General features: G+C 68.2%; 44 protein-coding genes, 1 tRNA gene and 1 pseudogene (2 of these 46 cut by a window edge). 34 read left to right on the forward strand and 12 right to left on the reverse strand.

Going from position 1 to position 57671, the window contains the following annotated elements; genetic code table 11:
• The 17 genes from CGZ91_RS06175 to CGZ91_RS06255 all read left to right on the forward strand — a co-directional run.
• A protein-coding gene (locus CGZ91_RS06175; RefSeq protein ID WP_094453460.1) for a metallophosphoesterase family protein crosses the window boundary here: on the forward strand, nt 1–3133 show its 3' portion. 500 nt of this gene lie to the left of the window's left edge; the window shows 3133 of its 3633 coding nt (coding positions 501–3633); its start codon lies off the left edge, out of view; its stop codon occupies nt 3131–3133.
• Nucleotides 3130–3879 (forward strand): hypothetical protein, encoded by a 750-nt coding sequence (locus tag CGZ91_RS06180; protein WP_094453462.1) that lies wholly within the window; start codon nt 3130–3132, stop codon nt 3877–3879. The genes CGZ91_RS06175 and CGZ91_RS06180 overlap by 4 nt, the downstream gene beginning before the upstream one ends.
• Nucleotides 3880–4054: 175 nt before the next feature.
• On the forward strand, nt 4055–5248 hold the full coding sequence (carA, locus tag CGZ91_RS06185) for a glutamine-hydrolyzing carbamoyl-phosphate synthase small subunit (protein ID WP_094453464.1): 1194 nt from the start codon (nt 4055–4057) through the stop codon (nt 5246–5248).
• Entirely contained in the window at nt 5248–8595 is a 3348-nt protein-coding gene (gene carB, locus CGZ91_RS06190) for a carbamoyl-phosphate synthase large subunit (RefSeq protein ID WP_094453466.1), read from the forward strand. Before carA ends, carB begins: the two co-directional genes overlap by 1 nt.
• A complete protein-coding gene (locus CGZ91_RS06195) occupies nt 8592–9701 on the forward strand; it encodes a quinone-dependent dihydroorotate dehydrogenase (RefSeq protein WP_094453468.1) in 1110 nt (369 codons plus the stop codon). Before carB ends, CGZ91_RS06195 begins: the two co-directional genes overlap by 4 nt.
• 15 nt (nt 9702–9716) lie before the next feature.
• On the forward strand, nt 9717–10559 hold the full coding sequence (gene pyrF, locus CGZ91_RS06200) for an orotidine-5'-phosphate decarboxylase (RefSeq protein WP_094453470.1): 843 nt from the start codon (nt 9717–9719) through the stop codon (nt 10557–10559).
• Complete coding sequence (gene gmk, locus CGZ91_RS06205) at nt 10556–11131, forward strand: guanylate kinase (RefSeq protein ID WP_094453472.1); 576 nt, start codon at nt 10556–10558, stop codon at nt 11129–11131. Before pyrF ends, gmk begins: the two co-directional genes overlap by 4 nt.
• A gap of 45 nt (nt 11132–11176) precedes the next feature.
• Nucleotides 11177–13336: a hypothetical protein gene (locus CGZ91_RS06210; RefSeq protein WP_094453474.1), complete on the forward strand. Its 2160-nt coding sequence runs from the start codon at nt 11177–11179 to the stop codon at nt 13334–13336.
• Entirely contained in the window at nt 13333–13671 is a 339-nt protein-coding gene (rpoZ, locus tag CGZ91_RS06215) for a DNA-directed RNA polymerase subunit omega (RefSeq protein ID WP_094451072.1), read from the forward strand. The genes CGZ91_RS06210 and rpoZ overlap by 4 nt, the downstream gene beginning before the upstream one ends.
• A gap of 107 nt (nt 13672–13778) precedes the next feature.
• A complete protein-coding gene (gene coaBC / locus CGZ91_RS06220) occupies nt 13779–15029 on the forward strand; it encodes a bifunctional phosphopantothenoylcysteine decarboxylase/phosphopantothenate--cysteine ligase CoaBC (RefSeq protein ID WP_229116462.1) in 1251 nt (416 codons plus the stop codon).
• A 10-nt stretch (nt 15030–15039) separates the two neighbouring features.
• Complete coding sequence (gene metK / locus CGZ91_RS06225; protein WP_094453476.1) at nt 15040–16227, forward strand: methionine adenosyltransferase; 1188 nt, start codon at nt 15040–15042, stop codon at nt 16225–16227.
• Between the two features lie 141 nt (nt 16228–16368).
• Complete coding sequence (locus CGZ91_RS06230) at nt 16369–18633, forward strand: primosomal protein N' family DNA-binding protein (RefSeq protein WP_179229243.1); 2265 nt, start codon at nt 16369–16371, stop codon at nt 18631–18633.
• A gap of 273 nt (nt 18634–18906) precedes the next feature.
• Nucleotides 18907–20769: an HNH endonuclease gene (locus tag CGZ91_RS06235; RefSeq protein ID WP_094453478.1), complete on the forward strand. Its 1863-nt coding sequence runs from the start codon at nt 18907–18909 to the stop codon at nt 20767–20769.
• A gap of 279 nt (nt 20770–21048) precedes the next feature.
• On the forward strand, nt 21049–21975 hold the full coding sequence (gene fmt, locus CGZ91_RS06240) for a methionyl-tRNA formyltransferase (RefSeq protein ID WP_094454115.1): 927 nt from the start codon (nt 21049–21051) through the stop codon (nt 21973–21975).
• Nucleotides 21972–23339 (forward strand): RsmB/NOP family class I SAM-dependent RNA methyltransferase, encoded by a 1368-nt coding sequence (locus CGZ91_RS06245; protein ID WP_094453480.1) that lies wholly within the window; start codon nt 21972–21974, stop codon nt 23337–23339. The genes fmt and CGZ91_RS06245 overlap by 4 nt, the downstream gene beginning before the upstream one ends.
• 42 nt (nt 23340–23381) lie before the next feature.
• Nucleotides 23382–24041, forward strand: a complete 660-nt coding sequence (rpe, locus tag CGZ91_RS06250) for a ribulose-phosphate 3-epimerase (protein ID WP_094453482.1) — start codon at nt 23382–23384, stop codon at nt 24039–24041.
• The gene (locus CGZ91_RS06255; RefSeq protein WP_179229244.1) at nt 24038–24778 is read left to right on the forward strand and encodes a DUF1345 domain-containing protein; all 741 of its coding nucleotides are present in this window, start codon (nt 24038–24040) and stop codon (nt 24776–24778) included. The genes rpe and CGZ91_RS06255 overlap by 4 nt, the downstream gene beginning before the upstream one ends.
• 6 nt (nt 24779–24784) lie before the next feature.
• On the opposite strand, the gene CGZ91_RS06260 is transcribed toward CGZ91_RS06255, so the two are convergent.
• Nucleotides 24785–25597 (reverse strand): PAC2 family protein, encoded by an 813-nt coding sequence (locus tag CGZ91_RS06260; RefSeq protein ID WP_229116085.1) that lies wholly within the window; start codon nt 25595–25597, stop codon nt 24785–24787.
• A gap of 134 nt (nt 25598–25731) precedes the next feature.
• Complete coding sequence (metH, locus tag CGZ91_RS06265) at nt 25732–29475, reverse strand: methionine synthase (protein ID WP_267490233.1); 3744 nt, start codon at nt 29473–29475, stop codon at nt 25732–25734.
• Between the two features lie 168 nt (nt 29476–29643).
• On the opposite strand from metH, the gene CGZ91_RS06270 reads away from it, so the two are divergent.
• The 3 genes and pseudogenes from CGZ91_RS06270 to CGZ91_RS06280 all read left to right on the forward strand — a co-directional run.
• Nucleotides 29644–30330 (forward strand): HAD family hydrolase, encoded by a 687-nt coding sequence (locus CGZ91_RS06270; protein ID WP_094453484.1) that lies wholly within the window; start codon nt 29644–29646, stop codon nt 30328–30330.
• On the forward strand, nt 30330–31859 hold the full coding sequence (locus tag CGZ91_RS06275; protein ID WP_094453486.1) for an ABC transporter substrate-binding protein: 1530 nt from the start codon (nt 30330–30332) through the stop codon (nt 31857–31859). The genes CGZ91_RS06270 and CGZ91_RS06275 overlap by 1 nt, the downstream gene beginning before the upstream one ends.
• A 113-nt stretch (nt 31860–31972) precedes the next feature.
• Nucleotides 31973–32863: pseudogene (locus CGZ91_RS06280) on the forward strand (tRNA (adenine-N1)-methyltransferase); the annotation flags it as partial.
• Nucleotides 32864–32898: 35 nt separating this feature from the next.
• On the opposite strand, the gene CGZ91_RS06285 reads toward CGZ91_RS06280, so the two are convergent.
• Complete coding sequence (locus CGZ91_RS06285; RefSeq protein WP_229116464.1) at nt 32899–34335, reverse strand: hypothetical protein; 1437 nt, start codon at nt 34333–34335, stop codon at nt 32899–32901.
• A gap of 186 nt (nt 34336–34521) precedes the next feature.
• Between CGZ91_RS06285 and arc the strand changes: the two genes are divergently transcribed.
• The gene (gene arc / locus CGZ91_RS06290) at nt 34522–36102 is read left to right on the forward strand and encodes a proteasome ATPase (RefSeq protein ID WP_229116465.1); all 1581 of its coding nucleotides are present in this window, start codon (nt 34522–34524) and stop codon (nt 36100–36102) included.
• A gap of 28 nt (nt 36103–36130) precedes the next feature.
• Here arc and mraY read toward each other — a convergent pair whose 3' ends face one another.
• Nucleotides 36131–37216: a phospho-N-acetylmuramoyl-pentapeptide-transferase gene (gene mraY / locus CGZ91_RS06295; RefSeq protein ID WP_094454125.1), complete on the reverse strand. Its 1086-nt coding sequence runs from the start codon at nt 37214–37216 to the stop codon at nt 36131–36133.
• A gap of 156 nt (nt 37217–37372) precedes the next feature.
• Here mraY and CGZ91_RS06300 point away from each other — a divergent pair, with 156 nt between their 5' ends.
• Nucleotides 37373–38269 (forward strand): PAC2 family protein, encoded by an 897-nt coding sequence (locus CGZ91_RS06300; protein WP_179229245.1) that lies wholly within the window; start codon nt 37373–37375, stop codon nt 38267–38269.
• Nucleotides 38270–38288: 19 nt separating this feature from the next.
• On the opposite strand, the gene CGZ91_RS06305 is transcribed toward CGZ91_RS06300, so the two are convergent.
• The gene (locus tag CGZ91_RS06305) at nt 38289–38720 is read right to left on the reverse strand and encodes a DUF3054 family protein (protein ID WP_094451060.1); all 432 of its coding nucleotides are present in this window, start codon (nt 38718–38720) and stop codon (nt 38289–38291) included.
• Nucleotides 38721–38819: 99 nt separating this feature from the next.
• On the opposite strand from CGZ91_RS06305, the gene dop reads away from it, so the two are divergent.
• The 11 genes from dop to CGZ91_RS06360 all read left to right on the forward strand — a co-directional run bounded on the left by dop (nt 38820) and on the right by CGZ91_RS06360 (nt 48272).
• The gene (gene dop / locus CGZ91_RS06310; protein ID WP_179229246.1) at nt 38820–40313 is read left to right on the forward strand and encodes a depupylase/deamidase Dop; all 1494 of its coding nucleotides are present in this window, start codon (nt 38820–38822) and stop codon (nt 40311–40313) included.
• A 22-nt stretch (nt 40314–40335) separates the two neighbouring features.
• Entirely contained in the window at nt 40336–40752 is a 417-nt protein-coding gene (locus CGZ91_RS06315; protein ID WP_094453494.1) for a DUF7832 domain-containing protein, read from the forward strand.
• An 18-nt stretch (nt 40753–40770) separates the two neighbouring features.
• A complete protein-coding gene (locus CGZ91_RS06320; protein WP_094451057.1) occupies nt 40771–40956 on the forward strand; it encodes a ubiquitin-like protein Pup in 186 nt (61 codons plus the stop codon).
• Nucleotides 40953–41753, forward strand: coding sequence for a proteasome subunit beta (gene prcB, locus CGZ91_RS06325; RefSeq protein WP_094453497.1), 801 nt, complete (start codon nt 40953–40955; stop codon nt 41751–41753). Before CGZ91_RS06320 ends, prcB begins: the two co-directional genes overlap by 4 nt.
• A 5-nt stretch (nt 41754–41758) precedes the next feature.
• A complete protein-coding gene (prcA, locus tag CGZ91_RS06330) occupies nt 41759–42430 on the forward strand; it encodes a proteasome subunit alpha (RefSeq protein WP_094453499.1) in 672 nt (223 codons plus the stop codon).
• A gap of 16 nt (nt 42431–42446) precedes the next feature.
• A complete protein-coding gene (locus CGZ91_RS06335; RefSeq protein WP_094453501.1) occupies nt 42447–43535 on the forward strand; it encodes a prephenate dehydrogenase in 1089 nt (362 codons plus the stop codon).
• A 50-nt stretch (nt 43536–43585) separates the two neighbouring features.
• On the forward strand, nt 43586–44260 hold the full coding sequence (gene cmk / locus CGZ91_RS06340; protein ID WP_229116466.1) for a (d)CMP kinase: 675 nt from the start codon (nt 43586–43588) through the stop codon (nt 44258–44260).
• A 93-nt stretch (nt 44261–44353) separates the two neighbouring features.
• On the forward strand, nt 44354–45679 hold the full coding sequence (der, locus tag CGZ91_RS06345) for a ribosome biogenesis GTPase Der (protein ID WP_094453503.1): 1326 nt from the start codon (nt 44354–44356) through the stop codon (nt 45677–45679).
• 141 nt (nt 45680–45820) lie between these two features.
• Entirely contained in the window at nt 45821–47101 is a 1281-nt protein-coding gene (locus CGZ91_RS06350; protein WP_144276812.1) for an exo-beta-N-acetylmuramidase NamZ family protein, read from the forward strand.
• Between the two features lie 99 nt (nt 47102–47200).
• A tRNA-Pro gene (locus CGZ91_RS06355) sits at nt 47201–47274 on the forward strand.
• A 125-nt stretch (nt 47275–47399) separates the two neighbouring features.
• Entirely contained in the window at nt 47400–48272 is an 873-nt protein-coding gene (locus CGZ91_RS06360) for a DUF1206 domain-containing protein (protein WP_229116467.1), read from the forward strand.
• Here CGZ91_RS06360 and CGZ91_RS06365 read toward each other — a convergent pair.
• The 6 genes from CGZ91_RS06365 to CGZ91_RS06390 all read right to left on the reverse strand — a co-directional run bounded on the left by CGZ91_RS06365 (nt 48218) and on the right by CGZ91_RS06390 (nt 56254).
• Complete coding sequence (locus CGZ91_RS06365; protein ID WP_094454131.1) at nt 48218–49096, reverse strand: FAD-dependent oxidoreductase; 879 nt, start codon at nt 49094–49096, stop codon at nt 48218–48220. The two genes, CGZ91_RS06360 and CGZ91_RS06365, sit on opposite strands and share 55 nt — an antisense overlap.
• A gap of 13 nt (nt 49097–49109) precedes the next feature.
• Nucleotides 49110–49394 (reverse strand): hypothetical protein, encoded by a 285-nt coding sequence (locus CGZ91_RS06370; protein ID WP_144276813.1) that lies wholly within the window; start codon nt 49392–49394, stop codon nt 49110–49112.
• Between the two features lie 122 nt (nt 49395–49516).
• Nucleotides 49517–51145: a hypothetical protein gene (locus tag CGZ91_RS06375; RefSeq protein ID WP_144276814.1), complete on the reverse strand. Its 1629-nt coding sequence runs from the start codon at nt 51143–51145 to the stop codon at nt 49517–49519.
• A gap of 83 nt (nt 51146–51228) precedes the next feature.
• Entirely contained in the window at nt 51229–53319 is a 2091-nt protein-coding gene (locus CGZ91_RS06380; protein WP_094453511.1) for an MMPL family transporter, read from the reverse strand.
• Between the two features lie 169 nt (nt 53320–53488).
• Nucleotides 53489–54454: a hypothetical protein gene (locus CGZ91_RS06385; protein WP_094453513.1), complete on the reverse strand. Its 966-nt coding sequence runs from the start codon at nt 54452–54454 to the stop codon at nt 53489–53491.
• A gap of 93 nt (nt 54455–54547) precedes the next feature.
• On the reverse strand, nt 54548–56254 hold the full coding sequence (locus CGZ91_RS06390; protein WP_094453515.1) for a DUF4241 domain-containing protein: 1707 nt from the start codon (nt 56252–56254) through the stop codon (nt 54548–54550).
• A gap of 91 nt (nt 56255–56345) precedes the next feature.
• Between CGZ91_RS06390 and CGZ91_RS06395 the strand changes: the two genes are divergently transcribed.
• Complete coding sequence (locus tag CGZ91_RS06395; RefSeq protein WP_094453517.1) at nt 56346–57371, forward strand: hypothetical protein; 1026 nt, start codon at nt 56346–56348, stop codon at nt 57369–57371.
• Between the two features lie 6 nt (nt 57372–57377).
• On the opposite strand, the gene CGZ91_RS06400 is transcribed toward CGZ91_RS06395, so the two are convergent.
• On the reverse strand, nt 57378–57671 hold the 3' portion of the coding sequence (locus CGZ91_RS06400) for a ferritin (RefSeq protein ID WP_094451046.1). Its footprint extends 207 nt past the window's final position; the window shows 294 of its 501 coding nt (coding positions 208–501); its start codon lies off the right edge, out of view; its stop codon occupies nt 57378–57380.

The raw sequence follows: 57671 nt of genomic DNA on the forward strand, positions 1-57671 counted from the left end.
GGATGACGTGGTCGATGACCGCGACATCCAGATGGGCTCGGTCCTGGAGGTCACCGAGCAGGGCCTGCAACTGAGCACCTACACCATCGACGGTGACGTGGTGGACGAGTTCACCATCGCTCCGGTCGAGGGGGACTGGCGGGTCAGCTCGCTGGACATGACCGCCACCGAGATCAAGGGCTTTGGCGTGCTGTCCCACCCGGGCGCCCGCGACAGCATCACCGTGACGGTGGCGACCTATGATCACGACCAGACCACGCTGCTGGGCTCGCGGACCGTTGAGGTCGACCTGGATCACCGGGGCACCGAGCAGTACGTCGCCCTCGACCAGGCACTGCCGGCCTCACCGCAGAATGCGGTGAAGGTGTTCGTCTGGGATTCCCCGGCCACCGCTGTGCCGCTCACCCCGGCCTGGCTGGTGCGGGCCGGTTTCACGGGCGGCGGCACCGCCGAGGACCCGTTCCAGATCCGGACCTGGCAGGACATCGAGGCGATCTCCGACGCGCCCGGCGCCCACTACCAGCTGATGAACGATCTGGAGCTGGATGACACCCCGCGTACGCCGATCGGCGCACAGGTGCCCTTCACCGGTGTGTTCGACGGTGCCGGCCACATCATCAAGGGATTCGTCCCCAACCCCGACCAGGGCGTGGGCCTGTTCTCCTCCAACGGCGGCACCATCCGCAACCTGGCGGTTGTCGATGCCGACATCGAGTCCTCCCGCGGCACAGCCGGCATCCTGGTGGACCACAACACCGGCACCGTGGAGCGCAGCTGGACCTCGGGTCGGATCGTGGGCCAGAGCCGGGTCGGTGGTCTGGTCGGCGACAACGAGGGCGTCGTGCGCGACTCCTACTCCACGGCCGATGTTCGCTCGCTCAACACCGAGGCCGGCGGCGTGGTCGCGGTCGCGCTGGGCGGCTCGCTCACCGAACGCGTGTATGCCACCGGCAATGTCACCAGCGACGTCCGCAACGTCGGCGGTGTGGTCGGCTATGGCTACAACGAGACCGAGATCAACGACTCGCTGTCCCTCAACAAGTCCGTGACGGCCCCGCAGTGGGCGCATCCGGTGCTGGGCCGGGTGCTGTCGGGCAATGTCGCGACCCTGACCGGTCTGTACGCCTGGCAGGACGGCTTCGTGGCGACCAGCGCCCTCAACGAGGAGCCTTCCACCAGCAACCTCTACGGCGCGCCGGTTGCGGCAGCCGATCTCGAGGGCGCCGGGTTCTATGCCGACACCCTCGGCTGGGACATGGAGCAGGTCTGGCAGTACGACGAGGAGCTGGGTCGCCCGGTCCTGCGCGTGGTGTCGGAGAACGCGGCCACCGGCGGTCCGGAACTGCCGGTGAACGAGGACGGCAAGATCGAGATCGCCACCCCGGCCGACCTGGCCCTGGTGACCCGTCATCCTGAGGCCGACTTCGTGCTGACTGCCGACCTGGACCTCTCCGGGGTGGACGACTTCCAGTCGCTGGGCGGCAGCGTGCCGTTCCGGGGCGAGTTCGACGGTGCGGGTCACACCATCAGCAACCTGACCTCGACCACCGGTGGCCTGATCAACCTCAATCTGGGCTACGTGCACGACCTCGGCATCGTCGATGCCACGGTGTCGCGGGACGGCTCGAACGCCGGTCTCGTGGTCAATCACAACCACGGCGTCATCGAGCGGGTCTATGGCACCGGTACGGTCACCGCGGCATCCCGGGTCGGCGGCCTGGTCGGTGAGTCCACCGGCGAGTTGCGCGATGCGTACGCCGTCGTGGACGTGTCCACTCCGGGCACCGAGGCCGGCGGCGTGCTCGGACTGGGCATGCCCGGCTCGACCACCGAACGGATCTACGGAGCGGGCACGGTGCGCTCCGAGACCCGCAACGTGGGTGGCGTGGTGGGTTACGGCTACACCGGCACCACCATCAGCGACTCGATGGCGCTGACCTCTTCGGTCACCGCCCCGGACTGGGCACACCGGTTCCTGGGTCGGGTGCTGTCGGGCAACACCGCCACCCTGGCCAACAACTGGGGCATCGAGACCGCCGTGGTCGAGGTTCCGACCCAGACCACGGACCCGAGCCCGACCAACCTGATGGGTGGCACGGCGACCGTACGCCAGGCCCGCGATCCGCAGTTCTGGACCGAGACCCTGGGGTGGGATCTGGAGCAGGTCTGGCAGTGGCACGACGATGCCGGCCGTCCGATCCTGCGCAGCGTGCCCGAGGAGTACACGGGTGAGCCGGTGCCGCCGGTCGAGCGGCCCGACCTGCCGCGCGACACCGACGGTGCGTACCTGATCGGATCGCCCGCGGACCTGGCTGTGATCAACGAGTTCCCCGACGAGGACTACCGGCTGAGCGCCGACCTCGACCTCAGCGGGGAGTCGGTCCGGATCGCTCCGGCGGCTGGTTTCAGCGGTGACTTCGACGGTGCCGGACACCAGATCACCGGGTACAGCTCGACTGCCGGTGGCCTGTTCTCCCTCAACACCGGCACCGTCCACGACGTGGCGCTGGTCGATGCGAGCGTGACCAACACCAAGGCGAATGTCGGCCTGTTGGTCGATACCAACCGCGGCACCGTCGAGCGCAGTTGGAGCTCCGGATCGATCTCCGGCGGTTCCACCGTTGGTGGTCTGGTGGGCTACTCCTACGGCATCGTCCGGGATTCCTACTCGACCGCGTCGGTGAAGGCGACCGCTGGTCGTCAGGCCGGTGGCCTGATCGGCATCACTGGGCGGGGCAGCGCCACCGAGCGGGTGTACGCGGCCGGTGAGGTCGAGGTGGTCGGCAACATGAATGCCGGCGGCGTGAGCGGCTATTCGTACGCCACCACCACAATCGATGCCGCGGTTGCCCTCAACCCGAGCGTCAAGGCCAGCAGCTACGGCAACCGGGTGGTCGCCCGGGTGCTCGCCGGGGAAGAGGCGACTCTTAGCAACCTGTACGCCCTCGACTCCGTGGCGGCGGACGCCACCACGGTCGAGCCGGACGCTTCCGACATCGGCGGCGCCACCGTCACCCGCGAGGAGCTCGGTGAGCTCCTGCCCGGCCTCGGCTGGGACTTCTCCGAGGTCTGGCAGTGGGATGCCGACCTGCAGCGTCCGACTCTGAGCGACACCCCTGAGGAGCAAGCATGAGCAGCATCCACTCCAGTCACGTCAGCGCAGCCAGGGGAGCCCGACGGCTGCTGTTGGGGCTGACCGTGGCGATCGCCACGGTGCTGGCCGGGCTGGCCGGCGGCACCGCTTGGGCCCAGACCACCTTCAGCCACGAGGTCGAGGTGATCGACGGTGCCCGGATCGAGCTGCGGCTCAGCTCGGGGGCCGACCGCGCCGGAGACCAGGCCAGCGTGGTGATCCTCACCGCCGACGCCGATCCGGCCGCGCCCACCGACGGCCAGATCGCCTTCCTGGACCAGGTTGAGCTGGACGATCAGGGCGGCGCCACGGTGACCCTGGTGCTCCCGCAAGCCGACCTCACCCGGTACCAGCTGGCGGTGGCGTCCAGCGCCGGCGGCGAGCGCTACATCGCGCCACTGGTCGACGGTGGCCCGAGCTCGCCCGCGCCGAGCACACCCGCGCCCGGCTCTCCGGATCCCAGCGAACCCGGCACGCCCAGTTCTCCGGACCCGAGCCAGCCGGGCACGCCTGACCCGAGCTCCCCGGATGACTCGGCCGCGCCGACGCAGGATCCGAGCGTGGCGCCCACCGGCACCCCGTCCGATCCGGGCGATGACACCGATGGCACCGATGGCGCCGGCTACGACGGCGATCAGGGTCACCAGCCCGGTCTGCCCGACACCGGTGGCGGCGCGGTGGCGCTGCTCGGCCTGCTGGCGGTGGCCGGCGGTGTGGCGGTGGCGGTCCGCCGTCGATCCAACTGACTCCGGGCCCACCGCTGATTCCGGATCACGCCGGCACTCGGGCGTACGTCGCATCGTCGACGTACGCCCGTTGTGGTGCTGTGGTCGAGCGTCCGGCACCCCCGCCCACCGCTGGTACTGTGGCGCCGACACACCTACCTTTAAGCCCTGTCCTGTGAGGCAGGAAAGGACGGTCATGACCACACCCGCCACTGATCCGACCCCCGCGGTCCTGGTCCTCGAGGACGGCCGGACGTTCACCGGCCGCGCCTACGGGGCCCTCGGCGTCACCTTCGGGGAGTGCGTCTTCGCCACTGCGATGACGGGCTACCAGGAGACGCTGACCGACCCCAGCTATCACCGCCAGGTGCTGGTGGCGACGGCTCCGCACATCGGCAACACCGGCTGGAATGACGACGACGACGAGTCGCTGCGCATCTGGGTCGCCGGATATGTCGTCCGCGACCCCTCGCCCCGGCCTTCCAACTGGCGTGCCCGCCGCAGCCTTGATGACGAGTTGCGACGACAGCACATTGTCGGGATCAGTCACGTGGACACTCGGGCACTGACCCGCCACATCCGCGACCAGGGTGCGATGCGGGTTGGGATCGCCAGCGACGGCACCAGCGCCGAGGCGCTGCTGGAGCAGGTACGCGCACAGCCCGAAATGGCCGGCGCCAACTTGGTCGCCGACGTCACCACCCCCGAGCCCTATGTGGTGCCGGCAGTGGGGGAGAAGAAGTTCACTGTCGCCGCCGTCGACCTCGGCATCAAGGCGATGACCCCGCAGCGGATGGGGGAGCGTGGCATCGAGGTGCACGTGCTGCCCGCGAGCGCCAGCCTGGCCGACATCACTGCGATCGACCCCGATGGTGTGTTCTTCTCCAACGGCCCCGGTGACCCCGCTGCCAGCGAGGAAGCCGTGGCCCTGCTGACCCAGGTGTTGGATGCCGAACTGCCGTACTTCGGGATCTGCTTCGGCAACCAGATCTTCGGCCGCGCGCTCGGCCTGGAGACCTACAAGCTGCCGTTCGGTCACCGGGGTGTGAACCAGCCGGTTCAGGACCTGCGTACCGGCAAGGTCGAGATCACCTCCCAGAATCACGGCTTTGCGGTGCGCGCCCCCGAGGGCAACCGCGCCACCACCCCGTGGGGTGAGGTGTCTGTCTCGCACATCAGCCTCAACGACAACGTGGTGGAGGGCCTGGAACTGACCGACGAGAACGGCGACGTGATCGCGTACTCGGTGCAGTACCACCCCGAGGCCGCCGCCGGCCCACACGATGCGGCCTATCTGTTCGACCGATTCCTGGACCTGCTTGCCAGACGAGAACGCAGCACCGACAACCTGCAGAACAACAGCCAGCCGACCGCGGGGGAGGAGGCCTGATGCCACGCCGCACCGACATTGAGTCCATCCTGGTCATCGGCTCCGGGCCGATCGTCATCGGACAGGCCTGCGAGTTCGACTACTCCGGCACCCAGGCCTGCCGGGTGCTGAAGGAGCAGGGCTTCCGGGTCATCCTGGTCAACTCCAACCCGGCCACGATCATGACCGACCCGGAGTTCGCCGACGCCACCTACGTCGAGCCGATCACGCCTGAGTTCGTCGAGCACGTCATCGCCAAGGAACGCCCCGATGCGCTGCTGGCCACCCTCGGTGGCCAGACCGCCCTGAATGCGGCGGTCGCACTGCACGACAACGGGGTGCTGGCCAAGTACGGCGTCGAGTTGATCGGCGCTTCGGTACCCGCCATTCAGCGCGGTGAGAACCGCGAGGAGTTCAAGGAGATCGTCCAGCAGCTCACGGTCCCCGGTGCCTACGGGGTCGCCGAGAGCCGGATCTGCAACACCATCGACGAGGTGGTTGCTGCGGCCGAGGAACTGTCCTACCCGGTCGTGGTACGCCCGTCCTTCACCATGGGTGGCGTCGGTTCCGGCTTCGCCCACAACGAGGCCGAGCTGCGTCGCATCGCCGGCGTCGGTCTGTCCGCCAGCCCGGTCACCGAGGTCCTCATCGAGGAGTCGATCCTGGGCTGGAAGGAGTATGAGCTGGAGGTGATGCGCGACAAGGCCGACAACGTCGTCATCATCTGCTCCATCGAGAACTTCGACCCGATGGGTGTCCACACCGGCGACTCGATCACCGTCGCTCCGGCCATGACCCTCACCGACCGCGAGTTCCAGCTGATGCGGGACGTCGCCATCGGCGTCATCCGGGAGGTCGGAGTCGAGACCGGCGGCTGCAACATCCAGTTCGCGATCAACCCCGACGACGGTCGGATGGTCGTCATCGAGATGAACCCGCGGGTGTCGCGATCCTCGGCGCTGGCGTCCAAGGCCACCGGCTTCCCGATCGCCAAGATCGCCGCCATGGTGGCCATCGGCTACACCCTGGACGAGATCCCCAACGACATCACAGAGAAGACCCCGGCGGCATTCGAGCCGACGCTGGACTACGTCGTGGTGAAGGTGCCCCGGTTCGCGTTCGAGAAGTTTCCCTCCGCCGACACCACCCTCACCACCCACATGAAGTCGGTGGGCGAGGCGATGGCGATCGGCCGGAACTTTCCTGAGGCACTCGGCAAGGCGCTGCGGTCGATGGAGAACACCCACGCGGCATTCGACTTCGCCCCCGGCGATGAGGACCTCGCCGCGCTGCTCAGCGAGATCGAACGTCCCACCGATGGTCGACTGCAGAAGGTGATGCGGGCGATCGTGGCCGGCGCCACCGCCGAGCAGATCCACGAGGCGACCTCGATCGACCCGTGGTTCATCGACCAGCTGGTACTGATCCACGCCACCGCCCGCGCGGTCGCCGACGCGCCGCAGTTGACCGCTGACCTGCTGGTGGAGGCCAAGCGGATCGGCCTGTCCGACGAGCAGATCGGTACGCTGCGCCAGCTCGGTCCCAACGTGGTCCGCGAGGTGCGCGCCGCGCTGGGTGTACGCCCGGTTTACAAGACGGTTGACACCTGCGCCGCCGAGTTCGAGGCGCGTACGCCCTATCACTATTCGACCTACGACCAGGAGACGGAGGTGACGCCGCGTGAGAAGCCGGCGGTGCTGATCCTGGGCAGCGGTCCGAACCGGATCGGGCAGGGCATCGAGTTTGACTACTCCTGTGTGCACGCGGCGATGACGTTGTCCGAGGCGGGCTACGAAACCGTCATGGTCAACTGCAACCCTGAGACGGTCTCCACCGACTACGACACCTCCGACCGGCTCTACTTCGAGCCGCTCACCCTGGAGGACGTGCTGGAGGTCTACCACGCCGAGCTCGCGGCCGGTCCGGTTGCCGGTGTGATCGTTCAGCTCGGGGGGCAGACGCCACTGAAGCTGGCGCAGGCCCTCAAGGATGCCGGTGTCCCAATCGTGGGCACCAGCCCTGAGGCGATCGATCTGGCCGAGGAGCGAGGGGCCTTCGGGCGGGTGCTGCAGGAAGCCGGCCTGCCGGCCCCCAAGCACGGCACCGCGGTGTCCTATCCCGAGGCGAGCGCGATCGCGAACGAGATCGGCTTCCCGGTGCTGGTGCGGCCCTCCTACGTGTTGGGCGGCCGCGGCATGGAGATCGTCTACGACGACGCGTCGCTGGCCGACTACATCGCCAACGCCACCGAGATCAGTGCCGACCATCCAGTGCTGGTGGACCGCTTCCTCGACGACGCCGTGGAGATCGACGTCGATGCCCTCTATGACGGCAACGAGCTCTATCTCGGCGCGGTCATGGAGCACATCGAGGAGGCCGGCATCCACTCGGGTGACTCGGCCTGCACGCTGCCGCCGATCACGCTGGGTGATGCCGACATCGAGCGGATCCGTACCTCGACCGAGGCGATCGCTGCCGGCGTCGGCGTCCAGGGGCTGATCAACATCCAGTACGCCCTGGCAAGCGATGTGCTGTACGTGCTGGAGGCCAATCCGCGCGCCTCACGTACGGTGCCGTTCGTCTCGAAGGCCACCGCTACGCCGCTGGCCAAGGCGGCTGCCCGGATCATGCTGGGCGCCAGCATCGCCGAGCTGCGTGGCGAGGGTGTCCTCAAGGCCACCGGTGACGGGGCTGACGTGGGATCGCAGGCGCCGATCGCGGTCAAGGAGGCCGTGATGCCGTTCAACCGGTTCCGCACCCCCGAGGGTGACTCGGTGGACACCGTGCTGGGCCCGGAGATGCGCTCCACCGGCGAGGTGATGGGCATCAGCCCGAGCTTCGGGATGGCGTTCGCGAAGAGTCAGGCCGCCGCCGGCACGAAGTTGCCGACCGAGGGCAAGGTCTTCGTCTCGGCCGCCAACCGGGACAAGCGTCACGTTGTCTTCCCGGTCAAGCGGCTGGCCGATCTCGGCTACCAGATCCTCGCGACGGAAGGCACCGCGTCGGTATTGGGCCGCTACGGCGTGGACGTCGAGGTGGTGCGCAAGCACAGCCAGGGCGAAGGCCCCGACGGTGAGCCGACCATCGTGCAGATGATCCACGACGACCAGGTCGCGTTGATCTTCAACACGCCGCACGGCACGTCTCGCCACGGCCGGCCCCGCTTCGATGGCTGGGAGATCCGAACCGCCGCGACCCTGCGCGAGGTGCCACTGTGCACCACGGTGCCCGGTCTGGTGGCTGCGGTGCAGGCGATCGAGGCGCGGGCACTCCAGGGGCGGGCCGAACAGACCCTGGGAGAGCCCGAGGAACATCCGGTGCGCTCACTGCAGGACTGGGCGCCGCTGTTGCGGGGCGAGCAGGCATGAGCGCGTGGCAGCGGGCGGGGGTTGGCCTGGAGAGGCTCGGCTATCACCATGCGGTGCGGCCGTGGTTGTTCGAGGGACATGACGATCCCGAGGACGCTCACCTGGCCACCCTCGACCTGCTGCGCCACACCGCGCTGACCTCCTGGGGTCGGCTCGCATTGCGAACCGGTGCCGGCCGACGTACGCCGATCACCGTGGGTGGGGTGGAATTCCCCGGCCGGATCGGGCTGGCGGCCGGAGCCGACAAGAACGGTGTCGCCGCGCCTGCTTGGGGGCTGTTGGGGTTGGGTTTTGCCGAGTTCGGCACCGTCACCCCGAGGCCCCAGCCCGGCAACCCGAAGCCACGATCGCATCGGCTGCTGGACAGTGCCGCGTTGGTGAACTCAATGGGCTTCAACAATGCCGGCGCGACGGCTCTGGCGGAACGCCTCAGCCTGCTGGGAGCGCAACGCGGCAACGGGGCACTCGGTCTGGCGGTCGGCATCTCGCTCGGGAAGAACAAGGACACCGACCTGGCCGACGCGCCCCAGGACTACGTCGCAGGCCTGCAGGCGGTGCACCAGGTCGCTGACTATGTCGCCATCAACGTCTCCAGCCCCAACACGCCGGGGTTGCTGGGCCTGCTGGAGCCGCGCGATCTGACCAGGCTGTTGGTGCGGCTTCGGGAGGCTGCCGAGGAGTTGGCCGCTGGTTCGCCCGGCGGGCATCCCCCGATGCCAATCTGGCTGAAGCTCTCCCCGGACCTGAGCGACCGGGGCGTACGCGAGGCCGTGGCGCTCGCCGAGGAGCACGGCGTCAGCGGCATCATTGCCACCAACACCACGATTGCGCGGGAGTCGCTGGCCCCGGCCGACCAGGACCGCGGCGCTGCCCTCCCGGGCGGGGTGTCCGGCAGCCCGTTGACCCGACGCGCCCGCGAGGTCGTCGGGCTGGTTGCGGTCTCCAGCCACCTGCCAGTGATGGCGTCCGGAGGAGTGATGACACCTGGTGACGTGGCCGCGATGTTCGACAACGGCGCGGCACTCGTGCAGCTCTACACCGGACTCGTGTACAACGGACCTGCACTGATCGGCGCTGCCAACGAGATGGCACGCGTTCATGGCTGAAGTAGGGAGGCGACGATGACGGCGCCGGAGAATTGGCAGCAGCGACTGGCCGCTGCCACCGAGAGCCGCGGCCGGCTGTGTGTCGGTCTCGATCCACATCCGGGGATCCTGCAGGCGTGGGGACTACCCGATGACCTGTCCGGGCTGGCCGGATTCGCCGGCACCGTGGTCTCCGCCTTCGCCGGCCGGGTGGCGGTGGTCAAGCCCCAGCTGGCCTTCTTCGAGGCGCATGGACACCGCGGGCTGGCGATCCTGGAACAGCTCACCAGCGCCTTCCGCCAGGCCGGCACCCTGGTCCTGCTGGACGCCAAGCGCGGTGACATCGGGTCGACCATGGCGGCGTACGCCCGCACCTTCCTGGCACCCGATGGCCCCTACGCCGCTGACGCTTTGACGGTCAGCCCCTATCTCGGCGTACGCGCATTGGCACCGGCCTATGAGCTCGCCGCCGAGACCGGTGCCGGACTGTATGTGCTGTGCCGCACCTCCAACCCGGAGGCCGGCTGGCAGCTCAGCGGCGAGCCGACGCTGGCCCAACAGGTGGTCACCGACTGCCGCGCCGTCAATGCCGAGCTCGGTTCCGCGGTGCTGGGTCTGGTGGTGGGTGCGACCCGGCAACTTGACGTCGAGCTGCCCGGCACCGAGCTGTCGGTGCTGGCTCCTGGCTTCGGCGCCCAGGGCGCTCAGTTGGGCGAACTCGACCAGCTCTACGGCACCGTCGCTCCAGCGGTGTTGCCGACCGCGAGCCGGTCGGTGCTGGCAGCCGGCCCGGGCGTCGACGCGCTGCGGGCCGCGCTGGCCGATCACCTGGCACAACTGCCGGCGCGCGCCGATGGACAGGAGCGGGAGCAGGCATGAGTCAGGCCGCCAACCATGCCCCCGGCCGCATCGTCGTGATCTCCGGGCCCGCCGGGGTCGGCAAGGGCACCGTCTGCAAGCGTCTGCAGCAGCGTTGGCCCGAGCTGGCGCTGTCGGTCTCGGCGACCACCCGGCCGGCGCGGCCCGGCGAACGGGAGGGCCGGGAGTACTTCTTCGTCAGCGACGAGCAGTTCGACGAGCTGATCGCGACCGGCGGGTTGCTTGAGTGGGCCGAGGTGCACGGCAGTGCCCGCTACGGCACGCCGCGGGCCGCCGTGAACGAGCTGGTGGCGCAGGGCCGCACCGTCATCCTCGAGATTGAGCCCCAAGGAGCCCGCCAAGTCCGCGCGGCTCTTCCCGATCCGATCACGATCTTTCTGGCGCCGCCGTCCTGGGAAGAACTGGTCAACCGACTCGCGGGCCGCGGCACCGAGACCACCGCCCAGCAGCAGCGCCGGCTGGAGACCGCGCGCGTTGAGTTGGCGGCCGTGCAGGAGTTCGACCACATCGTCGAGAACCGCACCGTCGACCAGGCGGCCGACGACATCGCTGCCCTGCTCGGCCTGGCCTGACAGCTGCGCCCGCGTCGTCTGACCAGCAAGCACAAAGGAGTACTCATGGCCAAGGACGGCCTGCTGACCGAGGTCACCGATCTGGGGGTGGTCCGCTGGGAACCCAAGATGAACACCTCCTGCGTCGGCATCTGGCGTGACGGCCGACCCGTGCTGTTCGTTCAGGGCGGCTCTCCCGGCGACGGGGTCAGATTCGGCGTCCTTGACGCCCGCACGGGTGAGTCCTTGGCCCAGCACCACCTCACCCAGATCCGGGACTCGTTGTCGATGGTGACCGGCCCCGACGGCCGCGTCCACATCCCCGGGTGGGGTCCGGAGGCCCGAGTCCTCGTTTACGACCCACAGACCGACGGGTTCGAGGACCTCGGCGTCGCGGTCGAGGGCGAAACCCACATCTGCCGGATGCAGGTGCTGCCGACCGGGGAGCTGTGGGGCGGGACCTACCCCAACGGCCACATCTTCAGCTGGGACCCGACCACCCGGGCGTACACCAATCACGGCCAGCTCGGGGAGGGCGAATGGTACGCGCGCTCGGTCGCCCATGACGGCGACCACACCCTCTATGTCGGCACGGAGGGCTCGGCGCGGCTGTTCCAGTACGACCTGCGGACCTGGCGGCGCAGCGAGATCCCGCAGCCGGCCGACATGGATCCCGCCGACTACCGGATCGCCCTGATGGCCTGGCGCGGCGGCTTGTTGTTCGCGCAGTATTCGGTCTCGGGGCACTGGCACGTCTGGGATCCGGCAGCGCAGGAATGGATCTTCCGTACGCCCGCCGGCGCCACCTCGATGCCGACCGAGCTGTATCCCGGCACCAGCAAGGTCTATCTGGCCGAGCGGGAGGGCGAACGGCTGGCGTGGTTCGACGTGGCGACCCGCAGCTATGGATCTGCGGGCTGGGGCCAGCGGCTCACCTCCAAGCGCGGCGGCGGCAACCTGAATCTGGTCGACCTGGGGGACCCGCTCGGCCCCCACGTCATCGGCATGGGCCGGGAACGCGCCATCTGGCACTTCCACCCGCCGACCGGCACCGGGCACATGCTCGAGGATGCCGAGCTGCCCGCGGCCCGCCTCACGGTCCGGTCGCTCGGCGTGGGACCTGATGACAAGGTGTACGTCGGCTACGGCTTCAACTCCGGTCTGTTGACCCGGTGGAACCCGGTCACCGAGGAGTTCGAACACCTCACCCCGGCGCCCGGCAACCAGCTCCATTCCCAGCTCGTCGCCTCGGACGGGACGATGTGGCTGGGTACCTATTCCAATGCGGTGCTGCTGCGCTATCGCCCGGACCAGCCCTACGCCTGGGGTCACAACGCCCGGATCGCCGACGAGTTCGGCGATGACATGCAGGACCGGTTGTTCGGGTTGGCGGAGTTGTCCGATGGCCGGATCGCGATCGGCGGACTCGGCAAGCGGGGCTGGCCGCACGGCATCCTCGCCCTGCACGATCCCGCAACCGGCGAAACGGTACGACATCGGGAACTGTTGCCCGGCCACGAGATCATGGCGCTGACCACCGTCGGCAGCACGCTCTACGGCGCCACCTCGATCGAAACGCCCGGGCTGGACCCCAGGGTGCCCGATGCGGTGATCTTCGCCTTCGACACCGAGACGGACACGCTCAGCTGGACCGCAGAGCTGCCCGGCGTAGCGACGGTGTCGAAACTGCTGGCCCGCCGCGACGGACAGCTGTGGGCGATGACCACGCTGGGGGACCTCCGCCTCTTCGACCCGGCCAGCCGCACCGTCCAGCAGGTCGTGCCCGTGGGCGAACCGGGTGGCAACTACGCCTTCGCGACGCTGAATCCCTCCGCCGCGTCGACCTCGGAGGGGGACGGCCACTGGTATGGCTCGACCGCGTCGGGCAGCATGTTCCGCTTCGATCCCGAGACCGGTGCCGCGCAACGGCTGGGGGAGGGGGAGTATCTGGTCCGGACCTCCGACGGCACGCTCTACTGGGTCGAGGGCTGGACCAACCTGGTCCGCGGCCGCTTGAAGCTGTGGCACGAGAGATGCAGTGACACAAGAGGATGCAGTGACACGAGAGAAGCAGTGACACAAGAGAAGCAGGCGGCGTACGCCCCGTCATGCTTGGCGCTGTCGTCCCTGTCGGTTAGAGTAAGGGGTCGCACACCATCGCCTGCGCTTTGCGCGGCTGTACTGGTCGTGCCAGAAGTCCAGATCCAGATGAAGGTAGGACCTTGAGCACCACTCCGCACGGCATCACCAACCCGCCCATCGACGACCTCCTGACCAAGGTCGACTCCAAGTACGGCCTGGTCCTGTTCGCTGCCAAGCGGGCCCGTCAGATCAACGCCTACTACTCGCAGCTGGGCGAGGGCCTGTTGGAGAACGTCGGCCCGCTGGTCGACTCCGCCATCCAGGAGAAGGCGCTGTCGATCGCGCTGCGCGAGATTGACGGCGACCTGCTCGAGCTCACCCCGATCGATCCGGACGCCGAGCCCGAGGTCGACGAGGTCGGTGGCGAGGCCCTGATGCCGGCCGTCACCCCCGACTTCTCCGACACCGATCCGGCCTGACGTTCGGCCCGAGAACCCTGCCTGAGCGCACCCACCGCGCCGCAGCGCAACGCACCGCCCCTGAGCCACCGTGCTCAGGGGCGGTTCAGTTCTGAGAGGATGCCGGTATGGCTTCCATCGTCCTCGGCGTCAGTGGCGGCATCGCCGCCTACAAGGCATGTGAGTTGTTGCGCAGACTCAAGGATGACGGTCATGACGTGACCCCCATCCCGACCCCGGCCACGCTGGGGTTCGTGGGGGAGACCACCTGGGCGGCACTGTCGGGCAAGCCGATCCGCACCCGCGTCGACGAGGACGCGCACCTGGTGCCCCATGTCACCATGGGGCGCGCCGCCGACCTGGTGTTCGTTGCTCCCGCCACCGCCGACCTGATGGCACGGGTCGCCGCAGGACGGTGCGATGACCTGCTGACCGCCACCATCCTCACCGCCACCTGCCCGATCGTGATGGCACCGGCGATGCACACCGAGATGTGGCTCAACGCGGCGACCCAGGCCAACGTCGCGACCCTGCGGGAACGAGGCATCACCGTCATCGACCCCGCCGAGGGCCGACTCACCGGCGCCGACACCGGCCCGGGCCGACTCGTCGAACCCGCCGAACTACTGCTCCACGCCCGCAGCGTGCTGGCCGACCCCGAGGTCGCCCGCTCCGCCGCACGCCAGGACCTGGCCGGCGTACGTCTCGTGGTCAGCGCCGGCGGCACCCGGGAACAGCTCGATCCGGTGCGTTACCTCGGCAACCATTCTTCCGGGCTGATGGGCTTTGCGATCGCTCGCGCAGCCCGGCTGCGGGGCGCCACCGTGACCGTCGTAGCCGGTGCCGTGGACCATGAACCACCTGCCGGCTGCACCGTGGAAGAGGTGGTGTCCACCGCTGATCTCGATGCCGCGATGCGTCGCCACGAGGCCGACGCAGATGCGATCGTGATGGCCGCTGCGCCCGCTGACTTCACCCCGGCCAGCCGCGCCGATGGGAAGATCAAGAAGGACGACGAGTCGTCCAGGCTGCAGCTCGACCTGGTGCAGACCCCGGACGTGCTCCACGGGCTGGCTCAGCGACGCGACGCGAGTTCGACATCGGCCACCGGCACCCGGCGTACGCCGCTGTTGGTCGGCTTTGCGGCCGAGACGGCTGGTTCGGTCGAGGCGCTCACCGACCTGGCCCGTGCCAAGCGGCGACGCAAGGGTTGCGACCTGATCGTGGCCAATGACGTCAGCGGCGGCGCGATCTTCGGAGCCGCCGACACCTCGACGCTGTTGGTCGACGAGGAACGGGCCATACCAGTTGCGGGCGACAAGAATGTCGTCGGCCACCGGATCGTGGATTGGGTCAGCAGCCAGCAGTCGGCGGACTAACATCGCAGCCATGCGGCTATTCACCTCCGAGTCCGTCACCGAGGGGCATCCCGACAAGATTGCGGACGCCATCAGCGACGCGGTCCTCGACGAACTCCTGTCCCAGGACGACCAGTCCCGGGTCGCCGTCGAGACCCTCCTCACCACCGGCCTGGTCGTCGTCGGCGGTGAGGTCAGCACCGAGGGGTACGCCGACATCACCGGGCTGGCACGCAAGACCATCCTCGACATCGGCTACGACGCCTCCCAGAAGAGCTTCGACGGCCGGTCCTGCGGTGTCATGGTCAGCGTCGGCGGCCAGTCCGCCGACATCGCCCAGGGCGTCGACCAGGCCTTCGAGGTCCGCGACGGTGCCTCCACCGACGCCCTGGACCGGCAGGGTGCCGGCGACCAGGGCATGATGTTCGGCTACGCCTGTGACGAGACCCCGACGCTGATGCCGCTCCCGATCGACCTGGCGCACCGGCTCGCCGAGCAGCTGACCAAGGTCCGCAAGGAACTCACCGTTCCCTACCTGCTGCCCGACGGCAAGACCCAGGTCACCATCGGCTACGAGGGCGACCGCGCCGTCAAGGTCGACACCGTCGTGGTGTCCTCCCAGCACGGACAGCACGTCGATCTCGACAACCTGATGCGTCCCGACATCATCAACCAGGTCATCACCCCGGTGCTGGAGCGTTACCAGCTGGACCACAGCGACACCAAGATGTTCGTCAATCCGACCGGCAAGTTCGAGGTCGGTGGCCCGATGGGTGATGCCGGCCTGACCGGCCGCAAGATCATTGTCGACACCTATGGCGGCATGGCCCGGCACGGCGGCGGCGCATTCTCCGGCAAGGACCCCTCCAAGGTGGACCGCACCGGGGCGTACGCGATGCGCTGGATCGCCAAGAACGTGGTGGCAGCCGGCCTGGCGACTCGCTGCGAGTGCCAGGTCGCGTACGCGATCGGCAAGGCTCAGCCAGTCGGCTTCTACGTTGACTGCTTCGGGACCGAGACCGTACCGGTTCAGCGCATTCAGGACGCCGTACGCGAGGTCTTCGACCTGCGCCCGGCCGCTCTGATCCGCGACCTCGAACTGCGCCGACCGATCTACGGCAAGCTGACCTGCTACGGACACTTCGGCCGGGAACTTCCCGAGATGACTTGGGAGCGCACCGACCGGACCGACGATCTCATCAGCGCCGCCCGCGTCTGACAGGCGGTCGCTGGGCTTCGGCAGCTGAGTTGCCGTCCGGTTCGGCGAGGGCTCCAGCCGTACGCCTGTGCCCTCACCCTGATGCGTCACCGACGCGGCGGGCCAACCGCACTGTCGGACCCAGCCTCTAGCATTCGGTTCATGACACCCGCGCCGACCCCAGCCGCCGACAGCGCGCTGCCCGGTCTGGCGGTCACCGACGTCGATGGCAGCGCCGGTGGCGTCAGCGCCGGTGGTGTCAGCGCCGTCGTCCCGTCCGGGTCGTCAGCGCTGGGCGGCCAAGCGGCACCGGGCCTGCCGGTGGCCGCCTCGGTCCCGGTTGCCAAGGTGATGGTCGACGTCTCGTTGGCCCACCTGGACCGACCCTTCGACTATCGGATCCCCGACTCCATGTCGGAGGTGGCGCCGGGCTGTCGGGTGCGGGTGCGGTTCGCCGGCCGGCTGCGGGATGGCTGGGTGCTGGAGGTCGGCACCGCCCCCGACACTGACCGACTGCAGCCCTTGGAACGCCTGATCTCCACTCTGCCGGTGCTGACGCCGGGGACCCAGCGACTGATCCGCACCGTCGCCGACCACCAGGCCGGGATGTTTGCCGACGTGGTCCGCCTGGCGCTGCCGCCGCGTCACGCCACCACCGAGACGGCGATGCTGAATCGCTGGGATGCCGAGCCGGACCCCATCGCAGCCCCGACGCCACGGGTCTGGGCGCACTATCCCAACGGTGCCGGCCTGCTGACGGCGCTGGCTGGCGGTGGTTCACCGCGCGCGGCGTGGCTGGTCAACCCTGGCGCCGCAGAGTCCGGTGACTGGACCGGCGGTCTCATCGAGGCTGCCGCAGCGACCGCGAGTTCGGGGCGTACGGCACTGATCTTGGTCCCCAGCGTCACCGAAGTGGAGCAGGTGATGGCTGCCTGTGAAACCGCGCTGGGTGCCAAGGTCGCGGTCGACCTGCACGCCGATCTGGGACCGTCGGCGCGCTATCGGCGGTTTCTGGCGATTCTCGCCGGCCACCACCGGATCGTCGTCGGCACCCGCGCGGCCGCCTTCGCACCGCTGCCTGATCTCGGCCTGGTGGCGATGTGGGACGATGGCAACGACCTGTACGCCGAGCCGCGCGCCCCCTATCCCCACGCCAGGGAGGTGGCCGGGATCGCCGCGGCCCACGCCGGCGCCGGGATCATCTACGCCAGCCGGCACCGCAGCACCGAGGTGCAACGCCTCGTCGAGACAGGATGGTTGGAGCCGGTCAGCCTGCCCCGCGAGGGCCGTCGCCGTGACTCGCCGGTGGTCCGGGCCGCGATCGACACCGAGCAAGCGCTGGTCCGAGATCTCGCGGGCCGAACGGCCCGGCTGCCACACCGGGTGTTCACGGTGGTGCGGGCGTCGCTGGCCCAGGGACCGGTGTTGTTCCAGGTGCCCCGGGGCGGCTATCGGCTCGGGCTGACCTGCCAGGACTGCCGCGCCCGGGCCACCTGTCTGACCTGTCATGGCCCGCTGCAGCAGGTTTCGGCGAACGCACCGCTGAGTTGCACCTGGTGCGGCCGGCTCCACCCCAACTGGCACTGCACCGTCTGCGGCAGCGGCCGGTTGCGAGCACCGGTGGCCGGGGCCGGCCGCAGCGTGGAGGAGTTGGGGCGCGCCTTCCCCGGCGTACGGGTCCGTCAGTCCAGTGGCGACTCGATCCTCACCGAGGTCGGCGAGGAGCCATGCATCGTGGTGGCGACCCCCGGCGCCGAACCGCGTGCGGCCGGTGGCTATGCCGCGGCGATCCTGACCGATGTCGGACTGATGCTGGCCCGCGAGGACCTGCGCAGTGCAGAGGAGGCACTGCGGCGCTGGTGGAATGCCATCGGATTGGTCCGTCCTGCTACCGAGGACGGCACCGTGGTGGTGTTGGGCGAACCGGACTGGCCGATCGTGCAGTCCCTGATCCGCAACGACTCCGAAGGCTTCGCCGCCACCGAGTTGGCCGAACGTCGCGAGGCAGGCTTTCCGCCCGCAGTACGCCTCTGCACCATCACCGGCGAAGCTGGCCCGGTCGCCGACTTCGCACGGCTGCTGACCGAGGAGCTTGCCGGCCGGGAGCAGCAGCTCGCCGAACTGCCGCCGGCGGGGAAAGCGGCCGGCGGGGACGTGGCCGACGCGCGAGAACCCGACCCTGGAGTGGCCGGGCCGCCAACACCGGCCGGTGCGCGCACCGACGCCCCGGGCGGCGTCGACATCATGGGTCCCGCTGCGTTGCCGCCCTCCAATGATCCTCGTCAGCAGTCCGCGGAGCACCAACTCACCCTGCGTTCTGCGCTGCCCGGCGCCGAGCTTCGCGCCGCCGTCAAACGTGTCGCCGGCGTCCGAGCAGCCCGCAAGCAACCCGCCGTACGCATTCGGATGGACCCCGCCGAACTGTGACCCGCGCTCTGGCCGGCCGCAGCCACGTTCCCGCTGGAACGTCGCGCCGCCCGGCCGGCGCCGCGACGGCGGCCCGTCCCACTGGCAACAATGCTGCGGCACCCGTGTCGCGGAGCGCCCGGGATCCCGGCGTACACCGGTTTGCGTGGTGCGGCCCGGGCCATGCCGCAGCGCCGGCAGTGTCGACTCCATCGATGTCCGCCTCGCGGGCCCAAATTTTGTCAGTGCAAGGTGATGGACTGAGGAACATCAGCCCTCAGCACCGGAGCCGACATGAGTCTCGACAGCGACGTCCCCAGCACCACGCCAGCGACCGACGCCCATACCCCCACGCCGAATGACCCACCGACGGCACCCGACCAACCTTCTGCGACTTCGGTCGCGGAGCTCGCCGACCGCATCACCGCGCTCGCCACCTCCCTGGCCAGCCGGGAGGCAGACCTGATGGACCTGGTCCAAAAGTTCGATGCGGCTGAGGGATTCGCCCACTACGAGGGCATTGTGTCCACCGCACATTGGTTGGCGTGGCAATGTGCTTTGTCCGATGGCACCGCTCGGGAACATGTCCGGGTTGCCCGAGCCCTGCCCGCCATGCCCCACACGCGCGACCTGTTTCGGCAGGGCTCGCTGTCCTATTCGAAGGTGCGCGAGCTGACCCGACTGGTGGGTGAGGTCGACGAGGCGGAGTTGGCCGACTTCGCCCTGCTGACGACGGCATCCCAGTTGGCCAGAACGATCCGGGCCTTCCGGCTCCCACCCGGCAGCCGACTGCCACAGGAGGTCGACCGCGAGCTCCGCTGGCACACCACCCCCAACGACATGGAGCGCCTGACGGTCACGCTGCCCCGAGAAGAAGCCGCCGTCATCAAGACTGCGCTGGAATCCGCACTCCAACAGCTGCTGCATGACCGCAGCCCGGAGGCCCAGCCGGACGACACACACGGCACACTGGATGACGGCTCGGACGGTCTGACGCCTGACCCGGACGACACGACCAGACCGAACGAGCCGTCTGAGCCGGTTGCCAGGGTGACCGACGCGGAACGGGTTCAGGCCCTGGTCGACCTCGCCAACTGCTACCTCGCCGATCGCGACCATCGACCTGCCGACGACCACACCTTGGTGATGGTGCATGTCGCCGCCGAACAGCTGGATCCAGCCCTGGCGGTGTCATCGCCACCGACGGCGGAGGCCAAGGTCGCAGCACCGTCGGGCGCTGACATTCCCGCAGGAACGCCAGCCCGCGCCGCTGACCAGGTCGGAGAGCGGGCCACATCGGTCGCCGAAGTGCCTGCCGAACCGTCGAGCCACGGCACTGATCAGCCCGGCGAGCAGAAAGCCGTGCTGAATCCTGACGTTCCCGCAGGAACGCCAGCCGTCTCAGCGCAGCTTGTCGAGGAACTCCGGCGTCGGGTCTGTCACATTCCTTCGGTCGGCGCCATCAGCGCGGCGACGGCCCAACGATTGGCGTGCAGCGATCGAGTCCAGGGAGTCATCCACGACGCTGCCGGCCACATCCTTGACCTGGGACGCACCCGCAGGCTGGTGTCGCCGGCTCAGCGGCGCGCCTTGGCGGCACGGGACCACCAGACCTGTCAGTTTCCTGGCTGTCGGCAACACCATCGCCTCGATGCCCACCACATCATCCCGTGGGCGGCCGGTGGTCCCACCGATCTCGACAACCTGATCCTGGTCTGCCGCCGACACCACACCCTCATCCACGAGGGCGGCCTGCGCATCGTCCGCAGCACCATCCCGATCCCGGGCCACCGCTTCCGCTTCCACCGCGCCGATGGTTCACCGATCCAGCCGGCGCCCGCCTCAACCGACCCCAATTGGGAATGGCACCACGACCTCATGAGCGAGATCGGTGTCGGTTTCCGCCGGCAGCTGTTCTCCCCGGTGCCCGCCCATGGCGGCCGCCACGATGGTCAGGCGCCCGGTCGCCAGTCGGCGGCAGCAGCAACCGGGACGCGCCCGTTGCGGCTTCCCAAGGACCTCACCAGGCCGGTCGGCGACATCCGCACCAGGGGCGGAGGGGAGGGATTCAGCCTGCACGAATGTGTCCGCGTGCTCCACGAACTACGCCTGCCGGTGGATCCCGAAGGTGACGGCACCGTTGTTGCTGCGGCGTGATAGCAACGGGGGACCGGCCCGGGCGACAGCGCACCCCGCGGCATCCAATCCCACGCAGCCAGGCCCCAATCCCATGCGCCGGGCACCACCCACGAGCCGGGCGCCACCCAAGCGCGCCGCGATGCCCATTTCGTCCGCCTCGGCACTCGATCCGCGCGCCGCGCCACGCGCGCCGCCGGGGACCCACCGCGGTCGGGTCGGTCAGGCCACTTGCCCCCGCACCACGGGAACTCCACCAGCGGATGGGCGAAACGCCAGGTCGGCCCTATGCTGGCGGGCATGCGTGTGGTCTTTGCCGGTACCCCCGACGTCGCCATTCCCAGCCTCGAGGCGTTGGCCGCCAGCCAGCACGACGTTGTTGGGGTGGTCACCCGACCGGACGCACGTTCTGGCCGCGGCAAGCGGCTGAAGCCTTCCCCGGTTGCCCAGTGGGCGCTCGACCACGGCTTGCCGGTGTTGCGACCCGGACACCCGCGCGACGCCGGCTTCCAGGCCGAGCTGACGGAGCTGGCCCCGGACTGTTGCCCCGTGGTGGCGTACGGTGCGCTGCTGCCCGAGACCGCACTGACGATCCCCGAACACGGCTGGGTCAACCTGCACTTCTCGCTGCTGCCGCGCTGGCGCGGCGCGGCGCCGGTGCAGTACGCGATCTGGCGGGGCGATCAGGAAACCGGCGCCACCACCTTCCGAATCGTCAAGGAGCTCGACGCCGGCCCGATCTATCTGCAGCGGCGCACCCCGATCGGCGAGGACGAGTCCTCCGGTGAACTGCTCACCCGGTTGGCCACCGACAGCGCAGACCTGCTGGTGGAGACCATGGATCTGGTGGCGGCGGGGAAGCAGCCCACTCCGCAGGGGGATTCTGACCACACCCTGGCCGGCAAGATCACTCCCGAGAACGCCCACCTGGATTGGGCCGAGCCCGCGCGCCGTCTGGCACGCCAGATCCGGGCGTGTGATCCGGCGCCCGGCGCCTGGACCACGGTTCGTGGGGAACGCCTCAAGGTGCTCGGCGCCGTGGCCGACCCGAGCGGCGAGGAGCGCCTGAAGCCCGGCGAGCTGTCGGTCGGCAAGCGCAGTGTCCGCGTGGGAACGGCTCAGGGGAGCCTTGAGCTGACCCGCGTGCAGCCGGCCGGCAAGAAGCTGATGGCGGCCGCGGACTGGGCCCGGGGCACCGACCTCACCGACGTCTGGCTGGGCGTGTGAGCAGGCCCCGACGCCGCCGCAAGGTCGATGCGGCACGACTGGCGGCGTACACCGCCCTGCACCGCATCAGCGTCGAGGACGCGTACGCCAACCTGGTGCTGCGCGACGCTACCCGTGGCCTGGCGGCCCGCGATGCCAGCTGGGTCACTGAGGTGGTGTCGGGCACCAGCCGGCTTCGCGGCACGTATGACCGCATCATCACCGAGGCCGGCGGTCGGCCGGTCGAGAAGTTGCAGTCGTCGGTGCTGGACGTGTTGCGGATGGCGAGCCACCAGGCACTGTCGATGCGTACGCCGGCTCACGCCGTGGTCTCCGAGTCAGTCGACCTGGCCGCCCAGGTGGTCGGCGAACGCGTCACCGGTCTGGTCAATGCAGTGACCCGCAAGATCCTGGCGAAGGATCTGGCTGGCTGGACCGAACAGCTCACCGGCGGTGCGGATCCCGAGCTGGCACGAAGCATCCGGCACCACCACCCGGCCTGGATCGTGCATGCCTATCAGGATTCACTGCCCGCCGACGAAGTCGAGTTGGCCTTGGCGGCCAACAACATCGCACCGGCTACGCAACTGGTCGCGCGCCCAGGGCTGGTGACCCGCGACGAACTGCTGGCCGAAGCGGTTGAGGTGGGGCTGTCCGGCGACCCGATCGACCTGGTGTCGACGGCCATCACCGTGGCAGGCGACCCGGGCAAGCTGCCGTCGGTCATCACCGGTCGAGCCGCCGTCCAGGACGCCGGATCGCAGTTGGTGACCCTGGCGCTGACCCGTGCGTTGGCGGCCGAGGCGGGGCAGCGGGGCAGTGCCCCCCGGGTGCTGGACCTGTGTGCGGGCCCAGGTGGAAAGTCCGCATTGCTGGCGACGGCGGTGCCCACGGCGCGGTTGCTGGCGGCGGAACTTCATCCCCACCGCGCGGAGTTGGTGCGGTCCTCGTTGCGGACGGTGCCTCATGACCGGTGGGCCGTGATCTGTGCCGACGGGACCCAGCCGGCATGGGCGCCGAACATTTTCGACGCGGTCCTGGCTGATGTCCCTTGCACCGGCCTGGGGGCGTTGCGGCGCCGCCCGGAGTCGCGCTGGCGGCGTACGGATGCCGACCTGACCGAGTTGGTCGCCCTGCAACGCAGCTTGCTGGACGTGGCGCTCGACGCCGTACGCCCGGGCGGGATCGTCGGGTACGTCACCTGTTCACCGCACCCGGCCGAGACCGTTGAGCTGGTCGACGAGATCCGGGCGACACGCGGAGACGTCGAGGTGGTGGCCCCGACCGGGATGCCCGATGACGCCCGGCGCGGCGACTACGTGCAGCTGTGGCCGCACCGGCACGGCACCGACGCGATGTTTCTGGCGCTGTTGCGCCGCCGCTGAGCGCCAGCACCGCCTGGACCCACGTCGGCTAGCATCGCGGACGTGGGAATTCGAATCACGCCGAGCATCCTCAACGCCGACCTCGCCAACCTGCGCGGGGAGATCGAGCGCATCCCGAGCGCCGACGGGGTCCATCTGGATGTCATGGACAACCATTTCGTCCCCAACCTGACCTTCGGACTGCCGACGGTGGAGTCGATCCGCCGGCACACCGATCAGTTTCTCGACATTCACCTGATGATTGCCGAGGCGGACCGGTGGGCGCCGGCGTACGCGGAGGCCGGCGCCGAGTCGGTCACCTTCCACGCAGAAGCTGCTGCCGCGCCGGTCCGGCTGGCACGTGAGATCCGCGCCCAAGGCGCCCGCGCCTCGATGGCGCTGCGACCCGCCACCCCGATCGAGCCGTACGCGGACCTGCTGCCCGAGCTGGACATGGTCCTCATCATGACCGTGGAGCCGGGCTTCGGCGGACAGAAGTTCCTGGACGTGATGCTGCCGAAGATCCAGCGCACCCGCGACCTGGTCAACCGGACCGGCCTGGACATCTGGATCCAGGTCGACGGCGGCATCTCGGAACAGACCATCGACCGATGCATCGAGGCCGGCGCGGACACCTTCGTTGCCGGATCGGCCGTCTTCGGGGCCGACGAGCCCGACCACATGGTCACCGCATTGCAGGCGTACGGGACGAGCCACGGATGAATCTGGCGGCCCTGAAGGAGGAGGCCAAACAACGCTTCCCGTGGTGGTCACCGGTTCGCGAGTCGTTCCGCAACGTAGTCGCGCTTGTCCTCTTCGTCGGCGTGTTCATGCCGATCTACAACTTCGTTGACGTTGACGGACAGGGCTTCATCGAGGCATTCCGCCGGGCGATGCTGACCTATCTGTACGCGTTTCCTGTCTACTACGCCGCGTACGGCCTGATGGTGTTCCTGCCGCTGCGACGCCTGGACGCGGACGATCTGACACTGGTGGCGGCGCTGGACTCCGGGGAGGTGCCGAGTTGGCGGCGCTGGTCCAGCTCCGGCGGACAGTGGGGCGGCACGGTCGCGACTCTGGCGATCGTGTTGGTGCTCTACGTTGCGGCAACACCCAACCTGCGCACTGACCCACTCGTGCTCGGGGTGACCGCGATCCACTTGGCCAGCGGCTGGTTCTGCATGCTGATGTCGTACGCCCTCACCTACACCCGCCAGCACCTCATCGAGGGCGGGGTGCGATTCCCGGAGGAGGAGGGCGCCTCACCGACAGCGCGGGTCTTCTCAGACTACATCTACCTCTCGCAGCAGATCCAGACCACCTTCGGTGCCTCGGATGTCGCCATCACCTCGACGGCGTTCCGGCGTACCGTCAACCTTCACAACCTGCTGTCGTTCGCGTTCAACACCATCATCGTCAGTTTGATGGTGTCCTTGCTGCTGATCAACGCGAGCGCCTGAACCGCCTCAGCTGGGCCGCTGCCGCCGAAGGTAGCGCATGAACTCCGCCGCGATGACATCTCCGCTGGCCTCCGGCAGGTCGGCCTCGTCCTGGGCCTCCTCGAGTTTGGCGATGTATTCACCGATCTCGGGTTCCTCGGCGGCCAACTCATCGACACCGCGCTGCCAGGCCTGGGACAACTCAGGCAGCTCGCCCGGATCGAAGCTGAGATCCAAGATGTCTTCGAGCTTGGTCAGCAACGCCAGCGTCGCCTTCGGGTTGGGCGGGCTGGACACATAGTGGGGGACGGATGCCCACAGTGACACCACCGGCAGCCCGACGCGGCGGCACGCATCGCCGAGGACACCGGTGATCCCCGTCGGACCCTCGTAGTCGGGATGCGGCAGACCGATCTGTTCGGCCAGCTTCGGATCGGAGCTGGTCGCGCTGACCGGCACCGGCCGGGAGTGCGGCGAGTCGGTCAGCATCGCACCCAGGATCACGATCAACGTCGGGTCAATGCTGCGGAACGCCGACACCAACTCGGCACAGAACGCCCGCCACCGCAGGTTGGGCTCCGGGCCACTGACCAACACCAGGTCCCGGTCAGGCAGGTGCACCACGCTCAGCTCTGTGGACGGCCAGCTGATCTCACTCTCGTCCGGCGTCGGGCGCGTCACCTGCGGCCGGGTGGCCTGGAAGTCGTAGAAGTCATCGGGCTCCAACTCGTACAACGGCTCGGAGTCGTAGGCCTCCTGCAGGTGCACCAGGACCTGGGATGCGGCCTCGCCGGCATCATTCCAGCCGGAGAAGGCGACCACCACGAGCGGATCTCGCAAGGCACTGACGCTGGCTGTGCTCACTGCCGTGCCCCCGTTTCACGCCCCATGAACCTGACCATGTCGTCACACTAGTACGCCGCACTGACAGCGCCGCTGCGTTCCGAACCGCGGCGACCGACGATGCTAATGGCTCAGTCCTCGGGCTGATAGCCAAGATTGGGGGAGAGCCACTTCTCAGCCTCAGCCATCGTCCAGCCCTTGCGTTCGGCATACGACTCGACCTGGTCCCGGTCCACCCGGCCGACCACGAAGTAGCTGGAGTCGGGATGGGAGAAGTACCACCCCGACACCGCAGCTCCCGGCCACATCGCCATCGAGTCGGTCAACTCGATACCGGCGCGGCGGTCGGGCTCCAACAGACTCCACAGTGTCTGCTTCTCGGTGTGGTCGGGGCAGGCCGGATAGCCGGGGGCCGGGCGGATGCCGGCGTACTTCTCGGCGATCAGGTCATCGTTGCTGAAGGATTCATCGGCCGCGTACCCCCAGAATTCCCGGCGTACGCGCTCGTGAAGACGCTCCGCGAACGCCTCGGCGAGCCGATCGGCCAGCGACTCCAACAGGATTGCGCTGTAGTCGTCGAGGTCCTGACGGAATCGCTCCTTGTGCTTGTCGATCCCCAACCCGGTGGTGACCGCGAAGCCACCGACCCAGTCCGGCGTACCAGCGGACTTGGGGGCCACGAAATCGGCCAGCGACTTGTGCGGCAGTCCGGGCCGGTGTTCGCCCTGCTGGCGCAGATGCTCCAGTCGGGTCCGGACGTGGTCACGGGACTCGTCGGCGTACACCTCGAGGGTGTCGCCGACCGCATTGGCGGGAAAGAAGCCATAGACGCCGGCGGCTTCGACCCACTGCTCGGCGGTCATCTGGTCCAGCATTGTCTGGGCGTCCTGCCACAGCTTGCGTGCCGCCTCACCTGTGGCGGGGTTGTTGAGGATGTCGGGGAACCGGCCCCGCAACTCCCACGCCGCGAAGAACGGCCCCCAGTCGATGTACTGGCGCAACTCCTCCAGTGGGTAGTCCCGCAGCACGGTGACGGGGTCGCCGCCGGCGGCCAACTGGGCGGGCTGCGGCGGCTGGTAACCCTGCCATTCGATCGGCGAGCTGTCGGCCAGCGCGTCGGCGTAGGGGATCAGCGGGCGTTCGGTGCGCTTGGCGGCGAATCGGGTGCGGATCGTCTCGTACTCGCCGTTGACCCCGGCCATGAACTCGTCACGGCGGGCCTCCGACAGCAGCGAGGCGGCGGTTGGCACCGAACGAGAGGCGTCCTTCACCCACACGACGGGACCGGAGTACTGCCCGGTCACCTTGACCGCAGTGTGCGCCTTGGACGTGGTCGCACCACCGATCAGCAGCGGGATCGTGAATCCCTGCCGTTCCATCTCGCCGGCCACCGACACCATCTCGTCGAGTGAGGGGGTGATCAGGCCCGACAGGCCGATGATGTCGGCGTTGATCTCCTTGGCCTTGTCGAGGATCTGCTGCCCGGGCACCATCACGCCGAGGTCGACGACGTCGTAGTTGTTGCACTGCAGCACCACACCGACGATGTTCTTGCCGATGTCGTGCACATCGCCCTTGACCGTTGCCAACACGATGGTGCCGTTGCTGTGGTCAGCGTCGCCGGGCTGCTTCTCAGCCTCGATGAAGGGGATCAGGTGCGCCACGGACTTCTTCATCACTCGGGCCGACTTCACCACCTGCGGCAGGAACATCTTGCCCGATCCGAAGAGGTCGCCAACGACCCCCATGCCGTCCATCAACGGGCCCTCAATCACGGCCAGCGGACGTTCCCCGGCAGCTGCCAACTCCAGCCGCAACTCCTCGGTGTCCTCGACGATGAACTCGTCGATGCCCTTCACCAGGGCGTGGGTGATCCGTTCCCGGGTGGGCAGCTCGCGCCAGGCCTGGGCCTGCTCGGCCTGCTCGCCCTCGCCGTCACGGAACTTCTCGGCGATCTCCAACAGCCGCTCGGTGGCGTCGGGGCGCCGATTCAGGATCACGTCGGTGACCCGTTCCCGCAGCTCCGGGTCGACCTCGTCATAGACGGCCAGCGAACCAGCGTTGACGATGCCCATGTCCAGCCCGGCCTCGATGGCGTGGTAGAGGAAGACCGCGTGGATCGCTTCGCGGACCGGGTTGTTGCCGCGGAAGCTGAACGAGACGTTCGAAATGCCACCAGACGTCTTCGCGCCAGGCAGGTTCTGCTTGATCCAGCGAACCGCCTCGATGAAGTCGACACCATAGTTGGCGTGCTCCTCGATGCCGGTGGCCACCGCAAACACGTTCGGGTCGAAGATGATGTCCTCGGCCGGGAAGCCGACCTGTTCGGTCAGGATGGTGTACGCCCGGGTGCAGATCTCCTGACGCCGCTGCAGGTTGTCGGCCTGACCGTCCTCGTCAAAGGCCATCACGACTGCGGCGGCACCGTACTCACGGCACAGCCGGGCCTGCCGCAGGAAGGATTCCTCGCCCTCCTTGAGGGAGATCGAGTTGACGATCGACTTGCCCTGGATGCAGCGCAGCCCGGTCTCGATGACCTCCCACTTGGAGGAGTCGACCATCACAGGCACCTGACAGATGTCGGGTTCGGAGGCGATCAGTTTGCAGAAGCGGTCCATCGCCTCCACACCATCGATCATGCCCTCGTCCATGTTGATGTCGATGACTTGGGCGCCGGCCTCGACCTGCTGCCTGGCCACCGACAGCGCAGTCGCGTAGTCACCCTCCTTGATGAGCTTGCGGAAGCGAGCCGATCCAGTGATGTTGGTGCGTTCGCCGATGTTGACGAACAGCGACTCCTCCGTCACCGTCAACGGCTCCAGACCCGACAGCCGCAGCGCCGGCTGGGGGGTGACCGGCTGGCGTGGTGCCACGCTCTCGGTGCGGCGTACCAGCTCGGCGATGTGCTCCGGGGTGGTGCCACAGCACCCACCGACGATGTTGAGCAGCCCGTCGTGGGCGTACCCCTCAAGGATCTCGCCCATCTCGGCGGCGCCCTGGTCGTACTCTCCGAACGCGTTGGGCAGGCCTGCATTGGGATAGATCGACAAGGGCACCTCGGCGACCCTGGAGAGTTCGCTGGCCCACTGCCGCATCTCGGCAGCGCCGAGCGAACAGTTGAAACCAACCGCCAACGGCTCCGCGTGCCGGACGCTGTTCCAGAAGGCCTCCGAAACCTGGCCGGTCAACGTACGCCCGGACTGGTCGGTGATGGTGCCGGAGATGATGATCGGCCAGCGACGCCCGGACTCCTCGAAGAGCTGGTCCAGCGCAAAGATCGCGGCCTTGGCGTTGAGGGTGTCGAAGATCGTCTCCAGCAACAGGATGTCAGCGCCGCCGTCGACCAGGCCCTGGGCCTGCTCCAGGTAGGCGTCGCGAAGCTCGACGAAGGAGATGTTGCGCGCAGCGGGGTCGTTGACGTCGGGGGAGATGGAGGCCGTCCGGTTCGTCGGGCCGAGCGCGCCGGCGACAAAGCGGGGTCGCTGCGGGGTGCTGTACGCATCGGCGGCCCGCCGGGCCAGACTCGCCGCGGCAACGTTCAGCTCGTAGCTGAGATCCTCCATGCCGTAATCGGCCATCGAGATCCGCTGCGAGGAGAAGCTGTTGGTCTCAATGATGTCAGCGCCGGCGTCCAGATAGGCCCGGTGGATGTCGCTGATGATCTGGGGTTGGGTGAGCACGAGCAGGTCGTTGTTGCCCTGCAGGTCCTTGTGCCAGTCCGCGAACCGGTCGCCGCGGAACTGTTCCTCGGAGAGCTTCTGGCGCTGGATGAAGACCCCCATGGCCCCGTCGAGGACCAGGATTCGCCGCGCCATCATCTCCCGGAGCTCTGCGGTTCGGTCTCCGACCTGACCCGAGATGTCCCGGTGATTCACAGCGATGGTCCCTTCTGGTGGTGTGGGCACCTACTTCATGCCAAGGAACGATTCTAGGCAATCCCACAGCCGCGACAATTGGTCATGCCACAATGGGACGCGCGGTGACCAGCCCCGCGGCTGTGCTCCAGCACCCCAGACGACCCACATCCCGTGATTGAGAGGCGTATGCCCGCGCAGACCCCGACCCCGTCAGCCACCACCGGTTGGCAGGCAGTCCTGTGGGACTTCGACGGCACCTTGGCCGACACGGAGCCGGCCTGGTGGGCAGCCGAGATCGACATGATGCACGGCTGGGGAGCTGAATGGACCCTGGCCGATGCCGAGTCCTTGGTGGGGCAGAGCATCCGCTACACCGCCGGTCAGATGATCGAACGGGCCGGCCGCGACGACGATCCCGACGTGGTCGCCGACCAACTGGTCGACCACATGGTCGATCGGATCCGCAACGGTCAGATCACCTGGATCCCCGGTGCTCGCGAGCTGGTCGCCGAGTTGGCCGCTGCCGGCGTACGCCAGGCCTTGGTGTCCTCCAGCTATCGGCGGATGCTGGATGCGGCGTTGGTCCATTTCGAGGGCGACCCGTTCGGGGCGATCGTCGCCGGTGACGAGGTCGAGCGGGTCAAGCCGGATCCGCTGCCGTACACCCAGGCGGCAGCAGCACTGGGCGTGGACCCCACCGCCGCGCTGGTCTTCGAGGATTCGCCGACCGGGGTTGCCGCGGCAACCGCCTCGGGAGCTGTGGTCTACGTGGTGGGCCACCATCCGATGCCGGAGAAGTTCCGTCGGCTCAGCTCCTTCGAGGGACTCGGCGTGGCCGACCTGGAGGAGTTGCACCGGGCGGGGAGCCAGTGATGGTGCGGGGCTGGCGTCAGGTCGCCGCAGCCCTGACCGCAGGTCTGCTGCTGGCGGGCTGCACCGAGCCGCCGGTCGAGGAACCGCTGCCACCGGAACCACCGACCACGCAGACCAGTACGCCGCCCCCGACCGAGCTGACCCCGACTCCGACACCCTCACCGTCGCCGAGTCCCACGCCGACCCGGATCAGCCGGGACCCCGTGATGGGCATGGTCGGGCTGCCCACCAGCATCGATCCGGCCACTGCGGACGACGACCCGTCACAGATGGTCGTGCTGAACATCTATCAGCGGCTGATGAGCGCCGAGCCCGGCGGCGAGCTCAAGCCGGACGCCGCCACCGACTGCTTGTTCACCCAACCGGATGAGATGACCTGCACCCTGCAGGAGGGGCTGCAGTTCGGCAACGGCATGCCGATCACGCTCGAGGACGTCAAGCGCAGCATCGAACGAGCCAAGCGGCTGGGCGCCTCGCAAGCCAGCCGGGCGGTCTTCGCGAGCCTGGACGAGGTCGTCATCGATGGGGAGGAACTTCGCTTCCGACTCGACCGGGCGGATCGCGACTTCGGTTTCGCACTCGCCTCGCCGGCGGCCTCGATCGTGCCGGCCAGCTATCCCGATGACGAGCCGCTGGCGCCCGGAGGACTGCCGACCGGATCGGGACCCTTCGAGCTGGTGAGCCAGCGGGAAGGGTTGTGGACCCTGACCCGCAATCCCCATTACCGCGGTTTCACGCCGGCGGCCTCGCCGGTGGTCAACCTGCAGTTCTTCAGCTCTTCGATCGAGTTGGAGCAGGCCGTCGGCACCGGCGAGGTCGACGCCGCCTGGCACGGCATCGATGCCCGCGGTCGACACCGGCTGGGGCGGCTGGCGTACGAGCAGTCCGGGGTGAGTGTCGTCGAGGGCGGGACCATGATGCAGTTGCTGCGCTGGGACCCGGACCAGCCCGGCTATGCCGATGCCGACCTGCGTCAGGCCGTCGACGGGGCGCTGACAGAGGTCCGCACCCAGGACTCGTTGCTGCCGTGGGGCGACCCCAACGGCACCCCCAGCTTTTCGATGGGGGAAGCGCCGGCCCGATGGGAGGGAGAGCCGCGCACCGTACGCCTGTCCTGGACCGATTCGCCTGACCTGGCGGACCTGGGCCACGACGTCGTGACCGCGTTGGAAGCGGCCGGCATCACCGTGACCCTGGTGGCGCCGGGCGAACCGGCCGACCTCACGCTGCTGGAGTATCGGTCCTGGACGGGTGAATCCGTGGACTGGCTGCACCCCTATTTGCAGGCCGCCCCCGAGGAGTCGAGGGCGAAGCTCACCGAGTGGGAGGCGATCGCGCGGGGCAGCAGTGACGCCGATCAGCGGCGGGCCGCAATCCAGGCGATCCAGCAGCAGTCGGCAGTCGACCTGATGGTGATCCCGCTGCAGCAACTGCCCGACCAGGTCCAGCTCGGACCAGGCGCAGCACTGGCTGAGACCAGCTTCGGTCCGAACTGGTTGCCCGGCCTGTGGGGACTCACCCGAAGCTGACCGGACAGGCCATCAGCACTCAGCCCAGCACGATTCACAACAGCAAGGGAGACCTCGTGGAGGACCCGACAGACACCTACCTTGATCGTTTCAGCGGCATCCGTTCCGGCCCGCTGGCGGCAGGGGAGTGGGTGACCTTCACCGACCCCAAGGGGCGGGTGAAGTCGATTCTGCTGCGCGAGGGCGGGGCATACCACACCACCAAGGGCGGTATCAGCCACGATGACGTCATCGGCCAGCCGGACGGCACGGTCGCAACGTCGGTGGAGGGGCAGCAATTCCTGGTGCTGCGGCCGCTGCTGGCCGAGTACACCGTGATGATGCGTCGGGGCGCGGCGATCATCTATCCCAAGGAAGCCGCGCGCATCATTGCCGGCGCCGACATCTTCCCCGGCGCCCGGGTGCTGGAGGCCGGTGTCGGTTCAGGTGCGTTGACGTTGTGGGTGCTGCGCGCGATCGGCCCGACCGGCACGTTGCACTCCTACGAACGCCGCGCGGAGTTTGCCGAGATTGCCCGTGGCAATGTCGAAACCTTCCTGGGCGGCCCGCACCCGGCCTGGCAGCTGCGCCAGCAGGCACTGCCGGATGGCATCGGCCCCGAACCGATCGACCGGGCCATCTTGGACATGCTGGCACCGTGGGACTGCATCGATGCGGTCGCCGACCGTCTGGTGCCCGGCGGCATCCTGTGCGTCTATCTGGCCACGACCACCCAGCTCGGTCGGGTGGTGGAGACGATCCGCGCCCACACGGGCTTCACCGAGCCCGAGGCCACCGAGACGATGAATCGGGACTGGCACGTGCAGGGGTTGGCGATCCGGCCCTCGCACGGCACCAGCCCGCACACCGGGTTTCTGGTGATGGCGCGCAAGTTGGCCCCCGGGGTCCAGTCACCATTGCGCAAGCGCCGGCCGGCGCCGGGGGCGTACGGTCCGGACTACACCGGGCCTCGACCGCCCGGCGTACCGTCCGCTGAAGCCGCACAGGCGCTCGGGGACGACTGAGCCGGCGGCACCTCACTCACAGACAACTGCCTGACTCACAGATAGCTGAACTGCGCGGTCACCGTCGCGTCGCGGTCGGTGCGCAGCCGCACCCAATGCGCGCTCAGGGCGTCGGGGAACTCGATGAAGCGATAGCCGTCGACGTCGAACCGGTCGTAGGTCACCCAGCTGCCGTCGCCGCGAAAGTCCAGTTCCACGCTGAGCGCGAGCGGCTGGTCGGTGGTGACCTGCAACGACTTGTGGACGAATCCGGTCATCAGGTACGCCGAACTGGGCTGGTCGGCCGTCACGCTCGAGTCCCACCACGGTCCGCCCCAGCCCGCCCGCGGCCCCCATTGCCACAGGTCGTCGGTCTTGCCGAACCACAGGTTTGCCTGCGGTTGACCAGCGAAGATGTTCTCCCGCGCGATCGGGGTGCCCTGGTCCCCGGCCAGCACCAGCAGCCCGTTCCAGGTGCAGAAGTCGCCGATGATGCGCAGGTGGCTGGCGATCGGGCGTACGCCCCACATCGCGTTGTTGTAGTGCATGGCCGGCACCTCATAGAACATGCCACTGGCGTCCAGCAGCCAGCGTTCGGACTCGACTTCGCGCAGCCTGGGCCATTCGGTGGTGTAAGCGTGGTCCTGGGTGTGGGTGGCCTTCGGCAGCCGCCGCTCCACCCAGCCGGTGGCCGGCAGGTAGCTCCACAGCACCGCCGAGGCGCGGTCCTGACCGACCGCGTGGATCGCGTCGCCGAGTCGGCCGTAGCGGCCCGACACGGTGTTCATCTGGGTGCGTGCAATCACTATCCAGGTGGTGCCGTCCCATTCGGCCAGCCGGCCGTCGCTCTCGCCGGTCGGGAAGTCTTCGTGGTAGTAGCTGTTGTTCACCACCACCAGCCGGCCGTGATTGCAGAAGGCATCCTTGAAGTGAGGTACGCCGGGGACGTCCAGTTCTTCGCAGAGGTCGCCGAGCCGGGTCGCCTGTGCAGTGGTGACGTCAACCTCGTAGAAGTCGCCCTCCATGCCGATCATGTAGACGTGGGTCTCAGGCCGGTGCAGGTGACGGGTGGTGGCCGCCAGGCGTACGTCGACCAGGGCGTCGATGACGCGGATCTCACCCTCGGTGGAGATCAGGTGCGGTCCCATCACCAACGTGTCGGTGTCGTCGTGGATCATCCGGTTGGCATAGGTGCCGGTGCCGACGCCCTCGTGAACGGTGACCTGGAAGTCGTCGTCAATGCTGAACAGCCCGGTCCGGGTGCCGGTCTTCGGGCCGTGCGCGGGATAGGTGGTGAACCAAAGCCGTTCAGCCCACGGCATGAGGGCGCCGATGCCGGCCTCGGTACGCGGCACGTGGCCGCCCTTCTGGCTGAGGTGGGGGATGACGCCGCTGATGGTGATGCCGGGGTTGTTGATGCCGGGGTTGGTGATGCCAGGGTTGGTGATGCCAGGGCTGTTGATGAAGGCAGACTGTCCGTCGTTGGACTGCATGGTTACTCCAAAGGTGGGCTGCGCTCAGCTTGCCGAGTCACGGCAGGGATGTCCACCACCAGACCGCACCCCGAACCGCGCCCCGGCCTGCGGGCTAGGCTCGTGAGTGGCCTGCGGTGGGTCCCCTCACTCCACCGCACCTGCACCCGATCTCGATGGCGGTCCGACCGCCGAACAGGAGCCCCGATGACTGACCTGGCCCAGCGGCTGCGGGATGAGAACGCGCGACTGCAGCGCCGGATCACCGAGGTCCGGGCCGAGCAGCGGACACTCGCGGACTCCAACGACAAGCTTTCGGCGACCCTGCGGGACGCCCGTGACAAACTCGCCGGGCTGCGTCAGCAGATCGAAGAGTTGCGGCAGCCGCCGTTACAGATCGGGATGGTCACCGACCGCACCGCCGAGGACGACTTGGTCGACGTGATCGTCAACGGCCGCCGACTGCGAGTGCGGATCGACGACGAGCTGCCCGGAGGTGAGCTCACGGTGGGGCGTCAGGTGCTGCTGGACGAGACCGCGGTCGCGGTGGGCGTCCTGGATCTGCCTGACACCGGCGAACTGGCCACCATCCGTGAGCTGATGCCCGCCGACGACGCCACCGGCGTCAATCGGGTCCGGATCCAGACCCGCAGTGACGAGGAACGGGTGATGCGGCTGGCAGCGGACGTCGCCCTCGATGACCTGACGGTCGGTGACACCCTCTTGATCGACCGTTCGTTGGGGCTGGCGTGGTCCCGGGTGGAGCGCCAGGAGGTCGAAAACCTGGTGTTGGAGGAGATCCCCGACGTCACCTGGCACGACATCGGTGGCCTGGAGGACCAGATCGAGCAGGTACGCGATTCGGTCGAGTTGCCCTTCCAGCACCGCGACGTCTTCCAGCGTTACGGCTTGGCCGCTCCCAAGGGCGTCTTGCTGTACGGGCCGCCCGGCTGCGGCAAGACCATGATCGCCAAGGCGGTGGCCAGGTCGCTGTCGGGGGAGGCGGGTCGTTCGTACTTCCTCAACATCAAGGGTCCCGAGCTGCTCAACAAGTACGTCGGAGAGACCGAGCGGCAGATCCGGTTGATCTTCGGTCGTGCCAAGGAGCGGGCCCAGGACGGCGTACCGGTGATCGTCTTCTTCGACGAGATGGATTCGCTGTTCCGCACCCGCGGCACCGGTGTCTCCAGCGATGTCGAGTCGACCGTGGTGCCGCAGTTGCTCAGCGAACTCGACGGCGTGGAGCAGTTGTCGAATGTCATCGTCATTGGCGCCTCCAATCGGGAGGACCTGATCGACCCCGCGATCCTGCGACCTGGCCGGCTCGACGTCAAGATCCGGCTGGATCGGCCCGACGCCGATGCTGCCCGAGACATCTTCTCGAAGTACCTCACCAGTTCGGTGCCGTTGCACCCCAGCCTGGGGGAGGGCCCCGACGCGATCGCGGCGGCCATCGATGCCGTGGTGAGTGAGATGTACGCCACGGACGACGCCCACGCCTTCGTCCGCGCCACCTACAGCGACGGCCGCACCGAGACCTGGTACAACAAGGACTTCGTGTCGGGAGCGATGATCAACAACATCGTGCGCCGGGCCAAGAAGATGGCCATCAAGGAGGTGCTCACCGGCGGCGAGGACGGCGTACGCCTGGCCCACCTGATGGCGGCCTGTCGGGATGAGTTCGCCGAGAACGAGGACCTGCCCGACACCAGTTCACCGGCTGCCTGGGCGCGGATCAGTGGCCGTCGGGAGGGGCAGGTCGTCGCCCTGGAAGTCCTGCGTCACTGAGCCGTCGTCTGCTCCGACCCGCAACGCGTCACTGGAACCAGGACAGGTAGAGCACGCCCAGCCCCGCGGCGACACCGACCCCGGCGACGATCCAGAATCGGGTCACCACCGTCACCTCGGCCCAGCCGAGATGTTCGAAGTGGTGATGGATCGGGGTGATCCGAAAGATCCGTTTGCCGGTGCCGGTGAGTTTGCGGGTGATCTTGAACCAGCTGACTTGGAGCATCACCGACAGGGTTTCGAGCACAAAGATGGCGCCGATCAGGCCCAGCAGCAGTTCGGTTCGTGTCATGATCGCCACGGCGGCCAGCGCGGCACCCAGTGCCAGCGATCCGACATCGCCCATGATGATCTTGGCGGGTTTGGCATTCCACCACAGGAAGCCGGCGCAGGCACCGGCGATGGCGGCGCAGATGATCGCGAGATCCATCGGATCGCGGACCTCGTAACACTGCTCGGGCACCAGGCTGGTGCGTCCGGAACCGCACTGCTGATTGTGCTGCCAGACGTTGATCAAAGAGTAGGCGCCGAAGACCATGATGCTGGCGCCGGCCAGCAGCCCGTCCGCGCCGTCGGTCAGGTTGGTGGCATTGGAGGTGCCGGTCATCAGGAACCAGATGATCAACAGCACCACCACCAACGGCAGCTTGATGCCGAGGTCCTCGACGAAGGAGACTCGCATCGAGGCGGGGTGGATGCCCCGTTCGTCGGCAAACAGCTGGGTGGCGGCCAGACCGAAGGCCAGCGCAGTGACGGCCTGACCGACCATCTTCCAGCGGCCTGGCAGGCCGCGGTTGTCCTGTTGGTAGACCTTGATGAAGTCGTCCAGGAAGCCGATCGCGGCACACGCCCAGAAGGCGAACAGCAGGAGTAGTCCGCTGGCGCTGGGGCCGACGCCGGTGGCGATCGTGACACCGAGATAGGACACCGTCGAGAAGACCACGATGCCGACCCCGCCCATGGTCGGGATGCCGCGCTTGACGTGGTGAGTGGTCGGTCCGTCGACCCGAATCGGCTGTCCGAATCCGTGCCGGCCCAGCCAGCTGATCGCCACCCGGGTCCCCAGCAGGGTGAGCGCCATCGCCACCACGGCACTCCACACCACGACTGCCACGGTGAGCCCCTCTCGGCCGTGGCCGGGCGCTCCGACCACGACCGACACGATGCCGTACGCCGCGGCCAGACACCTACTCGACGCGCAAGCCCATCGTGGGAATAGCCGACGTGAACCGGTCGTTGACTCGGTGTCGTCACGCACTTGGAGGTAACGGTGAATCTCATCTACGCCGATCACGTCGATCCGCGCACGGTCACGGCCAAGCACCTGGTCATTGCCATCGGCGGCGCCGGGGATGCCGGCGGTGCCGTAGACGGGCTCAGCCGTGAACTGGCCGGCGAGGCCGGCCGTCCGATCGGCAGCTTCCCCACCGATGAGGTCGCCAACTACCTGCGCAACCGGCCCCGGATCACGATGACCGACGGCTGGCTGGCCGATTACCGGCCACCGACGCTAACCCTGCACGAGGGCCGCGACGCCGAGGGCGACCGGTTCTTGGTGCTGAGCGGCCCTGAGCCGGGCCTGAACTGGGAGAAGCTGGCCGACTCCGTCGTCTCCCTGGTGGACCGCTTCATGGTCGAGCAGGTGACGGTCGTGATGGCGGTCCCGATGGGTGTACCGCACACCCGGGCGATCACCGCGACCCTGTTTGCCAGCGACCAAACGATGCTGCCGGACCACCCTGAGTTGCCCTGGGATGTGTCGATGCCGGCGAGCTTCCCGGTGATGCTGGGGCTGCGACTGGAGGAGGCACAGGTGCCAGTCGCCGGGGTCGCGCTCCATGTGCCGCACTACTTGGCCGAACAGGACTACCCGGCAGCTGCCATGGCCGGCGTCGACTGGGTGGCCCGGCTCACGAACCTCAAGGTCAGCCCGACGGCGGAGTTGACCGAGAAGGACGCCGCCTTCGCGATGATGATCAACCAGGCGCTGCAACAGAATCCGCCGTTCGCGGCGATGGTCGGCAAGTTGGAGGCCGCCTACGACGAGCCAGGTCAGCCTCAGCTCGGCGTGGCTGCCGGGCAGGCCGGCGTCCCCAGTGCCGAGGAGATCGGCGCCGAGGCCGAACAGTTCCTGCGGGATCTGAACCAGGGCGAGGGCACCGACTGACCTCGGTCGCTGCGGGCGTTCAGAACGTCTCGCGGCGGATGGTGCTGCGCGGTGTCAGGATCAGCCCGACCGCCAGCCGCCATCCGCACAGCAACATCACCAGCGCAACCGCGCCGATGCCGAGGAAACTGAGCGACCAGCCGTACACCAGCGCCCAGACCGTCATCCCGATCACGTGGACGCCGACGGTCAACAGGGCGCCGTAGGGGAGTCCGGACGGAATCAGCCAGGTCCGGTCGGCCTGGTCACGGTCCAGCCGGGTCTGCCACCATGCCAACCCGGCTGCGGTCACCGCCAGTGCGAGCCAGAACGGAGCGGCCGTGGCCGCCAGGGCGCCCAGATCGCGCGCCTGCCCGGCCGGCAGCGTCAGCGAGGCGACGATGGTGACGGCGATCAGGTCGGCGACGCTGACGGCGATCCGACTGCCGATGCCGCGGATGCGGAACGCCATCCTCTGCTCACCTTCGGTCCGGGTCCGCTCGGGGTTCCCGAGCACCGATCACTGTAGTCGCCACGTGCTTCGATGGTCAGGGGCTGCCAGACTGGCACCATGACTGCTGGGTCGCCGGTCTTCGGCATCGAGAACGAGTACGGCATCAGCGCCACCGTGGATGGCAGACAGCTGTCCGCACCGGCGCTGTCGGACCTGATCGTGCGCAGCCACCCGATCCGCGCGGCCGCCGGCTGGGACTTCGCGGCCGAATCGCCACTGCGAGACGCGCGCGGCTTCAGCCTCGCGCGGGACGAGGCGATCGCCGACCTGCAGACCGACCTGATCGGCGTGGGAGCCAACCGGACGCTGCGCAACGGGGCACGCTGGTACGTCGACCACGCCCATCCCGAGTATTCCGGGCCGGAGGTCACTGATCCGGCCGATGCGGTCCGTTGGGACGAGGCCGGGGACCGGATTGCGCTCGCTGCGGCCCAGACAGCGGGGGAGCGGCTCGGCGTGCCGGTGCGGATCTACAAGAACAACACCGACTCCAAGGGCGCCTCCTACGGCACCCACGAGAACTACCTGCTGCCCCGGGCGGTCGAGTTCGAGCAGGTGGTCGCTGAATTCACCGGCTTCTTGGTGTCCCGCTCGGTGCTGGCCGGTGCGGGTCGGGTGGGCATCGGTGTACGCGGCGAACGTCCCGGCTTCCAGCTCACCCAGCGCGCCGACTTCTTTGAGCGGGTGGTCGGGTTGGAGACCACCACCAGACGGCCACTGGTCAACACCCGCGACGAACCTCATGCCGACTTCCGGCAGTGGCGCCGACTCCACGTCATCACTGGCGACGGCAACCGTACTCAGTACGCCACTTGGCTCAAGCTCGGCAGCGCAGCCCTGGTGTTGCAGGCGCTGGGCCAGGGGCGGCTGCACCAGCTGCCGCAACTCGGCGATCCGGTCCGCGACCATCTGGCGGTCAGCCACGACCTGGACCTCAGCCACCGGATTCAGCTCGACGGCAGCTCGGCCACGGCCATCGAGCTCCAACGCCGCTATCTCGACCTGGCATCCGGGATCGCCGACCCGCCCGCGTGGGCCGACGACATCCTCACCAGCTGGGAACAGCTGCTGAGTGAGCTGGTGACCGATCCGGCGTCGGCCTCCGATCGAGTGGACTGGATCGCCAAGCACCAACTTCTGGACGGTTACCGGCGGCGCCACCAGCTCGGCTGGGACGCCCCTCAGCTGGCGGCTCTGGACATCCAATGGGCCGATTTGGATCCCGCCAAGAGCCCATTCTCGGCCTGGCAGCGGCGGGGCAGTGCCCGGACCATCGTCACCGACGAGGAAGTCGCGCAGGCAGTCGAGCAGCCGCCCGCCGACACCCGGGCGCTGCTCCGTGGAGCCCTGGTGCGGGCGTACGAGGAGCGGCTGGCCGCCGTCACCTGGGACGGTGTCAGTCTGGACACCGGCGAACGGATCCTGCGACTCGGGATGTCCGATCCGACGCCGGGCTGGACACCTGTCGAGATCGCCGAGGCCGTGACCGGCGACATCCTCGCCGACGTGCCACGCTTGGAGCGGTTGACCCGAATCGACCGAGATGACTGACGATCTGTGATGGGATGACGAGATGACCAGCAAGTTCGATGACATGGACTGGCACCTGGGCGGCGACGACTTTCCCGACGACCTGCCCGAGGAGGCCGCCGCCACGCACATCGGCATGTACTTCACCTGGCTGGTTGAGCGTGGCCTGGTGGGGGAGGACTTGGTGCGCGAGCATGGCGCGGCGCTGGACCAGGTCCGGTCCGGGCAACTGCGCGGCTCCGGATTCATCGTCGACCAGTGCGACGGGCAGTTGCTGGCCCAGTACCTCACCGAGGTCGGGGCGGCGTTCACCGAGCATGTCTACGACAGCTATCTGGAGGAGTACGGCAACTGGGGTGATCCCAACGTCAACATCTATGCGCTGCCCGACAACGACGAGACCTACTCCGAGGTGCAGGACCTGCTCGACAGTCGATTTGCGGAGTGGGACCCGAGCTGAGTGGCTAGGCTGGCGGACATGTCCGAGCAGCAGTATCGCCGTCCCCAGCAGCACACCGAGGCCGCCGAACTCCAGCCGGTCGAACAGACCCAGGAGCAGACCCAGGATCACGCGCTCGATGATCTGCTTGACGAGATCGACACGGTGCTGGAGTCCAATGCCGAGGAGTTCGTCAAGAGCTTCGTCCAGAAGGGCGGCCAGTGAACCTCCCCGGCCTCGAGGCCTACCTGCGCGCCGACACCGCCAGCTTCACAGAATTCCTGACCCAGTTGGCGCCCCACCAGCTGCCGAGCAGCCAGGGCGAGCACCTCGCCCCCCACGGCACCACCGTCGTCGCCGCGATCTACGAGGGCGGCGTCCTGATGGCCGGCGACCGCCGCGCCACCATGGGGCATGCCATCGCCTACCGCGAGGTCAAGAAGGTCCATGAGGCCGATGACCAGACCGTCATTGGTATCGCCGGCACCGCCGGAGTGGCCATCGAACTGGTGAAGCTCTACCAGGTCGAACTCGAGCACTACGAAAAGATGGAGGGCACCCAGCTCTCCTTCGCGGGCAAGGGCAGCCGACTGTCCGGCATGTTGCGCGCCACCATGGGCCGCGCGATGCAGGGGCTGGCAGCGATTCCGTTGCTGGCCGGCTGGGACGGCGACCGCGGTGCGATCTTCGCCTTCGACATCGCCGGCGGCCGCTACCCGGAACGTCACCGAGCGGCGATCGGCAGCGGTGCCGTCCATGCGCTCGGGGCGCTGCGCAAGCTGCACGATCCTGCCGGTTCCCGCGACCAGGCGATCCGGGCCACCCTGCATGCGCTGTGGGATGCCGCCGACCAGGACGCCGGCACCGGTGGCATCGACCTGGGCCGCCAGATCTATCCGCAGCTGGCCATCGTGGAGGCCACCGGCGTACGGGAACTGTCCGACGCCGAGCTGCAGCCCATGATCGAGGCCGTGGTGGCCGACCGGCAGCAGCATCCCGATGGACCGAGGGCAGACCTGTGACGAGCATGCCGTTCTACGTTGCGCCCGAGCAGCAGATCCAGGACCGGGCCGACTTCGCACGCAAGGGCATCGCCCGCGGTCGGTCGGTGGTCGTGCAGCAGTACGCCGACGGGATTTGCTGCGTCGCCGAGAACCGTTCCAGTCTGCTCTACAAGATCAGCGAGATCTACGACCGGATCTGCTTCGCCGGCGTGGGCCGCTACAACGAGTTCGCTCAGCTGCGCACCGCCGGCATCCGGCATGCCGACATGCGGGGCTATGCGTACGCCCGTGAAGACGTCACCGCACGAGGGCTGGCGAACGCGTACGCCCAGTTGCTCGGCGGGATCTTCTCCGGCGCCGAGAAGCCCTACGAGGTGGAACTGATCGTCGCCGAGCTGGGCATGGAGCCCGAACACGACGAGATCTTCCAGATCGGCTTCGACGGTTCGCTCACCGACCAGGAGTGTTTCGCGGTGATGGGTGGCGAGGCCCAGCGGATCCTCGGCGAGATCAGTGACCGCCACGACCCGTCGGCGAGCCTGTCCGAGGCGGTGCAGAGTGCCACCTTGGCGCTGTTCGGCGGTGAGCCGGTGGACCCGGTGCTGCTGGAGATCGGCGTCCTGGACCGCACCGGGGATCAGCGACGCAAGTTTCGGCGGCTGGCGACCGAGCAGATCCCGGCGCTGCTCGCATGAACGCGGTGCCTGTCGCATGAACACGCTGCCCGCGAGCGGTGGTGCAGTTCCGCCGCTCGGCCCGACCGTTGTCATCGGCGCCGGTCTGGTTGGAGCCTCCATCGGGATGGCGCTGACAGCCGCCGGAGTGGCGGTGCAGCTGGTCGATCTGTTGCCTGCCCACGCCCGCGTCGCGGCAACTCTCGGCGCCGGCCAGACCGCGCCGCACCCACCCGAGGACGTTGAAGTGGTGGTGGTCGCAGTGCCGCCGGACCACATCGCCACGACCGTCATCGACGCGCTCAAGCGGTGGCCGAAGGCGACCGTCACCGATGTCGGTTCGGTGAAGGAGGGGCCGGCCGCAGAGATCAGCGCCGCCGCTGGGGCGGAGCGTTATGTCGGCTCACATCCGATGGCGGGCTCCCAGCAAGCCGGACCGTTGACCGCCAGTGCCGACCTGTTCCGGGACCGGACCTGGGTGATCGCGCTGCCTGATGCACAGCAGGCCGAGCACGGGGAGCACGCCAATCGGGTGGCCCGGCTGGCCCGCAGCTGCGGCGCCACCGTCGTGGTGATGTCTCCCGGCGACCACGATCGAGCCGTCGCCCGGGTCTCGCACCTGCCACACCTGGCGTCGATCCTGGTTGCCCAGGGAATGTTGGAGGGGCCGGCGGGCTATCTCCAGCTCGCCGGCCAGGGGTTGCGCGACGTCACCCGAATCGCTGGTTCGGATCCGCATCTGTGGCGCCAGATCATCGGCGGCAACCGCAGCGCGATCCGTGCCGAGCTGGAGGGGCTGCGGGGCCGGCTGGATCGGATCATTGACGACCTCGATGATGACGAACGCCTCACCCAGGATCTCGAGGAGGGGCGGGCCGGGACCCGTCGGATCCCCGGCAAGCACGGCGCCGCGCCGCAGTCCTTCGCCAAGGTCACCGTCGAGATTCCCGACCAACCGGGCGCCCTGGCAGCGTTGTTCCAGCAGATCGGCGAGACCAACGTCGAGGACCTGCAGATCGAGCACGACCAGGCGCGCAACTTGGGTTATCTGGCGATCTTCGTCAGCCCCGAGGATGCCGATGCGGTCGCCGAACGGATGCGTGGGCTGGGCTGGCGGGTCTCCTGACCGAGCCGGTGTGCCGGCCCGCGGGGCCGACGGTGCTCTAGGGTGTGGCTGTGATCTCGTCTCCCACGCCGGCCAGCGAGCCAACCGTCGTCGCGATCGACGGTCCCAGCGGGTCGGGCAAATCCAGCACCGCGCGCGGAGTCGCGCGTCGACTTGGCCTCGCCTACCTGGACACCGGCGCCATGTATCGAGCGCTGGCCTGGTTGGTCCTGCAGGCCGACGTCGAACCAACCGACACGGTGGCGATCGCCAACCTCGCCCGCCACATGGAGCTGGAGGTGTCCACCGACCCGCAGCGACCTGGCGTACAGGTCAACGGTCATGATGTGACCGAGGCGATCCGATCCCCCCAGATTTCCGCCTTCGTCTCGACCGTTTCGACGGTCCCGGCGGTCCGTGAACACCTGGTGCGGGTGCAGCAGGAGATTGTCGCCGCCGCCGAACCTGGGATCGTCCTGGAGGGCCGCGACACCACTACGGTGGTGGCTCCGCAGGCCGAGGTGCGGGTGTTGCTGGTGGCTGATCCGAGCGCCCGGATGGCGCGTCGGTTGACGGAGCTCGGCGACGCTGTCACCGATGAGCAGTTGCATGACCAGGTCGTACGCCGCGACGCCGACGACTCGACGGTGGCTCGCTTCACCACGGCTGCTGACGGCGTGGTGGTGATCGACTCCACCCAGTTGAGTCTGGCCGAGGTCGTCGACGAGATCTGCGCGCTGGCCTGAGCGGGCGAGCGCACGACTGCGGGATTTGTGGGTCCGGCCGTTAGCATGGACGCTTGACCGGATTTCGGTCGTTGATCGAGGAGTGCACACATCATGGGTCAGGACGCTCGTCCCGTCGTCGCCGTCGTGGGGCGACCCAACGTTGGCAAGTCGACGTTGGTGAACCGCATCATCGGGCGTCGCGAGGCTGTTGTGCAGGATGTGCCCGGGGTGACTCGGGACCGGATCTCCTATGACGCGAGCTGGTCCGGACGTGACTTTGTCCTGGTCGACACGGGCGGCTGGGCTCCGGATGCGCAGGGATTGGCCGCCCGGATCTCCGAACAGGCCGAGTTGGCCATCGGGACCGCCGACGTGGTGCTCTTCGTGACGGACGCCGTGGTCGGCACCACCGACGAGGACCAGGCCGTCGTGCGGGTGCTCCGCAAGTCCGGCAAGCCCGTGGTGCTGGCCGCCAACAAGGTTGACGACGTCCGCGGTGAGGCTGAGGCAGCGACCATGTGGAACCTGGGGCTGGGGGAGCCCTACCCGGTGTCCAGCCTGCACGGCCGCGGTTCCGGCGACCTGCTCGACGCCGTGGTCGCCGCGCTGCCGCCGCGTGAGGACGAGCAGGACATTCCGGGCGGGCCGCTTCGCGTGGCGCTGGTCGGACGTCCCAATGTCGGCAAGTCCAGCCTGCTCAACAAGGTGTCCGGTGAACACCGATCGGTGGTCGACAACGTCGCCGGCACCACCGTCGACCCGGTCGACGAGATGGTCGAGATCGCCGGTACGCCGTATCACTTCATCGACACCGCAGGCATTCGGCGCCGGGTCAAGGAAGCCAGCGGCCACGAGTACTACGCGAGCCTGCGCACCCAGGGCGCCATCGAGAGGGCCGATGTGTGCGTCGCCTTGATCGATGCGTCCGAGCCGGTCAGTGAGCAGGACATCCGGATTCTGCAGAATGTCGTCGACTCCGGGCGGGCCCTGGTGATCGCGTTCAACAAGTGGGACCTCACCGACGAGGAACGACGTCACTACCTGCAGCGGGAGATCGAAGGCACCCTGCATCCCTTCGACTGGGCGGTCATGGTCAATCTGTCCGCGCGTACAGGTCGGGCGATCGACAAGCTTGCCCCTGCGATCAACCAGGCCGCCGAGAACTGGCGGGCCCGGGTCTCGACCGGAAAGCTCAATGCCTTCCTGGGGCGTGTGGTCGCGGCCCATCCGCACCCGGTGCGGGGCGGCAAGCAGCCCCGCATTCTGTTCGCCACCCAACCCCACGCCGAGCCGCCGACCTTCGTGCTGTTCACCAGTGGCCAGCTTGATCCGGGCTACCTGCGATTCGTGCAGCGCCGGCTCCGGGAGGACTTTGAGTTCACCGGTACGCCGGTGCACGTCGAGGTGAGGGCGCGCGAGCGCCGCTCGCGCTCCTGACCCCGACCGCAGTCTGATGCCGGGGACCTCGGAGATCCACCTGAGGGTTGACCTGAAGACGCCCTGAGAACACTTGCTGAAAGCAGTGGAAAATGGGTTGAGGGGTTGATTCGCCTCGCCGGGAGCAGCAGTCTGGTGACCATGTCGGTCTCTCGTCGCGCCATGCTGTCCGCAAGCGGCCTCGCCGTCGCCGCGGCCGGAGCGGCAGCGCTACCCGCGACCGCTCAGGCCCGGGCCCCGCAGCAGAGCGCCAGCAGCGGCGTACGGACCGGGGCTGACACCAGCGCGGCGACCCATTGGCGGTTTCTGGCCGGTCGCCGCGTCGGCGTCATCACCAACCAGACCGGCGTGCTCGAAGATTTCACTCCCATCGTCAATTCGATGGTCGCTGACGGCGTCGACGTACGCGTGATCCTGGCCCCGGAGTTCGGCTACACCGGTGGCGGCGCGGACTTGGACGACGCCACCGATCCGAGCACCGGCATCACCATCGAGAACGTCTTCCAGGTCGGCGCAGCCGAATGGGATGCGCTGCTGTCTCGCTTCGACCTGGACACCATCGTCTTCGACGTGGCTCAGCTGGGAGCACGCTACGAAAGCCAGATTTGGACGTTGTGGGCGGCAATGCGCGCGCTGGCAAAGCGCAACCAGACCATGGTCGTGCTGGACCGACCCAACCCGGCCGGCGGCCAGGCGTACGGGCCGGTGCTGGAGTCGACGCACTTCTCCGACGTCGGTCTGGTGCCGTTGGCACTGCAACACGGTCTGACCGTGGGGGAGCTGGCGGGATACTTCCGCAGCCAGCTCTCCTCAGGATCGGTGCAGCTGCAGGTGGCCCAGGCGGATGGTTGGACCCGACAGCGCGCCAACTCCAGCGAGGACGGGCTGCTGGTGCCGGTGCGGCCCAAGGTCACCAGCATCTCCACCTGCCTGCTCTATCCCGGTATGGAATTACTCAGCGCCGCACACGTGGCCTGTGGCACTGGCACAGACCGGCCATACGAGGTGGTCGGGGCGCCGTACTTCGACGACGAATTTGTCAGGGACCTGCAGGGGCAGGACCTACCCGGTGTCCGCTTCCGGCCAATCAAGTTCCGGCCAACCGCGGGGCCGTTCCGGGACGAGTCGTGCCACGGCGTACAGATCCACGTCACCTCGACCACTGCGCTTGACCCGATCCGGATCGGCGTCAGCATCCTGTCGACGATGCGCCGGCGCTACCTCGAGTTTTCCTGGCGCATTCTCGACAACGGCGCCAATGACCGCGGCCGCCGGATGGAGTTGCTCACCGGCGAGCCCCGCACCCGGGTGCTGATCGGGGCAAGCGCGCACGGGGCAGCCATCACCGACAGCTGGCAGGCGAAGCTGCATGAGTTCCGGCTCGCCACCCAGAGTTCGCTGCTGTACGCCGGTGGCCGCTGACCACGCCTCGCCGCCGAGGTGCGCCCCCGCGCGCAGGTGGCTATAGTTGGTCCTCGGTGCTCGACAGTCTCATGACTTCCGGGGCCGACAATGAAACAACGGGCTGTGGCGCAGCTTGGTAGCGCACTTGACTGGGGGTCAAGGGGTCGCAGGTTCAAATCCTGTCAGCCCGACGTAGGCGATACGCCTGACAGGGGGTCGGTTTCCGTGAATTGCGGACCGGCCTCCTCTGTCGTTTGACACCGGTTGTCCACGGGCCGGTGATGGACATGGATGACGGACTCGATAGCGTAATCGTGTGAACCAGAACTCCAGCGGTGACAAAATCCGCGACGGCGCGAAGCAGGCCTCTCAGAAGGCCGAAGACCACGGCCGCGACGCGGGTCAGAAGGTCCAGCAGTCCACCGCCTACAAGGTGATGGTGAGTGGCGGGTTGGTCGCGTACGGGCTGGTCCACCTGCTGATCGGCTGGCTCGGCCTGCAGATGGCCTGGTCGGGTGACAGCGACCAGGAAGCCTCGCAGCAGGGCGCCTTGCAGCAGTTGGCCGCGCAACCCTTCGGAGTGGTCCTGCTGTGGGTGACCGCGATCGGACTGTTCACCCTGGTCGTGTGGCAGTTGCTCGCTGCCGCCTTCGGACACCAGCAATACGACGGCAGCAAGCGTTGGCGCAAGCGCGGCGGTTCGGTCGCCAAGGCTGTCGTTTACGGCGCGCTGGGCGCCGGCGCGGTCCGTGCCGCGATGGGCGGTGGCGGATCCCAGGAGCAGAGCAACGAGGGCCTGACCGCGCAGCTGCTGGCCATGCCGTTCGGCCAGGTGCTGGTCGTGGTGGTCGGCCTCGTCGTGGTCGGCGTCGGCGGCTATCAGATCTTCTCCGGCATCACCCAACGCTTCGCCGAGGAACTCGACCAAGCCGTCAGCTCGGCCGTGCTCACGCTCGGCACGATTGGAAGTGTGGCCAAGGGCCTCGCGATGGTGATCGTCGGCGGGCTGTTCGTGTGGGCGGCCGTCAACTACGACCCGGAACAGGCCGGCGGCATGGACCAAGCGCTGCAGACGGTCCGCGGCGCCCCGTTCGGTCAGATGCTGCTGACGCTGATGGCGGTCGGCATCGCCTGCTACGGACTGTTCTGCTTCGTCTGGGCACGGCACCCGCGCAACGAACAGGCCTGAGCGTCAGCGCAGCTCAGCCAACACCTCGTTGAGCGCCGCGGTGCTGGACGGATGCGTCCATATGCCGTCGCGCAACTGGGAGGCGGGGACGCCGGCCCGCATCGCCAACGCGATGAGGTTGATGTACGCAGGTCGATGTCACTCAGGGCCTGCTCACGGACCGCAGCAGCCACATCGTCGTCGAGATCGCGGAGAATCGCTTCGCCGCGTTGGAGCACTGTGACCTGGCTGCCGAAGTCGCGGAACATCGCTGCGAACTCCAAGCCAACCACGCCACCACCGACCACGGCCAGCCTGGGAGCGAAGGGGTCGATGTGCTGCAGCGAGACCGAATCGTGGATGCGAGGGCCGTCGGCGCCCGGCATCGGCAGTGCGGCCGGGCGGGTGCCGGTGTTGATGACGACGGTCTCGGCTCGGATGCTCAGCCGGGGCTGCCGGTGTGGGTCAGGTCGATGCCGTTGTTGGCCTGGCGGCGTCCCGCTCAGGCGGCGACGGGCGTCGAGATGGATTCGGTGGGGGTCGTGGATCAGCCAGGTGTGACTCGGCGTGACGAGGTAGTTCAGACCGAGTGGCGAGGTCCGGATGAACACTCCTGGCGCCGGCTGACACACCCGCCACCCGGCATGAGTCTTCGCCCGATGCCCACGCCGGTGGAGCGGACCGAGGTTGCTCGGATTCGTGAGCGGCAGTTCCGTGTCGGCGGGTGGCGCGGCGGGTCGGGCCGGCGCCCACGGCGTCGTGTGGTCGAGGTCCAGGCCGCGGCTGTTGCGCGTCGAGAAGGGGAAGATCGACCGCGGATTGCGCAGCGTCACCCATTCCCGCATCAGCTCCGGCACCTCATACGCCTCCGTGGCCTTCCTCAGCCATCCCGAGCGCCGCACTCAACTCGAGCACGCAGAACTCCGCCACCAGCGGCGTACCGTCACCAGCCAGATGCGCCAGCCGCTCACCCAACGTCCCCGAGCCGCCCGGATAGCGCGTCGCGTACCAGTCCGCGTCATACAGATCAGCAAACTCAGCCACCCGCATGAACTCACGAGCCTCCGCCTGCAACCGCTCCAACCGCGCCGCACGGATCGAGGAGATCACCTCGAGCGCCGCTGTCATGTGTGGATCATCCACGGGAATCACCTCCTTGTGTAGACCAGATTGTGTAGACCCAAACCCGTCATCGAACAGTTGTTCGATTGCCTGCTGTCAGGCTACGCCGAAGGTCCGACAAAAAGTTGGCGGGCGATGCCGCGTCAGCGCACACCACCCCGATGGTGTCGTGCCTCAATGGCGTGGGCGAGGCAGAACAGGGCCGACCCGAAGCCACCGAGACCAGTGCCGCCGTTGACGATCGCGGTGACGTGGTCGAGCACCTGGCTGTTCCACGGCGTCAGGCTGGCCCACGCCACCGACTGGCGTACGTAGGCCACCAGGCCGGGATCACCGGTGCCGTCAACGAAGCGGTACGCCCCGGCGCGCCCGTCGGGGAGGGTGGTCGCGACCAGGTCGGTGTAGGTCGCTGCCAGCCGAGTCAGGTCGTTGGAGCCCAGCGGTGGCCTCGCACCCGGCGCGAAGAACCGCAGGCCCCGGACGTACTCGATCGCGAAGTTCACGTCGATCTGGGCGTGGCTGGTGTCCTCAGGCACCTGGTTCGGTGGGTACCACGGCCGGTACTGCGAGCGGGGCCCGTCGATGTCCCAGCCGTTGTATGCATCACCGCGCTGCCACCAGTACGGCCACACGTACGCATCGCCCACCGTCGTCATGCTGTCGCGCAGGGTGCGGGCAAGTGCGGTGGCTCGGTCCGCGTAGTTGGCATCCCCGGTGAGGACCGCGAGCTGCACGATCGGGCGGCCGAGCGCGAGGAAGTGGTTGATCGGATTGTCCATCCCCGCATGCCACACCGGCGCATCGACCTGAGTCATGTAGTAGCCGCGACCCTCCTGATCCATCCGAAACTCGGGGTCGTGCACGGCGACCGCATTGGCCGCTGCCTCCAGGTAGAGCTCGGCGCGGCTGGCGTAGGTCGGGTTGGCCTGCAGCCGATCCTCCGCCCGGACCAGTCGGGCGAACAGGAGCATCGGTTGGACGATCTGTCCGGTGTGGACCTCGAAGACGTACGGTCGCGACACCAGTGGCTCGGCAGTTTCGGCGACCTCCACGCGGCCCGGATCCTGCCGTAGCTCCCGCAGGGTCAGCAGCAACCGGCCCGGCGTCTCGGTCTTGAAGCCCGCGGTGACGGTGTCGACTGCGTACCGGTCCGAGCTCGGATCCGTGCTGAGCAGGGCGTGGACGGTCGACCGGTCGTACTGGGAGTTGTAGCCCTCGAGCCGGAATTCGCCCGGGTTGCTGCCGCGCGTGATCGTGATGGTGGTGAGGTCGGAGTACGCCAGCGCGGAGCGCACCTCGAAGACCGGGGTGCCGTCGGTGTCACGGATCGTTCCGTAGCCCACCGTCTGATGATGGTCGGCCCGCCAAGCCGGGTGGGACGCGCCGGCGTAGTCGGTGACGCCACGCTCGCTGTCACGGTTGGCCAGCACATGGTCGATGTGGTCGACCATCTTGTCGAGGTAGTAGGTGTCCCTGGTGGCCTGGTACATCAGGGCGTAGCCCTCGAGCACGTAGGACTCTCCCCACGCCAGCTTGCCGCTGAGCCCGGAGGAGTCCTTGTCGTTGGTGTCGAACTTCTGCCCGTTGCCGCCATTGAGGGCGGTATCAATCTGGTCGAAGTACTCCCGGGTCACCAAGTCGTCGGCGGCGTACGCCGGACCGTCCAGCGAGCCCACGCCTGCGGAGATACCGATCAGGCTGAGCCCGCCGAGCAGCCGGCGGCGGCTGAAAGCCGAGAGTGAACGAGGGGAGTGGGGGCGAGGGTGAGACATGTCTCTCCTGAGTCGGCCTTCCTTGGCCGGTCGGTTGGCAACGCGCCTCTGTGCGCATCATCCACGATGCGCACCACGCTACCTCAGGCCCCTCGGGCTGAGACCGCCCCCTCGCCAGGCGATCCGGGGTGACTCGGCCACCAGATCCGATCACCGACCAGGCTGAAGATCGCCGGCATCACCACGGTCCGCACCACCAGAGTGTCGACCAAGACGCCCAGCCCGACGATGATGCCGAGCTGACCAAGGGTGACCAGCGGGAGTACGCCCAGCGCGGCGAAGACACCGGCCAGGACGATGCCGGCACTGGTGATGACGGCACCAGTGTGGGCGACGGACTCGACGATGCCATCCCTGGTGCCGAGCCGTCCTGCCTCGTGGCGGGCGCGGTGCACCAGGAAGATCGTGTAGTCGATGCCGAGCGCCACCAGGAAGAGGAAGGCGAGCAGCGGCACCTGCAGGTCGAGCGCAGGTTGGTCGAACACCACCCGACTCAGCCACGCACCGGCACCGATCGCCCCCAACGCACTGGCGAGGTTGACCAGCGTCAACAGGACCGGTGCCACCAGCGAGCGCAGCAGCACCACCAGCACCACGAAACACACCGCGACCACCAGTGGCGCAATCAGCCACAGATCCCGCTCATTGCCGGACCGGGCATCGACATCGGTCGCGACGGCACCGCCGACCAGCGCATCGGCACCGGGTACGCCATGGACGACGTCACGCAGTTCCTCAATCTGCGCCAAGCTCTCGGGAGTGCTCGGCGCGTACTCGCTGGTGACCATGATCTTGGTCAGCTGCCCATCGTCCGTCACGCCGGCAGGGTGCACCCGGACGACGCCGGTACGCCCGTCGATGGCGGCCACGACATCCCGGGCCGCGTCGGAGTCGGCGATGACCCAGATCGGCTGGGCCTCGCCGGGCGGGAAGTGGTCGGCCATCGTCTCGAAACCGGCGGCTGACTCTGACTGCACCCGAAACTTCTCGATCTGGTCCAGCCCGACACTGGTGCCGATCAGGCCGCTGGCCATCACCGCGACCAGCGCCGCGCCTGCCCCCAGCGCAACCACCGGCCGCGCCACCACAGCGCTGGCGGTGCGCCGCCACAGGTCGCCGCGCTTCACCTCCTGACCGGGCCGCGGCACGAACGGCCAGAAGATCCGCCGGCCGCACACCGCCAGGAACGGCGGCAGCACAAACAGCACCGCGGCCAACGCGATCAGCAAGCCGATCGCCGACGAGATGCCCAACCCGTGGGTCCCCGGGATGACCGCGAGCACCAACGTGAGCAGGGCCAACACCACAGTCACGTTCGAGGCAACGATCGCCGGCATCGTGGTCGTCCAGGCCGTCTGCAGCGCCACCCGATGATCGTCGTGGGCCTGCAACTCCTCGCGATACCGCGAGATCAGCAACAGGGCATAGTTCGTGCCTGCGCCGAAGACCAGCACGCTGATGATGCCGGCATCGAAATGCAGCTCGAAGGCCGACCCGGCCGCGGCCGTCAGCCGTCCCGCCAGCCCGTCGGCGACACCCACCACCGACAGCGGGATCAGCCACAGCACCGGCGAGCGATAGGTCACGATCAGCAACACCGCGACGATCACGATGGTGACGGCCAACAGCGTGAAGTCCGCACCGCTGAACGCACCGGCGATGTCAGCGCCGAATGCGGGTCCACCGGTCACCTGCAGGGTCACGCCGACCGGCGTCACGGCGGCCAGATCGGTACGCAATGCTTCGATCACCGCCGAGGTGTCGGTGTTGGTGTCGCCGGTCGTGATCGGGACCACCAGCAACCCGACCTGGCCGTCCTCGCTGATGATCGGCCCATTCGCATCCCCAGCGGCATGCTTGGCCAACGTCGGCTGTACGCCCTCCAGTGCGGTCAGATCGTCCTCGGACAGCGCGCTGCCACCGGTCCGGGAGGCGACCACCAGCACCGATGCCTGATCGGCGTCGGGGAAGCGCTGGAGCAGTTCGTCGACCTGGGACGACTCGGAGTCAGCCGGCGCCGGAACCGAGCCGGCCGCCGCCTTGGCACCGCTGAACGCGCCGAACAGGACGATGATGACGGCGACGGACACGCCGAGGGCGACCCAGGCCCCGCGGCGTGAGGTCAGTGCCCGGGCGATTCGCGTGGCGAGCGGTGAAGTGATGCTGGAACTCATGACAGCAATTCCACGCCAGTCACGGTCGTGAGACATCGCGCACCGGACGGACTTTCACCTCATCCAAAAGGATGAGGCACGTGTCAGGACATGACTGAGCCCCACATCCACTCAGGATGTGGGGCTCAATCACCAAGGAAGCTGAGGGTGACGAGTCCTCAGATCATCCTCACAAGTTGGCGGGGCCCACTTCGCTGGCCTCGCCGGTTGCGGAGGCGCGACGGTCGTCGCGCTTGGTCTGGAGGTCGGCGGCCCGCTGCTCGACGCTGGAGCTGCGCAGCTGGGCAGCGGGGGAGAGCTCGGCGAACTGGCCGCCGGACTCGCCGCGGACGCGGTTGTCGGCACCGGTGGGGGCCGGATCGTTGCCGTCGCCGTTCAGATCACCACGGATGATGTTGCCCGAGACGTCTACGCCACCGGTGGAGTCACTGATGGTGACGTTGCCTCCGAAGTAGTTGGCGTCGTCGCAGGGGCTGATGGTGCCTCCGGTGCCGAGCTGGACGCCGGCGTTGCCGGTCCAGGTGGCGTCACCGTCGACCTCGCTGCCGCACACGACCGAGCCGTTGGCGTTGCCTTCGACGGTCAGCGTCCGGGCCAAGGTCGAGTCGAGGACGTCGGTGTAGCCGCTGCCCTGGCTGGTGAACGCACCTCCGACGGTCGTCGACTGCACGAAGACCTCGCCCTGCTCGGCCAACAGTCGGCCGCCGACATTGGCCTCGTCGGCGTACACGAAGGTCAGCGCATTGTCGCCACGGGCGACGTACGCACCCTCGACGGAGGTGGACTCGAGATAGACGCCATAGCCACCGTTGTTGGTGACGCCGGCACCGAGCTCACTGCCGACGGCCTCGAAGTAGCCGTCAGCGGCGACGACGACGGCAGCGTCGACGGTGGAGTCGGTCAGGATCAGGTCGGCGCCGGCCTGAACCCGCGCGGTGCCCTGGATGGTGACGTCGGTGAGGACGCAGGCGTCTCCGGCGCGGACCACCAGGTCGCCGGGAACAGTGACTCCGGAGGCCTCGCCGCTGCAGTAGGTCGTCAGCGCAGCGTCCGCGCTGCTGGTGGCCACAGCCAGTCCGGATGCGGCAAGGGTGATCGACGCGGCTACGGCGGCGACACGGTGGCGATTACGCATTTCTTGGAGCTCCTTCGCTCGTGGGGCGGTTGCCCTGACGCTATCCCGACTCACCACGAGGCGCAACACCTTGCCCAGATTCTTCCACCACATTCACTCATAGAACTCGCGCCACGGGGCGCCCGGCGCCACCCCGCAATCGATGATCAGTTGAGCGACTCCACCATCCGAATCAATGCCCCAGTAGACGGGAAACTGGGGGCGTGCGGGACCGGGTGCGATGAGGACACCGGACAGCTCCTCGTCACCCAGCATCACGATGGTCTCGCCCTCCTCCCGCACCAGTTGCCTCAACTGCTGGCGGTCGGCATGGGTCGCGCGGGTGGTGCGGCCCCAGTCGAAGACAGCGATCGCCTCGGAGCAGTCGAGGTCGGTGTTCGCTTCGACTCGCTCGGCCTTGGCCCAGCCAGCCACCTCGGCCGTGCTGAAACGCACCCGTAACCCAGCCGGTCGTTGATCGTGCACGGCAATGTCCACGGGGTGCCGTCCCGCGGGCACGAGGGTGCGCAGCGGCGAGAGCTCCTCGACGAAACCCAGCGGATTGCCGACACACAGGTGGCCCTCGGTGGCCAACATCAGCTCGCCGTGCCGCACCGAGGCTCCGGCACCGAACAGCGATCCGGGGTCGGGCCGATCCAGTTCACTCAGGTCGGCCAAGTCATCGACGCCATGGTGGACATCGGCTGCCAGCCGAGCAGCGGTGTCCTCATCCAGCAGCACCTCTTCGGCGTTCCGTTCGCCGTCCTCGCCATCCTCGTCTGCCTCATCAGCCCATGGCGCTCCGGGCAGGATGCCGAAGTCAGCGACCAACTGGGCCGGCGTACCGTCGTCGTCCAATCCCCAGTAGAGCGGGTATTCACCGGGCCCCCAACCGGCGCCGCAGATGACGCCGAAGGCACGGTCACCGCTGGTCAGGATGGCCACCGGAGCGGGGGGTCGCTCCAAGAAGCTGCGCCACAGGCGTACCCGGTCGCGCTGGGTCAGGCCGGCCGCCAGCTCCCAGTCCACGATCGCCAACGCCCCGGAATCCAGCCCGACCAGGTCACCAGCATCACCGTCGGCGCCACGCCACTGGGCCACCGGCTGCTCGGTCAGCCGCAGCCGAAGCGCCGCGACCAACGGTTCGCCATCGACATTGGTCCGGCTCACCTCGACGGTGACCTCCCCACCGGAGACCAGTCGCGACAACACCGAGAACGATCCCCAGCCGTTCTCCGGATTGCCCGCCGCCAGTACGCCACCCTTCGAACCCACCTTGAAGCCACCGACCTTGCTGACCCGGATCGCCTCACCCCGGTCAGCTTCGGCAGCGGAGTCGAAGAGGACGCCAGGATCGGGGCGATCGACATCGGTCAGCGCCGCTAGCTCGACCTCCGGGCTCGGGAACCCCGCGCGCTCCTGAGCCTCGTCCGGCGTCACTTCCAGCGCATCGGGGTCGCCGAAGTAGCGCTCCACCCGACTCAGCCGCCAATCACCGTCGATCGCTTCACCGTGAAACTCGAGCAAGGTGTGCCCGTCGTGCACCACCACCACGTCGGGTCCCGCGCCGAGCAGTTCAGGTTGGCCGGAGGCGAGCTGCTGGGATTCGAACGGATCGACGGCAAAGACATCGGATTCCAACCGAAACCCGGCGCTGCCGTGCCGCAGCCGCAACTGCGCCAATTCCTCGTCCCAGGTCTGCCACGGATCGGCTGGCACCCCGTTGGGGGTCTCATGCTCACCGACCATCATCGGGCGAACGCGCCGGTGCGCCGCCAGATAGTCCCGGACGAACTGCTGAACACGCTCCTTGGGTTCCATGACCCAACGTTAGCCCTGCCCCCATTGGAGCGGCGCGGCGGCCGCCCAAGCTCTACCCTTGGGAGGTCAGTTGTTGAAAGGAACTCCCGCCATGGCCGACGACGAGCTTCGTGAGCTGGTCCGTTTCAAGACGTTCTCGACCGCCGACACCGGCTATGCCGCCATGGAGGTACGCCGGCTGCTGGACGAGCTGCGGCGAGCGGCCAACAATGGCGACGACCTGGCGCCGATCCTGGCGAAAGCCGAGCTGAGTGAGGCCCGCTTCGGCTACAGCAAGGCCGAGGTGGACTCCTTCCTGGCGCGGGTCAGGGCCATTGCCACTGGTGAACCCGTCGAGGACGTCGCCACCGAGCCACCCCCGACCACGACGCCGACCGCAGCGACCAGCGTACGGATCACGGGCACCTCGTTGCTGAGTGATCAGGATCGCGCCTCCGGCATCACCGAGGGCACCGGCACCAAGCCGATTGCCGAATCGGTCAAAGAGTTCACCCCCGACCTGACTGCGGCAGGCTCGGCGCTGGACACGCCTACGGAACCTGAGGTCGACGACGAGGGGGAGTGGGCTGAGGACTCCGATGACGACGAGCCCGAGGACGACGACGCGCCCGACGCCGAGCCGGCGCCCGCCAAGCGAGTGCCCACCACCCGCACGCCCACCACACGCACGCCAACCACACGGTCGACGACCGCGTGGTCAGCGCCGGCAGGGCACCCGGTGCGGACGCACGATCCCCAACAGGAGGCCCTGCGCACCACCCTGCGGATGACGCTGCATCGGTCCTCATTCGCACCGGCCGCCAAGGGAAGCCCGGGCTATGACAAGGCCGAGGTCGACACCTTCCTCCGGAAGCTGCGCAGCAGGCTCGACGAGACCGTCGACCTGGCCAGCACGATCGCCTCAGCGCAATTCACCATGCGCCGACAGGACGCCTACAGCGTCGACGAGATCGACGATTTCCTCGACCATGTCAGCCTGGTCTCGCAAGGCCGTCCCTCGGCGCCACCGAGGCCTCGACCCGACAGCCAGGGGCAGTCCACTCGAAAGCTGGGTCAGCTCCTGGCCATCGTGGTCGTCATCGCGATCGTGGTGGTGGCGTGGCTCGCCAGCCTCTGACCGGGATCAGGCCTCGTTGCGCTGGCCGAGCTCCGCGTCGAGACGGAGCAGACCGGGACCGTCGTCACCGATCAGCTTGATCCGGCCGACGATCTCGCCGACGGTGGCTTCCTCCTCGATCTGCTCCTCCAGGAACCAATGGAGCAGGGGGCGGGAGTCCAGATCACCGGCGGCATCGCAGGCGCGATAGAGGGTACGGATCGCCTCGGAGACCTTCTCCTCGTGGGCCAGGGCGGCCTCGAAGATGTCCTGGATACTCATCGACGAGGTGTCGACCGGCGCACTGATGGCACCGATCGC

The organism is Parenemella sanctibonifatiensis, from assembly GCF_002250565.1.
Taxonomy (GTDB): domain Bacteria; phylum Actinomycetota; class Actinomycetes; order Propionibacteriales; family Propionibacteriaceae; genus Parenemella; species Parenemella sanctibonifatiensis.

Bases quoted from the DNA above. Each gene is read 5' to 3' on its own strand.
- CGZ91_RS06180 (WP_094453462.1), top strand. From the start codon at position 3,130: ATGAGCAGCATCCACTCCAGTCACGTCAGCGCAGCCAGGGGAGCCCGA.
- carA (WP_094453464.1), top strand. From the start codon at position 4,055: ATGACCACACCCGCCACTGATCCGACCCCCGCGGTCCTGGTCCTCGAG.
- carB (WP_094453466.1), top strand. From the start codon at position 5,248: ATGCCACGCCGCACCGACATTGAGTCCATCCTGGTCATCGGCTCCGGG.
- CGZ91_RS06195 (WP_094453468.1), top strand. From the start codon at position 8,592: ATGAGCGCGTGGCAGCGGGCGGGGGTTGGCCTGGAGAGGCTCGGCTAT.
- pyrF (WP_094453470.1), top strand. From the start codon at position 9,717: ATGACGGCGCCGGAGAATTGGCAGCAGCGACTGGCCGCTGCCACCGAG.
- gmk (WP_094453472.1), top strand. From the start codon at position 10,556: ATGAGTCAGGCCGCCAACCATGCCCCCGGCCGCATCGTCGTGATCTCC.
- CGZ91_RS06210 (WP_094453474.1), top strand. From the start codon at position 11,177: ATGGCCAAGGACGGCCTGCTGACCGAGGTCACCGATCTGGGGGTGGTC.
- coaBC (WP_229116462.1), top strand. From the start codon at position 13,779: ATGGCTTCCATCGTCCTCGGCGTCAGTGGCGGCATCGCCGCCTACAAG.
- metK (WP_094453476.1), top strand. From the start codon at position 15,040: ATGCGGCTATTCACCTCCGAGTCCGTCACCGAGGGGCATCCCGACAAG.
- CGZ91_RS06230 (WP_179229243.1), top strand. From the start codon at position 16,369: ATGACACCCGCGCCGACCCCAGCCGCCGACAGCGCGCTGCCCGGTCTG.
- CGZ91_RS06235 (WP_094453478.1), top strand. From the start codon at position 18,907: ATGAGTCTCGACAGCGACGTCCCCAGCACCACGCCAGCGACCGACGCC.
- fmt (WP_094454115.1), top strand. From the start codon at position 21,049: ATGCGTGTGGTCTTTGCCGGTACCCCCGACGTCGCCATTCCCAGCCTC.
- CGZ91_RS06255 (WP_179229244.1), top strand. From the start codon at position 24,038: ATGAATCTGGCGGCCCTGAAGGAGGAGGCCAAACAACGCTTCCCGTGG.
- CGZ91_RS06270 (WP_094453484.1), top strand. From the start codon at position 29,644: ATGCCCGCGCAGACCCCGACCCCGTCAGCCACCACCGGTTGGCAGGCA.
- CGZ91_RS06275 (WP_094453486.1), top strand. From the start codon at position 30,330: ATGGTGCGGGGCTGGCGTCAGGTCGCCGCAGCCCTGACCGCAGGTCTG.
- CGZ91_RS06285 (WP_229116464.1), bottom strand. From the start codon at position 34,335: ATGCAGTCCAACGACGGACAGTCTGCCTTCATCAACAGCCCTGGCATC.
- arc (WP_229116465.1), top strand. From the start codon at position 34,522: ATGACTGACCTGGCCCAGCGGCTGCGGGATGAGAACGCGCGACTGCAG.
- CGZ91_RS06305 (WP_094451060.1), bottom strand. From the start codon at position 38,720: ATGGCGTTCCGCATCCGCGGCATCGGCAGTCGGATCGCCGTCAGCGTC.
- dop (WP_179229246.1), top strand. From the start codon at position 38,820: ATGACTGCTGGGTCGCCGGTCTTCGGCATCGAGAACGAGTACGGCATC.
- CGZ91_RS06315 (WP_094453494.1), top strand. From the start codon at position 40,336: ATGACCAGCAAGTTCGATGACATGGACTGGCACCTGGGCGGCGACGAC.
- CGZ91_RS06320 (WP_094451057.1), top strand. From the start codon at position 40,771: ATGTCCGAGCAGCAGTATCGCCGTCCCCAGCAGCACACCGAGGCCGCC.
- prcA (WP_094453499.1), top strand. From the start codon at position 41,759: ATGCCGTTCTACGTTGCGCCCGAGCAGCAGATCCAGGACCGGGCCGAC.
- CGZ91_RS06335 (WP_094453501.1), top strand. From the start codon at position 42,447: ATGAACACGCTGCCCGCGAGCGGTGGTGCAGTTCCGCCGCTCGGCCCG.
- der (WP_094453503.1), top strand. From the start codon at position 44,354: ATGGGTCAGGACGCTCGTCCCGTCGTCGCCGTCGTGGGGCGACCCAAC.
- CGZ91_RS06350 (WP_144276812.1), top strand. From the start codon at position 45,821: ATGTCGGTCTCTCGTCGCGCCATGCTGTCCGCAAGCGGCCTCGCCGTC.
- CGZ91_RS06365 (WP_094454131.1), bottom strand. From the start codon at position 49,096: ATGCGGGAATGGGTGACGCTGCGCAATCCGCGGTCGATCTTCCCCTTC.
- CGZ91_RS06375 (WP_144276814.1), bottom strand. From the start codon at position 51,145: ATGTCTCACCCTCGCCCCCACTCCCCTCGTTCACTCTCGGCTTTCAGC.
- CGZ91_RS06380 (WP_094453511.1), bottom strand. From the start codon at position 53,319: ATGAGTTCCAGCATCACTTCACCGCTCGCCACGCGAATCGCCCGGGCA.
- CGZ91_RS06385 (WP_094453513.1), bottom strand. From the start codon at position 54,454: ATGCGTAATCGCCACCGTGTCGCCGCCGTAGCCGCGTCGATCACCCTT.
- CGZ91_RS06390 (WP_094453515.1), bottom strand. From the start codon at position 56,254: ATGGAACCCAAGGAGCGTGTTCAGCAGTTCGTCCGGGACTATCTGGCG.
- CGZ91_RS06395 (WP_094453517.1), top strand. From the start codon at position 56,346: ATGGCCGACGACGAGCTTCGTGAGCTGGTCCGTTTCAAGACGTTCTCG.